Source organism: Agrobacterium sp. O3.4 (assembly GCF_041414895.1).
GTDB classification, from domain to species: Bacteria; Pseudomonadota; Alphaproteobacteria; order Rhizobiales; family Rhizobiaceae; genus Agrobacterium; species Agrobacterium cucumeris.
Window position 1 is genome coordinate 961,889 of record NZ_JALPZP010000001.1, and the last position, 56,065, is coordinate 1,017,953.

57 protein-coding genes and 1 tRNA gene (2 of these 58 cut by a window edge) are annotated in these 56,065 nt (G+C 59.3%); 34 read left to right on the forward strand and 24 right to left on the reverse strand.

Annotated features, from left to right (window positions below):
* Positions 1-429, reverse strand: partial view of an NADP-dependent malic enzyme gene (locus M0412_RS04655; protein WP_142839854.1) — the beginning only. The gene continues 1,887 nt to the left of window position 1, outside the view; 429 of the gene's 2,316 nt are visible here — the first part of the coding sequence; its start codon is at positions 427-429; the stop codon falls past the left edge of the window.
* A gap of 228 nt (positions 430-657) precedes the next feature.
* On the opposite strand from M0412_RS04655, the gene M0412_RS04660 reads away from it, so the two are divergent.
* Positions 658-1,497, forward strand: coding sequence for a UDP-2,3-diacylglucosamine diphosphatase (locus M0412_RS04660; RefSeq protein ID WP_046798379.1), 840 nt, complete (start codon positions 658-660; stop codon positions 1,495-1,497).
* A gap of 520 nt (positions 1,498-2,017) precedes the next feature.
* Here the strand turns inward: M0412_RS04660 and dgcA are convergent.
* The gene (gene dgcA, locus M0412_RS04665; protein WP_269699666.1) at positions 2,018-3,001 is read right to left on the reverse strand and encodes an N-acetyl-D-Glu racemase DgcA; all 984 of its coding nucleotides are present in this window, start codon (positions 2,999-3,001) and stop codon (positions 2,018-2,020) included.
* Between the two features lie 143 nt (positions 3,002-3,144).
* Between dgcA and M0412_RS04670 the strand changes: the two genes are divergently transcribed.
* From M0412_RS04670 to M0412_RS04690, 5 genes are all read left to right on the forward strand, one after another.
* Positions 3,145-4,305 (forward strand): ABC transporter permease, encoded by a 1,161-nt coding sequence (locus tag M0412_RS04670; RefSeq protein WP_269699665.1) that lies wholly within the window; start codon positions 3,145-3,147, stop codon positions 4,303-4,305.
* A 10-nt stretch (positions 4,306-4,315) separates the two neighbouring features.
* Positions 4,316-5,152, forward strand: a complete 837-nt coding sequence (locus M0412_RS04675) for an ABC transporter ATP-binding protein (RefSeq protein ID WP_269699664.1) — start codon at positions 4,316-4,318, stop codon at positions 5,150-5,152.
* Between the two features lie 7 nt (positions 5,153-5,159).
* A complete protein-coding gene (locus M0412_RS04680; protein ID WP_065115797.1) occupies positions 5,160-6,530 on the forward strand; it encodes an MlaD family protein in 1,371 nt (456 codons plus the stop codon).
* 15 nt (positions 6,531-6,545) lie between these two features.
* Positions 6,546-7,151: an ABC-type transport auxiliary lipoprotein family protein gene (locus tag M0412_RS04685; RefSeq protein ID WP_269699663.1), complete on the forward strand. Its 606-nt coding sequence runs from the start codon at positions 6,546-6,548 to the stop codon at positions 7,149-7,151.
* Between the two features lie 104 nt (positions 7,152-7,255).
* On the forward strand, positions 7,256-8,224 hold the full coding sequence (locus tag M0412_RS04690) for a dienelactone hydrolase family protein (RefSeq protein WP_269699661.1): 969 nt from the start codon (positions 7,256-7,258) through the stop codon (positions 8,222-8,224).
* A gap of 30 nt (positions 8,225-8,254) precedes the next feature.
* Here M0412_RS04690 and M0412_RS04695 read toward each other — a convergent pair whose 3' ends face one another.
* The gene (locus M0412_RS04695) at positions 8,255-8,689 is read right to left on the reverse strand and encodes a PACE efflux transporter (protein ID WP_142839850.1); all 435 of its coding nucleotides are present in this window, start codon (positions 8,687-8,689) and stop codon (positions 8,255-8,257) included.
* A 374-nt stretch (positions 8,690-9,063) separates the two neighbouring features.
* Here M0412_RS04695 and M0412_RS04700 point away from each other — a divergent pair, with 374 nt between their 5' ends.
* Both M0412_RS04700 and M0412_RS04705 read left to right on the forward strand, forming a co-directional pair.
* On the forward strand, positions 9,064-9,222 hold the full coding sequence (locus M0412_RS04700) for a hypothetical protein (RefSeq protein ID WP_193559498.1): 159 nt from the start codon (positions 9,064-9,066) through the stop codon (positions 9,220-9,222).
* Between the two features lie 151 nt (positions 9,223-9,373).
* Complete coding sequence (locus M0412_RS04705) at positions 9,374-9,625, forward strand: hypothetical protein (RefSeq protein WP_269699660.1); 252 nt, start codon at positions 9,374-9,376, stop codon at positions 9,623-9,625.
* Positions 9,626-9,818: 193 nt separating this feature from the next.
* On the opposite strand, the gene M0412_RS04710 is transcribed toward M0412_RS04705, so the two are convergent.
* The 4 genes from M0412_RS04710 to M0412_RS04725 all read right to left on the reverse strand — a co-directional run bounded on the left by M0412_RS04710 (position 9,819) and on the right by M0412_RS04725 (position 11,442).
* Entirely contained in the window at positions 9,819-10,004 is a 186-nt protein-coding gene (locus M0412_RS04710; RefSeq protein WP_269699659.1) for a hypothetical protein, read from the reverse strand.
* A gap of 297 nt (positions 10,005-10,301) precedes the next feature.
* Complete coding sequence (locus M0412_RS04715; RefSeq protein ID WP_142839849.1) at positions 10,302-10,532, reverse strand: hypothetical protein; 231 nt, start codon at positions 10,530-10,532, stop codon at positions 10,302-10,304.
* 201 nt (positions 10,533-10,733) lie between these two features.
* Complete coding sequence (locus tag M0412_RS04720; protein WP_309568467.1) at positions 10,734-10,985, reverse strand: hypothetical protein; 252 nt, start codon at positions 10,983-10,985, stop codon at positions 10,734-10,736.
* Between the two features lie 124 nt (positions 10,986-11,109).
* Entirely contained in the window at positions 11,110-11,442 is a 333-nt protein-coding gene (locus M0412_RS04725) for a hypothetical protein (protein WP_046798390.1), read from the reverse strand.
* Positions 11,443-11,875: 433 nt separating this feature from the next.
* Here M0412_RS04725 and M0412_RS04730 point away from each other — a divergent pair, with 433 nt between their 5' ends.
* Entirely contained in the window at positions 11,876-12,340 is a 465-nt protein-coding gene (locus M0412_RS04730; RefSeq protein ID WP_269699657.1) for a hypothetical protein, read from the forward strand.
* A gap of 141 nt (positions 12,341-12,481) precedes the next feature.
* On the opposite strand, the gene M0412_RS04735 is transcribed toward M0412_RS04730, so the two are convergent.
* From M0412_RS04735 to M0412_RS04745, 3 genes are all read right to left on the reverse strand, one after another.
* A tRNA-Lys gene (locus M0412_RS04735) sits at positions 12,482-12,557 on the reverse strand.
* Positions 12,558-12,712: 155 nt separating this feature from the next.
* The gene (locus M0412_RS04740) at positions 12,713-12,967 is read right to left on the reverse strand and encodes a GlsB/YeaQ/YmgE family stress response membrane protein (RefSeq protein ID WP_003524764.1); all 255 of its coding nucleotides are present in this window, start codon (positions 12,965-12,967) and stop codon (positions 12,713-12,715) included.
* Between the two features lie 26 nt (positions 12,968-12,993).
* Positions 12,994-13,221 (reverse strand): hypothetical protein, encoded by a 228-nt coding sequence (locus tag M0412_RS04745; protein WP_142839848.1) that lies wholly within the window; start codon positions 13,219-13,221, stop codon positions 12,994-12,996.
* On the opposite strand from M0412_RS04745, the gene M0412_RS04750 reads away from it, so the two are divergent.
* The 6 genes from M0412_RS04750 (at position 13,115) to M0412_RS04775 (ending at position 21,421) form a co-directional block, all read left to right on the forward strand.
* Positions 13,115-15,763, forward strand: a complete 2,649-nt coding sequence (locus M0412_RS04750) for a mechanosensitive ion channel family protein (protein ID WP_269699656.1) — start codon at positions 13,115-13,117, stop codon at positions 15,761-15,763. The genes M0412_RS04745 and M0412_RS04750 overlap by 107 nt on opposite strands.
* Before the next feature lie 272 nt (positions 15,764-16,035).
* Positions 16,036-16,185 (forward strand): hypothetical protein, encoded by a 150-nt coding sequence (locus tag M0412_RS04755; RefSeq protein ID WP_269699655.1) that lies wholly within the window; start codon positions 16,036-16,038, stop codon positions 16,183-16,185.
* 38 nt (positions 16,186-16,223) lie between these two features.
* Positions 16,224-17,336 (forward strand): hypothetical protein, encoded by a 1,113-nt coding sequence (locus M0412_RS04760; RefSeq protein ID WP_269699654.1) that lies wholly within the window; start codon positions 16,224-16,226, stop codon positions 17,334-17,336.
* The gene (locus M0412_RS04765; RefSeq protein WP_269699653.1) at positions 17,333-17,647 is read left to right on the forward strand and encodes a hypothetical protein; all 315 of its coding nucleotides are present in this window, start codon (positions 17,333-17,335) and stop codon (positions 17,645-17,647) included. The genes M0412_RS04760 and M0412_RS04765 overlap by 4 nt, the downstream gene beginning before the upstream one ends.
* A gap of 268 nt (positions 17,648-17,915) precedes the next feature.
* Positions 17,916-20,429 carry an FAD-dependent oxidoreductase gene (locus M0412_RS04770; protein WP_142839846.1) on the forward strand — a complete coding sequence of 838 codons (2,514 nt, stop codon included), beginning with the start codon at positions 17,916-17,918 and terminating at the stop codon, positions 20,427-20,429.
* A gap of 158 nt (positions 20,430-20,587) precedes the next feature.
* On the forward strand, positions 20,588-21,421 hold the full coding sequence (locus M0412_RS04775) for a response regulator (RefSeq protein WP_269699652.1): 834 nt from the start codon (positions 20,588-20,590) through the stop codon (positions 21,419-21,421).
* Between the two features lie 16 nt (positions 21,422-21,437).
* Here M0412_RS04775 and M0412_RS04780 read toward each other — a convergent pair whose 3' ends face one another.
* Positions 21,438-22,994, reverse strand: a complete 1,557-nt coding sequence (locus M0412_RS04780; RefSeq protein ID WP_269699651.1) for a phospholipase D family protein — start codon at positions 22,992-22,994, stop codon at positions 21,438-21,440.
* 156 nt (positions 22,995-23,150) lie between these two features.
* Here M0412_RS04780 and M0412_RS04785 point away from each other — a divergent pair, with 156 nt between their 5' ends.
* The 3 genes from M0412_RS04785 to M0412_RS04795 are packed head-to-tail and all read left to right on the forward strand — an operon-like array spanning position 23,151 to position 24,469.
* A complete protein-coding gene (locus M0412_RS04785; RefSeq protein ID WP_269699650.1) occupies positions 23,151-23,465 on the forward strand; it encodes a helix-turn-helix transcriptional regulator in 315 nt (104 codons plus the stop codon).
* Positions 23,462-23,818 carry an SRPBCC domain-containing protein gene (locus M0412_RS04790; protein ID WP_269699649.1) on the forward strand — a complete coding sequence of 119 codons (357 nt, stop codon included), beginning with the start codon at positions 23,462-23,464 and terminating at the stop codon, positions 23,816-23,818. The genes M0412_RS04785 and M0412_RS04790 overlap by 4 nt, the downstream gene beginning before the upstream one ends.
* Positions 23,819-23,860: 42 nt before the next feature.
* Positions 23,861-24,469, forward strand: coding sequence for an ATP-dependent Clp protease proteolytic subunit (locus M0412_RS04795; protein ID WP_269699648.1), 609 nt, complete (start codon positions 23,861-23,863; stop codon positions 24,467-24,469).
* A 9-nt stretch (positions 24,470-24,478) separates the two neighbouring features.
* Here the strand turns inward: M0412_RS04795 and M0412_RS04800 are convergent, their stop codons facing one another.
* Both M0412_RS04800 and parE read right to left on the reverse strand, forming a co-directional pair.
* Positions 24,479-25,369, reverse strand: coding sequence for an NAD(P)-dependent oxidoreductase (locus tag M0412_RS04800; RefSeq protein WP_269699647.1), 891 nt, complete (start codon positions 25,367-25,369; stop codon positions 24,479-24,481).
* A gap of 67 nt (positions 25,370-25,436) precedes the next feature.
* Positions 25,437-27,557 (reverse strand): DNA topoisomerase IV subunit B, encoded by a 2,121-nt coding sequence (parE, locus tag M0412_RS04805; protein ID WP_269699646.1) that lies wholly within the window; start codon positions 27,555-27,557, stop codon positions 25,437-25,439.
* Positions 27,558-27,765: 208 nt separating this feature from the next.
* Here parE and M0412_RS04810 point away from each other — a divergent pair, with 208 nt between their 5' ends.
* The 4 genes from M0412_RS04810 to M0412_RS04825 all read left to right on the forward strand — a co-directional run bounded on the left by M0412_RS04810 (position 27,766) and on the right by M0412_RS04825 (position 31,990).
* Complete coding sequence (locus M0412_RS04810; protein ID WP_269699645.1) at positions 27,766-28,647, forward strand: alpha/beta fold hydrolase; 882 nt, start codon at positions 27,766-27,768, stop codon at positions 28,645-28,647.
* Positions 28,648-28,863: 216 nt separating this feature from the next.
* Positions 28,864-29,634 carry a triose-phosphate isomerase gene (tpiA, locus tag M0412_RS04815; RefSeq protein WP_052818385.1) on the forward strand — a complete coding sequence of 257 codons (771 nt, stop codon included), beginning with the start codon at positions 28,864-28,866 and terminating at the stop codon, positions 29,632-29,634.
* A 115-nt stretch (positions 29,635-29,749) separates the two neighbouring features.
* A complete protein-coding gene (gene secG / locus M0412_RS04820; RefSeq protein ID WP_142839840.1) occupies positions 29,750-30,202 on the forward strand; it encodes a preprotein translocase subunit SecG in 453 nt (150 codons plus the stop codon).
* Between the two features lie 159 nt (positions 30,203-30,361).
* Positions 30,362-31,990 carry a CTP synthase gene (locus tag M0412_RS04825; protein ID WP_161991195.1) on the forward strand — a complete coding sequence of 543 codons (1,629 nt, stop codon included), beginning with the start codon at positions 30,362-30,364 and terminating at the stop codon, positions 31,988-31,990.
* 176 nt (positions 31,991-32,166) lie between these two features.
* Here the strand turns inward: M0412_RS04825 and M0412_RS04830 are convergent, their stop codons facing one another.
* Entirely contained in the window at positions 32,167-33,099 is a 933-nt protein-coding gene (locus tag M0412_RS04830) for an alpha/beta hydrolase (RefSeq protein WP_269699644.1), read from the reverse strand.
* Between the two features lie 206 nt (positions 33,100-33,305).
* On the reverse strand, positions 33,306-34,697 hold the full coding sequence (fumC, locus tag M0412_RS04835; RefSeq protein WP_142839837.1) for a class II fumarate hydratase: 1,392 nt from the start codon (positions 34,695-34,697) through the stop codon (positions 33,306-33,308).
* Positions 34,698-35,197: 500 nt separating this feature from the next.
* Here fumC and M0412_RS04840 point away from each other — a divergent pair, with 500 nt between their 5' ends.
* The gene (locus tag M0412_RS04840) at positions 35,198-37,054 is read left to right on the forward strand and encodes a murein L,D-transpeptidase (RefSeq protein WP_269699834.1); all 1,857 of its coding nucleotides are present in this window, start codon (positions 35,198-35,200) and stop codon (positions 37,052-37,054) included.
* Positions 37,055-37,108: 54 nt separating this feature from the next.
* Here M0412_RS04840 and M0412_RS04845 read toward each other — a convergent pair whose 3' ends face one another.
* Complete coding sequence (locus M0412_RS04845; protein ID WP_269699643.1) at positions 37,109-37,684, reverse strand: hypothetical protein; 576 nt, start codon at positions 37,682-37,684, stop codon at positions 37,109-37,111.
* 26 nt (positions 37,685-37,710) lie between these two features.
* Positions 37,711-38,412 carry an HAD family hydrolase gene (locus M0412_RS04850; RefSeq protein WP_269699642.1) on the reverse strand — a complete coding sequence of 234 codons (702 nt, stop codon included), beginning with the start codon at positions 38,410-38,412 and terminating at the stop codon, positions 37,711-37,713.
* A 190-nt stretch (positions 38,413-38,602) separates the two neighbouring features.
* On the opposite strand from M0412_RS04850, the gene rpiA reads away from it, so the two are divergent.
* The 4 genes from rpiA (at position 38,603) to M0412_RS04870 (ending at position 43,048) form a co-directional block, all read left to right on the forward strand.
* The gene (gene rpiA, locus M0412_RS04855; protein ID WP_003502924.1) at positions 38,603-39,298 is read left to right on the forward strand and encodes a ribose-5-phosphate isomerase RpiA; all 696 of its coding nucleotides are present in this window, start codon (positions 38,603-38,605) and stop codon (positions 39,296-39,298) included.
* A 16-nt stretch (positions 39,299-39,314) separates the two neighbouring features.
* Entirely contained in the window at positions 39,315-39,884 is a 570-nt protein-coding gene (locus M0412_RS04860) for a DUF2059 domain-containing protein (protein ID WP_046800065.1), read from the forward strand.
* 147 nt (positions 39,885-40,031) lie between these two features.
* Complete coding sequence (gor, locus tag M0412_RS04865) at positions 40,032-41,420, forward strand: glutathione-disulfide reductase (protein ID WP_269699641.1); 1,389 nt, start codon at positions 40,032-40,034, stop codon at positions 41,418-41,420.
* A 251-nt stretch (positions 41,421-41,671) separates the two neighbouring features.
* Positions 41,672-43,048, forward strand: a complete 1,377-nt coding sequence (locus tag M0412_RS04870; protein ID WP_142839833.1) for a class II 3-deoxy-7-phosphoheptulonate synthase — start codon at positions 41,672-41,674, stop codon at positions 43,046-43,048.
* A gap of 69 nt (positions 43,049-43,117) precedes the next feature.
* Here M0412_RS04870 and M0412_RS04875 read toward each other — a convergent pair whose 3' ends face one another.
* The 6 genes from M0412_RS04875 to M0412_RS04900 form a co-directional block, all read right to left on the reverse strand.
* Positions 43,118-44,857 carry a TadG family pilus assembly protein gene (locus M0412_RS04875; RefSeq protein ID WP_142839832.1) on the reverse strand — a complete coding sequence of 580 codons (1,740 nt, stop codon included), beginning with the start codon at positions 44,855-44,857 and terminating at the stop codon, positions 43,118-43,120.
* A gap of 1 nt (position 44,858) precedes the next feature.
* A complete protein-coding gene (locus M0412_RS04880; RefSeq protein WP_142839831.1) occupies positions 44,859-45,281 on the reverse strand; it encodes a TadE/TadG family type IV pilus assembly protein in 423 nt (140 codons plus the stop codon).
* Between the two features lie 148 nt (positions 45,282-45,429).
* A complete protein-coding gene (gene radC / locus M0412_RS04885) occupies positions 45,430-46,266 on the reverse strand; it encodes a DNA repair protein RadC (protein WP_269699640.1) in 837 nt (278 codons plus the stop codon).
* Positions 46,267-46,279: 13 nt separating this feature from the next.
* Positions 46,280-47,113, reverse strand: coding sequence for a type I methionyl aminopeptidase (gene map / locus M0412_RS04890; RefSeq protein WP_046800109.1), 834 nt, complete (start codon positions 47,111-47,113; stop codon positions 46,280-46,282).
* A gap of 31 nt (positions 47,114-47,144) precedes the next feature.
* Positions 47,145-47,864, reverse strand: coding sequence for a DNA/RNA nuclease SfsA (gene sfsA / locus M0412_RS04895; RefSeq protein WP_269699639.1), 720 nt, complete (start codon positions 47,862-47,864; stop codon positions 47,145-47,147).
* 32 nt (positions 47,865-47,896) lie between these two features.
* Positions 47,897-49,756: an alpha/beta hydrolase gene (locus M0412_RS04900; protein WP_269699638.1), complete on the reverse strand. Its 1,860-nt coding sequence runs from the start codon at positions 49,754-49,756 to the stop codon at positions 47,897-47,899.
* 38 nt (positions 49,757-49,794) lie between these two features.
* Here M0412_RS04900 and M0412_RS04905 point away from each other — a divergent pair, with 38 nt between their 5' ends.
* A complete protein-coding gene (locus tag M0412_RS04905; RefSeq protein WP_269699637.1) occupies positions 49,795-50,322 on the forward strand; it encodes a hypothetical protein in 528 nt (175 codons plus the stop codon).
* A 506-nt stretch (positions 50,323-50,828) separates the two neighbouring features.
* Here M0412_RS04905 and fnrN read toward each other — a convergent pair.
* Positions 50,829-51,554: a transcriptional regulator FnrN gene (gene fnrN / locus M0412_RS04910; RefSeq protein ID WP_269699636.1), complete on the reverse strand. Its 726-nt coding sequence runs from the start codon at positions 51,552-51,554 to the stop codon at positions 50,829-50,831.
* A 213-nt stretch (positions 51,555-51,767) separates the two neighbouring features.
* Between fnrN and hemN the strand changes: the two genes are divergently transcribed.
* From hemN to M0412_RS04940, 6 genes are all read left to right on the forward strand, one after another.
* A complete protein-coding gene (gene hemN / locus M0412_RS04915) occupies positions 51,768-53,117 on the forward strand; it encodes an oxygen-independent coproporphyrinogen III oxidase (protein ID WP_269699635.1) in 1,350 nt (449 codons plus the stop codon).
* Positions 53,118-53,231: 114 nt separating this feature from the next.
* Positions 53,232-53,516 (forward strand): acyl carrier protein, encoded by a 285-nt coding sequence (locus M0412_RS04920; RefSeq protein WP_003495848.1) that lies wholly within the window; start codon positions 53,232-53,234, stop codon positions 53,514-53,516.
* 91 nt (positions 53,517-53,607) lie between these two features.
* The gene (locus M0412_RS04925; RefSeq protein WP_080816951.1) at positions 53,608-54,087 is read left to right on the forward strand and encodes a 3-hydroxyacyl-ACP dehydratase FabZ family protein; all 480 of its coding nucleotides are present in this window, start codon (positions 53,608-53,610) and stop codon (positions 54,085-54,087) included.
* A gap of 51 nt (positions 54,088-54,138) precedes the next feature.
* On the forward strand, positions 54,139-54,300 hold the full coding sequence (locus M0412_RS04930; RefSeq protein WP_193559497.1) for a hypothetical protein: 162 nt from the start codon (positions 54,139-54,141) through the stop codon (positions 54,298-54,300).
* The gene (locus M0412_RS04935; RefSeq protein WP_269699632.1) at positions 54,297-55,493 is read left to right on the forward strand and encodes a beta-ketoacyl-ACP synthase; all 1,197 of its coding nucleotides are present in this window, start codon (positions 54,297-54,299) and stop codon (positions 55,491-55,493) included. The genes M0412_RS04930 and M0412_RS04935 overlap by 4 nt, the downstream gene beginning before the upstream one ends.
* Positions 55,494-55,505: 12 nt before the next feature.
* Positions 55,506-56,065, forward strand: the 5' end (the start) of a protein-coding gene (locus M0412_RS04940; RefSeq protein ID WP_142839823.1) for a beta-ketoacyl-ACP synthase. 724 nt of this gene lie beyond the right edge of the window; the window shows 560 of its 1,284 coding nt (coding positions 1-560); its start codon is at positions 55,506-55,508; its stop codon lies beyond the right edge, outside the window.

Genomic DNA, 56,065 nt, shown 5'->3' on the forward strand with positions numbered 1-56,065 from the left:
GAAGGTGGGCTCCAGCGCTGCGATGGTCGACACCATGTCATTGATGCCGGGCGCGTCGATCTCGATGTCGAAGACGTCGATGCCGGCGAATTTCTTGAAGAGGACGGCCTTGCCTTCCATGACAGGCTTGGAAGCAAGCGGGCCGATATTGCCAAGGCCGAGCACGGCGGTGCCGTTGGAGATGACGGCGACGAGATTGGCGCGCGCTGTATAATCGGCTGCCATTTCCGGATTTTCATGGATGGCGAGGCAGGGAGCGGCCACACCCGGCGAATAGGCGAGCGCCAGATCGCGCTGGTTGCCGAGCGGCTTGGTGGCCTGGATCTCCAGCTTGCCGGGGCGCGGATAGCGGTGGAAAAAGAGCGCCTGTTCCTCGATGTCGGCCTTTGCCGTGTTGGCGGGCGTGTTGTTCTTATCGTGAGAGGTCATTCTTCCACCGTCATATCTGGTTTCATTCCGGCCCCCTGAATACAACAAACTTCCCCATGGTACAGCCGTTATTTGACGCACATTCATGCAAATACGGGCATGGCTTATTCGCGTTTTCGTGAAGCCATCAGTCATATTCCATACAAAAACCGGCCTCTGTCATGTTGCTGAAACACGAGTCTGGTTCTGAGAGGTAAGAAAGCCGCAGGGACGCAACCGAACAGGGGGATGAAATCCGTGGCCGGTCAAATCGAAACCAGACAGTTCAGAACGCTTTTCATTTCGGATGTTCATCTTGGCTCCAAGGCGGCCAAGACGGATTTCTTGCTCGACTTCCTAAAGTATCACGAAGCCGAAACGATCATCATGGTCGGCGACATCGTCGATGGCTGGCGCCTGCGCCGCAGCTGGTATTGGCCGCAGGGCTGCAACGACGTGGTGCAGAAGCTGCTGCGCAAGGCCCGCAAGGGCACGCGCATCATCTATATTCCCGGTAACCACGATGAATTCCTGCGGGAATTCCCGGGCATGCATTTCGGCGGCATCGAAGTGGCCGAGCGCATGATCCACGAGGCGGCCGACGGCAAGAAATATCTGGTCATCCATGGCGACGAGTTCGACGTGGTGGTGCGCAATGCCCGCCTGCTCGCCTATCTCGGCGACTGGGCCTATGACGCGGCGATCGCCATCAACATCGCCATTGCCGCCGTGCGCCGCCGCATCGGCCTGCCTTACTGGTCGTTCTCGGCCTGGGCCAAGCTGCAGGTCAAACACGCCGTCAACTTCATCGGCGAATTCCAGCGCGTGGTGGCCGACGAGGCGCGACGCAACAATGTCGACGGCGTGATCTGTGGGCACATCCACCATGCTGTCATGGAAGACATGGACGGCATCCGCTATATCAACACCGGCGACTGGGTGGAAAGCTGCACGGCGATTGCCGAAAATGCCGATGGCAGCTTCGAGTTGATCACCTGGATGCAGACCAGCGACGCCACCGCCGGTCAGGCATCGGACGAGATGGAGCCGGTAGATATTCCGGGGTTGATTGGCAAGCACGCGGCGTGATTGGGCCTGCGAGCTAAAGGGATACCTAGCCTTCGGTGTTTCCTCGCGATCAATGCGCGCTCGTGTGGGACGAGTGGATGCCGCTTGTTTCTTCTCCCCGCCGGGGAGAAGGTCGCGGCAGCGGGATGAGGGGGCAAGCTCTCCGAAATCCGGCTACGTTTCCCCCTCATCCGACCCTTCGGGCCACCTTCTCCCCGGCGGGGAGAAGAAATACGCGGTGGCGTCGCACCTCATCTGGTTTTAATTTTAGGGCTTACCCCTGCAATTTCGGTCGGGCTGGATAACTTGCGATCTTTCATATCGGAGCCCCGACTCTCGTCTGTATGACGAGTGGATGCCGCTTGTTTCTTCTCCCCGCCGGGGAGAAGTCCGCGGCAGCGGGATGAGGGGGCGAGCTCTCCGTATACTGCTAACGTTGCCCCCTCATCCGACCCTTCGGGCCACCTTCTCCCCGGCGGGGAGAAGAAACAAGCGGCGAGGTCGCGCCTTACCGTGTTTCTCTGCCTTCAATATCCACGACTTAACCCCACAATTCCGGCCGCGCCGGATAAACCAGCGAACCCTCGTAAACCAGCCCCGGATCACGATCCTGCGCCAACAACAGCGGCCCGTCGAGATCGGCAAATGCCGTGCCCTGCGCCGCCAGTACGGCGGGCGCCATGCCGAGCGAGGTGCCGAGCATGCAGCCGACCATGATGGTGAAACCGAGCCTTTCGGCTTCCGCCTTCATGACAAGCGCTTCGGTGAGGCCGCCGGTCTTGTCGAGCTTGATGTTGATCGCATCGTAACGGTCGCGCAGGCCGGCGAGGTCCCTGGTGGAATGCACGCTTTCATCGGCGCAGATCAGCACCGGATGATCGATGCGGGAGAGGATGGCGTCCTTGCCGGCCGGCAGCGGCTGCTCGATCAGCGATATCTTCAGTTCCGCCGCAAGCCGCAGATAATATTCGATATTATAATCGTTCCAACCCTCATTGGCGTCGATGATGATGCGCGCTTCGGGTGCGGCGGCGCGCACGGCCCTTAGACGCGCTTCGTCATCCGCCGTGCCGGTCTTGATCTTCAGCAGCGGGCGGCCTGCGTTTTCCGCCGTCTTCGCGGCCATGGTCTCGGGGTCCGCAAGCGAGATGGTGTAAGCAGTGACGAGCGGCTTTGCCGCCTGTCCAAGGATGCGCTCGGCAACAGTTTTGCCGCTGATCTTGGCTTCGAGGTCCCAGAGCGCGCAATCCACCGCATTGCGGGCGGCGCCGGGTTGCATCGCCTGCTGTAGTTCCTGCCGTGTCAGGCCGGCGGCGATCCGCTCTGCCATGGCCTCGATATCGGCAACAACACCCTCGATGCTTTCGCCATAACGTGGATAGGGTACACATTCACCTCTGCCGGTGAAGGAACCTTCGCGGATAATGCACGTTACGACATCCGCATGCGTGCGGGTGCCGCGTGAGATGGTGAAGCTGCCGGCGACGGGGAAGCGTTCTGTTGTGGCTTGCAGGTAACGGGGCATATTTTTTCACTTCCGATTGGGCGACAAAAGACACATGACGCCAAATTTATCACGAATTGTCAGCCGTCACTGTGGCTTGCCGGAGGCCAAAACGTTATGAAACCTTTAAGAATCTCGTGACGGCTGCACTCGCTCGGAGCATTATGCAAGAACAGGACACACGGCAACAGGCGAACCCGGCCGCAATCACCGAAGACGGTTCCGTCTCCGGCGGCGGTTTGCGTTATGTCATGAGCGGCTCCTGGCGCAACAGCAATCTCTCCGGAATTTTTGAAAGCCTCGACAGGATCGAAAAGAGCAAATCCGGCGGCTCCGTCGAGATCGATCTTTCCGCCGTCGAAGCCATCGACACGACGGGTGCGTGGATCATCCAGCGCCTGCGCAAGGATCTGGAGGCGAACGGCGCGATTGTCACGCTCACCGGCAACGACCGGATCGAGGACGTCATCGGTCAATTGCCCGATAAGGCGGAGATGCAGGGCGAACCAGCCGCCAGGCCGGGGCTGGTAGAGCGCATCTTCGCGCCGATCGGTCAGGCCGTGGTTCAGAATGGCGCGGACTTTCTGGCGGGCATGTATATTCTCGGTTCCGCCGTGCGCGGCGCGCAGATGAAGCTCGGGCGCGGGCGTGGCGTATCGCCGGCGGCGATCGTCAACCAGATCGACCATATGGGCGTGCGCGCCGTGCCGATCATCATGCTGATGTCGTTCCTGATCGGCGCGATCATCGCCCAGCAGGGCGCGTTCCAGCTGCGTTATTTCGGCGCCGAGGTCTTCGTCGTCGATCTGGTCGGTATTCTGCAATTGCGTGAAATCGGCGTTCTGTTGACCGCGATCATGATCGCCGGCCGTTCCGGCAGCGCGATCACGGCGGAAATCGGCTCGATGAAGATGCGCGAGGAAATCGACGCGCTGAAGGTGATCGGCCTCAACCCGGTCGGCGTGCTGGTGTTTCCGCGGCTGGTGGCGCTCACCATCGCGTTGCCGCTCTTGACCATTCTTGCCAACTTCGCAGCGCTTTTCGGTGCTGCCATCGTGGCATTGCTCTACTCCGGCATCACTTTCGAGGTGTTCCTGTCACGCCTGCATGGCGCGGTCGAGGAATCGACCATTGCGGCGGGCATGATCAAGGCGCCGTTCATGGCGCTGATCATCGGCATCGTCGCGGCGGTGGAGGGCATGAAGGTGGGCGGTTCGGCGGAATCGCTCGGCCAGCACGTCACCTCGTCGGTGGTGAAGTCGATCTTCGTCGTCATTCTGGTCGATGGTCTTTTCGCCATCTTCTACGCAGCCATCGATTTTTAGGGAGGGCGCGTTGGAGCAGCAGGACCAGACACAGCAACAGATCAAGACCGGAAAAGACGGCCGCGAGGTGGTGCTTTCCGTCGAGGGCGTGACCGTCGGTTTCAACGGCCGGAACGTGCTCGAAAATCTCGATCTCGATGTCTATCGCGGCGAAATCCTCGGCTTCATCGGTCCCTCCGGCGCGGGCAAATCCGTGTTGATGCGGGCGATCTTGCGGCTCCTGCCGCGGCAGGCGGGCGCGATCCGCATTCTCGGCACCGATTACGACAAGGCGAGTGAAGACGACCGCATGATGCTTGACCAGCGGCTCGGTGTGCTGTTCCAGCAGGGCGCGCTGTTTTCCGGCCTGACGGTGAAGGAAAACATTCAGCTGCCGATGCGGGAATATCTCGACCTGCCGAAGAAGTTGATGGATGAGCTTGCTTATCTGAAGATCGAGATGGTCGGCCTGAAGCCAGATGCCGGCGACAAGTATCCGTCGGAACTGTCAGGCGGCATGATCAAGCGTGCGGCTCTTGCCCGGGCGCTGTCGCTTGATCCCGACCTCGTTTTCCTTGATGAGCCGACATCCGGCCTCGATCCCATCGGGGCGGCGGAATTTGATATGCTGATCGCGCGCCTGCGTGATTCGCTCGGCCTGACCGTTTATATGGTGACGCACGACCTCGACAGCCTGTTCTCCGTCTGTGACCGCATTGCGGTTCTCGGCGACAAGCGGGTTCTGGTGGAAGGGACATTGCAGGACATGTTCGCCTGCGACGACCCGTGGGTGCAGTCCTATTTCCGCGGCAAACGGGCGCGCTCTGTCGTTCTTCCGGACGGCAAACATGAAAATCCGGTGGAGTAACAGAAGCATGGAAACCAAGGCGAACTACACCATAGTCGGAATTTTCACGCTGATCGTGATCGCCGCCGCATTCGGCTTCGTTTACTGGATGGCGGAATTCGGCCGTGGCGGCCCGACGGCGCAGCTTGTCGTGCGTATTCCCGGCTCCGCCAACGGTCTCTCCGTCGGCTCCCCGGTGCGCTTTAACGGCATTCCTGTCGGCACCGTGCGCGGGCTCGCCATCGACCGCGACGACCCAGCCTATTCCATCGCCTTTACCGAGGTGCAGGCGGATGCCCCGGTTTTCCCTTCGACCCGCGCCGTGCTTGAAATTCAGGGCCTGACGGGTGCTGCCTATATCGAGCTTTCCGGCGGCAACAAGGATGGTGAGCGCATTCTGCAGAAATCCGCCGAGACCGGCGTTCCGGCGGAACTGACGGCCGATCTTTCCAGCGTCACCAACCTGCTTGCCACTGCCGACAAGATCTTGAAGCGTGCGGACGGCGCCATCGGTGAATTGCAGGGCTTCGTGCAGGACGCCCGTGGTCCGCTGACGCAGACGGTGCGTAACGCCGAGAAGTTCTCCGACGCGCTGGCGGCCAATTCCGATGGCATCAAGAATTTCATTGCAAGCCTCAGCTCGCTTTCCACCACCGTGCAGTCTGTCTCGGTGCGTCTCGACGGCACGCTGACCGCCATCGAGGATCTGGTGAAGGCGGTGGATGCCGGCAAGATCGATTCCATCCTGTCGAATGTCGACAAGGTGACGAAGGATGTAGCGTCGGCTTCCAGCGATATTCAGGGCATCATGGAGACGGTGCAGAGCACGGCGCGCAATTTCGAGGCGGCGAGCACGGAAGTGCAGACTGTCGTGAAGCGTGCGGATGAGCTTCTGGCCTCCGTCGATCCCGCCAAGGTCAGCACCGTGGTCGGCGATGTTTCCGCCGCGACCGCCGATGCGCGCGATGCCGTGGCGAATTTCAAGCGGATTGCCGATGATGTCGGTGCCCGCCGCGCCGATATCGACCAGGCGGTTTCCGACTTCACCGACATGGGCCGCAAGCTGAACCTCGCTTCCAGCCGCGTCGATGGCATTCTTGCCAAGGTGGACGGCATGCTCGGCACCGATGACGCCAATTCGCTGTTTGCCAAGGCGCGCGAGACGCTTACCTCGTTCAAGGCCGTGGCCGACAATCTCAATGCCCGCATCGGGCCGATCGCAGACAATCTGACCCGCTTCTCCAGCTCTGGCCTGAAAGATTTCCAGGCGCTGATTGGCAGCACGCGACAGACAGTCGACAATCTCAACAATGCCATCACCAATATTGACCGCGATCCGCAGCGGTTGATTTTCGGCGGTGAAACCGTGAAACAATATGATGGCAGAACAAGGCGCTAAGAGGGGTATGGGCCAATGACACGATCGATGACCGGCCATAAACGCCGTGCCCTTATTCTGGCTCCGCTGCTTGCCGCGCTGCTGGCCGGCTGTGCCGGCGCGCCGAAGAACGATACGTTCGATCTTTCCGTGTCTTCGGCGACGGTGACGCAGGGACCTTCGCTGAAAGGCCGGCAATTGCTGATTGCCGATCCGACCGCACTCAAGGCGCTGGACAGCGAAAATATCGTGGTGCGGCTCTCCGGTTCGGAAGTGCAATATCTCGGCAATTCGCAATGGAGCGACCGCCTGCCGCGCATGGTTCAGTCCAAGCTCGTGGAAGCTTTCGAAGACACCGGCAAGCTCGGCGGCGTCGGCCGTCCGGGGCAGGGGCTGGCGATCGACTATCAGGTCGTGACCGATATTCGCGCCTTCGAGGTGGATACGGCGAGAAACATCGCCAATATCGAAATGTCGGTGAAGCTTCTGAACGACCGCAACGGCACGGTGAAGGCGCAGGAAGTGTTCCGCGCCAGCGCCCGTGTCAGTGGTTCCGGCAACGCCAATTTCGTCAAGGCGCTGGATCAGGCCTTCGCCGCCGCCACGCGCGAGATTGTCGTCTGGACGCTGAAGTCGCTTTAAGCCTTCGCGGCGGTCATCAGCGCTATAAGAAATTGCCTTATGTTTCGGGCAGGGCTGGTTGATGGCCGGCCTTGCGCTCAATGTTTCCGATCCGCGAGTTTCTGATGCGATTCCTGGTGGTGTGTTGCCTTCTTCTGATTTCCGTTGTTTCCGGGACGGGCGCTGCCACGGCAGCCGGCCTGCGGTTGATCGAGGTTCCATCCACCGATGGTAAAGCTCCCATCAGGGCGGCGGTCTGGTCGCCCTGTGCGGCGGCGGCGGTGGAAAGCCGTATCGGTCCCTTCGTATTGCCTGTGGTGCGCGATTGCCCGATCATTGACGGGCAATATCCGCTTATCGTCATTTCCCATGGTTTCGCCGGCACATATTTCAGCCACCGCGATACGGCGGCGGCGCTGGCGGATGCCGGTTTCATCGTCGCGGCGCTTAATCATCCCGGCGATAATGCGATTGATATGAAGCGGGCAGGCGAGCTTTCCGCGCTGACCGACCGGCCGGCGGATATTGTGCGCCTGCTTGATCATATGCTGGCGGGCTGGAAAGAGGCCGGCGTCATCGATGCCGGGCGGATCGGTGTCTTCGGATTTTCGCGCGGTGGTTATACGGCGCTGGTGCTTGCCGGCGGCGTGCCGGATTTTTTAAACAGCAGATTGCCATGCCCGGACGAGCAGGCGCCGATATGCGCGCAGATGCGGGACAAAAGCGCTGTTGCGAAAGACCGGGCTCACGATAAGCGGGTAAGGGCCGCGGTTGTTGCAGACCCGCTCAATGCCTTTCCCGGTGCTGAAAATCTGGAAGATATCGGTATTCCTGTCCAGCTGTGGAGTTCGGAACAGGGCGGTGATGGCATTGTGCCGGAGGATATTGCGAGATTGCGCGATGAACTGCCGAAGAAACCGGACTATCGGATGGTGAAGGGGGCAGGGCATTTTTCGTTCATCGCGCCTTGCCCGGCAGAAATGGCAAAAGCTTTGCCGCAGGTTTGCAGCGATGCGCCCGGTTTTGACCGGGCAGAGTTTCATCGTGGTTTCAACACCGATGTCGTCAGCTTTTTCAAGGAATCGCTACGCTGAAGTTTTGCTGTCTCTAGCCGTGGCCGTCGATCAGACGGCATCCTGCGACTGCCATTCCGGCAACGGGAAAATCCGGTCGTAGCTCCAGTTGAAGACGAAAGCATAGACCACGTAAAACAGCGCAAACGAAACATCCATCACCAGCGCATGGGCAAGGCTGATGCCGAGATACCAGGCGATGAAGGGCATCAGCACAATCAGCAGGCCAAGTTCGAACAACAGGGCGTGTGCGACGCGGATGGCGGGCGTCTTAAGCGTCGTGCCCTTCATGCGCTGCATCGCATGGTCGAAGCCGAGATTATAGACGTAGTTCCAGATGGTGGCGAGTGTGGCGCTGACCAGACCGACAATGCCGATATCTTCCAACGGCATGCCGAAGACGAGTGCACCAAGCGGCACGACGAGCATAAGGCCGATGATTTCGAAGCTGAGCGCGTGGCGAATACGATCTTGCAGGGAGCGCAATTTATTCTCCGGTATGTGACCGGGCCGTCCCGCATGCTGTCGCCATGATGGCCGAGGTCGTCCTCGCGGTGAGGCATATAGAGGCTTTGGGCGACATTTTCAAGCGTTGGGGGATTACGGAGACAGGCGATGTCACGGGGAGGGTACCACTGGTTTCTTCTCCCCGCCGGGGAGAAGGTCGCGGCAGCGGGATGAGGGGGCAAGGGTCGAGATATCCGGAGAGCTAGCCCCCTCATCCGACCCTTCGGGCCACCTTCTCCCCGGCGGGGAGAAGAAACGCGCGGTGACGTATTGCCCTTTCTCGTCCGCAACGAAACTGCGATGCGGAACAAGAACGGTGTTTTTTCGTTATCGCTCATGGAAGGAGGCGCGCCATGCAGCAGAATTCCTCTGATGGAAGAACGATCAAGGCCGCCAACACGGCAAAGGTTTCGACTTACACGCCCAGCCTGATTTCCCTCAAGGGAAGTTATGTGGCGATGATATTTCGCCGGCCGCTTTGCCAAAATCCGCTGGATGTGCGGAAGAAATGACGGCGATACAGTCAGCATATCGCTGCCACGCACATCGATGACGACGACTGCCGAAATGATCTGGTGCTTTAGATGTCTCTAAAGTGTGATTTTCAATCCGGTTCGTCTCCACCTAGACTGGAGAGCGCCACAAAAGCGAAGGGAGAATGACATGAAATCAGTTCTCATTATCGCCGCTGTCTTTGGCTTTTCCGCCAGTGCAGCGTTTGCGGAATGCGCGGGTCATGAAAAGATCAACGCTTCCGTTCCTGCCGTCGACCGTGAATTTAAAACCGCAAGTATCGTTCCGCCGACGGAACCGGTGGACAAGCCCGTTGTCATTCTGAAAAAGACCGACCGCCTTCCAGCGGCAACGGTTGCGACGACCGGTGAGCCCGAAGCCGCAATGCAACGCATGCAATAAGACAAGACGATGATCTCTTCATTATGAAAATCCCGTGCGTGAGGTAATCCGCACGGGATTTTGCTTTCGGGAGCAAGGCCGTGAGAGGAAAACTCCGTTGGGAGCACTGCGCCCGTTATCATTGCGTCAGGACTTCCGTAGCCACACGCCCCGCGTTTTTGCCCCAAAGTAGAGCTGATGTTCGCACGCATGCTCAGCTGTCGAGTTTCAACGACAGCTGCTTAGACTCGTTCTTTTTCAGCACGTAAAGCGGCCGGGTGATGATGACTTCCGTTCGCCGCTGCAACTCGCGGCGCCGTTCCAGCGCGCGCTCGCGCATATCGCGGGAGCGGGCGACGACGGAGAGGGCATTTTCTATGGTTGCGTCTGCAGTGTTCATCGCTGACCTCCATAATGTTCACTTTATGTTCTCATTATTGGTGGTCTGTGTCAACACTATGGCGCGGTTTCCGACCGGCAATCGATGCGTTCTGCGGGGTTGGGCTGACCCGGAATATGGTGGGGGGCTGCCTTGCAGCGATATTGGCGTGCGAGGCAGGATTCGCCTTGGGTGATGGCGTCCCGACGCGACCAAGGGTGCCGGCAGCGTCTGTGAGGACACTCCGGGCGCGCAGGATTGATTTTCAAGATGATGTCTGGACAAGGCGGGCGCTGGTTCCGCCCGCTTCAGCGGAGATCAGGAAAGGGAACGTTGATCCAGCAATGCGGGGCCACCGGCCGACAACAGGTCGGTCAGATGTTCGCTGGCGAGTGCTACGATAGCAAGCGCAGCCTGCTGGCGGTTCCAGCCGGCGCTCTCCGCCTTTTCAATAAGGCCCTGGATGGATGGTTCCAGCGCGAACTGGCACTCGGCCTGATAGTCCATCGTGTCGATCGAAAGCGACGGGGAATTGATTGCGGCCCGCATCCTTTGGTCTCCCTGTTTTCCGTCATGCCCAGCAAACGCAAAACGCAAATCGGAACATGCACATTCAGAGGCCTGTGATACAGGGAATGCCCATCGGGCCCATATATCACTGGCAGCGAATCCCCCAGCAGGCGGAGTTAACGGTAAGTGCTTATCGCTGTCAACGAACGCGCGGTAGCGATGGCGACGTAACGCGCTTTTTCAGAAACGTCCATTGCGGAACGGTTTTCGTCTCCAGACGAGCAAAGCCATGACATAAAGCGCAAAAAGTATGAACCATGCGACCGGAAGCACCATAAACAGCGCCGCATAAGCGCAATTTCCTTCAAAACAGGAACCCAGCAGCCCGGAATCGGCAAGCGCTGCCGATAATAAAAACGCACATATTCCGCTCCCGACCGCGCCGAGGACGAACAGCAATATGTTGATGATCAATCTCATCCTGCCAATCATAGGGATGATTGAGACAGCTTTGGGGAAAAGGGCGGCGCGGCAGTGCCTATAATTGCCGTACCTTCTTTTTTTCGGAGCTTGGCCGCCGCAGGCCCTGCCTTTGCCGGGCAGGGCCGTCACTGGATTATTCGGTGATGGTATATTCGCCGAGCTCGCAGAGATTCTGCGTATCCTCCAGATCCTCCAGCGCATCGCCCTGGAATTCGAAGCGCATGTCATATTTGCAGACGCTGCGGCCATCGGCGATGGTGATTTCCATCTCTTCGCCGGGGCCAAGCGCCTTCTTGCCGAACACATCGTCTTCCCAGTCATCAACGCCCACCGGTGAGGTATAAAAGGCGTTAAGAACGGAGCCCGTGCCGTTCTTCAGCGTGAACACCAGGTCTTCGGCCTGCGCCGCACCCGCAACCGTCATCGCTGTGCCGAAAAACACTGCCAATACCCATTTCGATGTCATGATATCCCCCTTTTTTTCCTGTTCTGGCAGGCCATGCATACAGCTAAATCATTGGCTTGCAATGTAAACCGCAGCCATTGGTTAAGATGCGAAGCCGCGTTTCCGGAGAGTATTTTACAGCTGTCTGTATATTCAATAATATAGAATTTATTGATTGGAATTCCGAATATTACTTTTGTTTTTTATAATTTTTATATAAATATAATTTTATATATTCTGTTGATGTTTTTGGTTTTTAAATTTATTTTTCCCGAAATATGTATTTTTATCTATTTAATTATTGTTTTTATTGATGTGTTTGTGATTTTATTTATTGATGTTTACATCACGTCACATGGAGCTTTCAAGATATTTACGGAAAAACCAATTTTTTAAAATGGTTAGACCGGCCGGCCAAAGCAGCCGGATTGCTTCCTGATAGAGGATATTGGATTTGATCAACCATACTTCTTTGGTGTTCCGTCGTTTCAGGCTGCCCGGTCTCGTGGTGTCGAGCATCTTGGCTGGAGGTATGCTGGCGCCGGCTTGGGGCCAGTCGCGGATCTGCAATGATCCGACGCCTGCCAGTAATCTCAATGAAATGTTCGATGCGATCTATGCCTGCTGGGTGCCGCCGGAAGACACGGAGGGGCTGGTGGTGACGCTGCGGTTCATTTTGCACAAGGACGGGCAGATACGCGGCAAGGTGGTTGTCCTCGCATCGCGACCTCAGGAGGAGAGCCCGAGACGGCAGGCGTTTATCGATTCCGCAATCAATGCGGTAAAACAGGCAGCACCCGTTCGTTTCACGGAAGAATTCGGAAGCCGTATCGCCGGTCGGCCTTTGGAGCCGCGCTTCATCGGGACAAAAGCGTATCGGAAACGAATTTGTAGACTTGCCGGGGAGCTGTTGCGCTAGTGGGCCTGCGCGGCTCGGCGTTATCCGTGACGGGTAACGTTTCTTTCGCTGGCATTGCTGGGAAAAGGCGATTGCAAAAGCTCAATCGCTCGGGCGATGCTTTAAGTAAGCATCGCAACATTCTGTCATTTAAAGAGAATTTGGTGGGTGATGTAGGGCTCGAACCTACGACCCGCTGATTAAGAGTCAGCTGCTCTACCAACTGAGCTAATCACCCGACCGGCACCGTGTGGCGGTGTGAGGGGGGCTATAAAGGGGAAGTTTGAGCTTGTCCAGCGCGGAAATGAAATTTCTTCGATTTTTGTGACGGAAAAATTTCAGTCGCGCTGGAAAAGGCTGGAAATCCGGGGTTTTACGGATTTTACTTTTTGCTCAGCCGCGTCTGAAGGCCCGCCCGATAAGGATGAGGATGCAGGCGCCGATGAAGCCGGCGATGAGATAACCGAGCCAGCCGGTCAAAACGATTCCAAACACGGACAATATGGCGTTGGCGACGATGGCGCCGACGATTCCAAGAAGGATGTTCATGAAAACACCCATATTGCTTTTCATGAATTGTTCGGCGAGCCACCCGGCGACACCACCGATGATGATAGCTGCGATCCAGCCAATACCAGCAGATTCCATGATTTCCTCCCATGTTTGCTGCACTATCAAAGGTGATGATTCTCGTGGTGAAAAGCAAGGTAAACTCCGGAAAACCTCGCTTCATGCGGGTGGTTTTCCCCGGCGCAGGCGTTAAAAAGCCTGGGACGGCGTGAAGAGACGAAAGGCATGGATGTGCGGTTGATGTTCGGCGGATTGATGAATGGCAGACGGGTGTTCGGTGAACCGGCATCTGGTCGGGGGCGAAGCAGTGCCATGGCCATGATATTGGTCATGATGGTTTCGCTTTTCGGCGGTTTTCTGTTGCCCGCAATGCCGGCATCCGCGCAAGGGGAGACAACGCCGCCGGCGCCTGCCGTGATCCAGGCCACCACAGTCGAGCAGGCGCGGGCGGAACTGGAAAAATGGAAAGCCGATGTTGCAACCATCGCCGGGCAGGTGGAGGCGGGCGGCAGCGACGACGTGCATCTGGTGGATATGAAAGGCCGTGCCGATGGTATTGCCGCCGATGCCGCGGCGGCCAACACCAAGCTGCGCACCCGGCTGGACCAGATCAAGACTCGTCTCGATGCGCTTGGCGAGCCGCCAGCCGATGGCCAGCCGCCGGAAGCGAGCATGGTGACGGAAGAGCGCGCCCGGCTGACGGCGGAGCGTGCCGAGGTGAATGCGATTGCCGGTGAGGTGGAAAGCACCGCCACCAGTGCCGCGCAGATTTCCAACAATATCACGGCGGTGCGCCGGGCGCTTTTTGCCGCCACCCTGTTCAAGCGCACGGAAGTTTCTGCCCAGACGCTAGGCGACGCCTCTTCGGCTTTCGTTACCGAGGTGACCAACCTCAACAACGCCTTCAGCAGCTGGGCGGGTTTCGTTTGGAGCTACAAGCGGTTGCCGATGTTCGGGGCCGTGATGCTGTCTATCATGGCAGGACTGCTGTTCTTGGTTGGCGGTTACCGGTTTTTCGGCAGCCGCATGGACCGGCGGGCCTTTACCGGTGAGCCATCTTATCTCAGAAGGCTCTCCGTGGCCTTCTGGTCGACCATGGTGCAATCGCTGTCGCTGTTCCTGTTTCTGGTCACCTCGGCGTTTTTCCTCGATAATTTCAACGTGCTGCGATCCGATATAGCGCCGATCCTGTTCGGGGCGATGGCCATCCTCGGCTTCGTTTATTTCGTATCGCGGCTGAGCTACGCGATCTTTGCACCCACCCAGCCGGAATGGCGTCTGTTGAAAGTGTCCAATCGCGGCGCGCATACGCTGTCGTCTGCGGTGCTGCTGATGGCGCTCGTCAATGGTCTCGACTATCTGTTTGGAACGATCAGCGAGACGCTTTATTCGCCCTTGATCGTCACCGTTGCCAAGAGTTTCGTCGCCTCGATCATCATCGGCATCATCCTGCTCACCGTATCATTCCTGCGGCCGATGATTGGCGAGGGGCAGGATTATGAGACCGGCAACCAGCGGCTGCCGCGCTGGCTGGTCATCCTGCTGCGCGTTGGCGGTCTCATTCTCATCGGCGCGTGTCTGACGGGTTATGTCGGTCTTGCGCGCTTCCTTGCCACGCAGATTGTCGCCACCGGTGCCGTGCTGGCAACCATGTATATCGGCATTCTGTCCGGCAAGGCGATTTCGAGGCAGGGCGCCTTTGCCGAATCCCTTGCCGGGCGTTATCTCGCGCGGCGTTTCGGTCTCGGTCCGGTTGCGCTTGATCAGGCCGGTCTTGCCGCCGGGCTTGGCATCTATGCCGTGGCGCTTGCCTTCGGTGTGCCGCTCATCCTGTTTTCCTGGGGCTTCCAGCCGGGCGATATCGAAAGCTGGGCTTATCGCCTGCTGACGGGCATTACCGTCGGCAACGCCTCGATCTCGCTGATCGGCCTCTTCGGCGGCGTTCTGGTTTTCGCCATCGGCTACATCATTACGCGCTGGTTCCAGAAGTGGCTGGATAATAACGTCATGGCGCGGGGCCAGGTGGATGCCGGGGTGCGCAACTCGGTTAAAACCGGCATCGGTTATCTCGGCATCGCGGTTGCGGCGATCTTTGGCGTGTCTTCCGCCGGCCTCAACCTCTCCAGCCTGGCGCTGGTTGCTTCCGCCCTTTCGGTCGGTATCGGTTTTGGCCTGCAGAACATCGTCTCCAACTTCGTGTCCGGCCTCATCCTTCTGGTCGAGCGTCCCTTCAAGGTGGGCGACTGGGTGGTGACGGGTACGACCGAGGGCACCGTCAAGCGGCTGTCCGTGCGTGCGACCGAAATCGAAACCTTTCGCGGCCAGTCGATCATCGTGCCGAATTCCGAGTTCATCAATTCCTCGGTCGGCAACTGGACACACCGCAACCGCATCATGCGTGCGGAAATTCCGGTTTCCGTGGCTTATGATTCCGATCCGCAGCGGGTCATGGATATTCTACTGGAACTGGTGCGCGCCCAGCCACCGGTGCTGCGCAACCCCGAGCCGCATGTGGAATTCCTGCGCTTTGGTGATTTTTCGCTGGATTTTGAATTGCGGTTCCACCTTGCCGATCTGTCGACCGGGCTTGGTGTGAAGAACGCGCTGCGGATCGCCATCCTCCAGCGCTTCCGCGAGGAGGGCATCGCCATCCCGTTCCCGCAGCGCAATCTGAACATCCATGTGGAAGGCGACGCCAACCCGCAAATGCTGGCGGCGCTGCTTTCGGAGGAGGGTGACAAGGCGGTGGTGGCGCATACGGGTGCGGCGGCGCCTGCCGCGGCAACTGTCGCCGAAAAGGATATGGCCAAGGCGGGTGACAAGACCGTCGTGGAGCCGAAGGCAACGCCAAAGGCGGCCGGCAAGGACAATTGACCTTAGGCTGCCGCCGCTGCGGCAACGCAACCGTTATGGGGCTTTGACGGGCGCGGGGAATTATCCTCGCGCCCGATTGCATTGGTGCGGATGAGGAGCCAAGCAGGGGAGAGATTTTCCGAGGAGGGAAGCCGCTTTTTGTCGGACGTCTTCATGAAAATATAATAAAAATTCCCTTCATGACTGTATTGTTGTTTAAACTATAAGTTGATATGTTGGCTTATATTTAGATCATTTCTTTCCTGTCGGGGCTCACATGACGAATCCAGTCAATGGAAATGGCCAGCCTGCCCAGCCTGCCCAGCCTGCCCAGCCTGCCCAGCCTGCCCAGCCTGCCCAGCCTGCCCAGCCTGCCCAGCCTGCCCAGCCTGTCCAGCCTCCGGGCCAAGTTCCCGCAAAAACGTCCCTGCGGGAAAAATTAAGGAGTGCCTGGAGGTGGCTGACACCGCATGCAGCCAGATTGTCCTTGCTGGCGGCGGGTGTCGTTATCGGTTCTGCCGGTCTGTTTTTCCTGATGGGCGAAACCGATGTGACGGATGATTACCTGCCGAAACGCTGGAATGAATCCATCCGCAGATTAGGCATCGAGCCGGTCTATCCTCCGCAGGAGGATATCTATGTCGGAGACATTATCGCCGAGGTCGTGGATTCAGGCCACAAGTTCAAGTCTTTGCCCACGGATCTCGAAAGCGAATCCTTCATCGGCCGCTACGTCAAGATTACCCAGATACCGAATTTGCGGGGATATCTGGGGGTCAAGTCGGAGGCGCCTTATTTCGGCGACAGCACCTGGTCGGAGGATAAAAAGTCTCTCTTGATTGCTCAACCGCGTACCGAGGTTGCTGTTGATGGGACGACGTCCGGCCTGGTGGTGAAGGACGCGCTGTTTCCCGTCATCAAGATAGAACGCAAGGAAGGAATGGCAGGACTTTTACGCAATATCGCCTTCGGTGGTGCGCGGGCGGATATCGAGGAAATCGAGCTTCAGAATGTGCAGACCTATGCGATCAATCCCTTCCACGCGCAAAATGCGCTGATGGGATTTTGCAATGATGGCGACACCAAGGTCTATTGCGCCGATGACTACCTTCGCGAAAAACTCTCCTACATTCTCAGTCGCGATATTTTGAGAACCGCAGAGACGGAAGATTGTGGTTCGCGCTATATTTACGACATCCGCCTGCTGGTCGTGCGTCAGGCGTTTCTAACACGCGGGGTGAAGGTCACCAACGGCCGGGCACGCGCCGCTTTCCTCGATGCGGGGGGTAACAAGGGCGACGTCCAGAAGACTGTCGATGGTGCGGCCGTTGCCGCGACCACAGGCCCGCAGGGCCAGCAGCCGGTGGCCGAAAACATGGCCGGCAATGACAACAGCATTCGCAGCACGAACAGTTCCGGCCTCTTTTCCGATAGCCAGTTTGCGAGACCGCTCGTCATTGGCTTCAACAGCGTTTCCATCGGTATGCGCAACAGCACGCCCGCATGGCTGGACGCAGCGGCAAAAGCTGCCGCCGGCAAGGACGTGAAAGACCGCGCCAAGATTTGTGCATCTTCGCAGGAGGTTGCGAAATGAGAAGGGCCATTTTTCTTTTCGGTATGTTTTTTCCGTTTCTGGCAGGTGCACAGGACGCCGTTCGCCCTTCTGTGGCCGCAGGTGGACTTGAGCAATTCACTGGCGATTGCATCTATCGCATTCCGCCCTGTGGCAGCAGTGGCTATCCGCCGCCACCGCCACCGCCCGGTGGGGGCGGCGGAATACACAATCTGCCAGGCGGTCCTGTCCTCAAGGACTCGATCATCGTTCCCGGCAATGATGTTCTCAAGGGTTTGAAGCTGGATGGCCCGGATGTCCGGGGGCTGCAATTGCAGCTGCAGAACAGATAGCCGGTTGATCCGGTGCTTCAGCTTCAATCCGTCATTGGCTGACACCTGATCTGTCTCGGTTGGTATTTTCCGATATGTTCGCCGCCGTCGTCTTCAAAAGGCGACGGCGGTCTCAATCCTATCCCCGGCGACGGCATTTTTGCGGCTGTCGCAGCACCCTATGGCCATGTCGCAATCAGGCGGCTGAACCGCAGCGGAGCGCTTCATATTCCCCTCATCGATTTGGCAGCACGACAGTCAATGCCGGCGCTTTTTAGGGGTTCTGTAAATGAAGACACATGCACGGGCGGTGGTGATCGGTGGCGGCGTGGTCGGCGTCTCGACGCTTTATCATCTTGCCAAAAAGGGCTGGAGCGACAGCGTGCTCATCGAGCGCAAGGAGCTGACCTCGGGCTCCACCTGGCATGCGGCCGGCCTTCTGCCGTTGTTCAACATGAGCTATTCGGTGGGGCAGATCCACAAATATTCCGTGAAGTTTTATGAGGAGCTGCAGGAAGAGACCGGCATGAATGTCGGCTTTTCCAAGGTCTCGAACATCCGTCTCGCCCGCACCAAGGATCGCTGGGACGAATATATGTATTATGCCGGCATTGCCGAGACGATCGGCGTGCGCGTCAACATGCTGACGCCGGAGCAGGTGAAGGAAATCTGGCCGCTCTGCGAGACCGACGGGCTGCTCGGCGCCATCCAGCATCCCGATGATGGTTATATCCAGCCGGCAGACCTCACGCAGGCGCTGGCCAAGGGTGCGCGTGACCGTGGAGCGACGATCTATCGCAATACCACCGTCACCGCCATCGAGCAGACGGAAGACGGTCACTGGAAGGTGACGACGGATAAGGGCGAGATCATCGCCGAGCATATCGTGTCCTGCACCGGCTCGTTTGCCCGCAAGACCGGCGAGATGGTCGGTATCGATATTCCGGTCATTCCGGTCGAGCATCAATATATCGTCACAGAGCCGCATCCGGCCATTCAGGAACGCCGCCGTCAGGGCCTGCCGGAAATGGGCGTTCTGCGTGAATCGGACTCGGCCTGGTACATGCGCGAGGAGGCCGGCGGCCTGATTCTCGGTCCTTATGAAGTCGGCGCGCCGGTCTGTTATGTCGATGGTCCTTCTGATGACAGCGAATATGAGCTGTTCCAGGAAGAACTGGACCGCCTGATGCCGCATATCGAAACGGCGATGGTGCGCGTTCCGGCCTTCGGCGAAGTCGGCATCAAGAAGGTTTATAATGGCGCGATCGCCTATACGCCCGACGGCAATCCGATCGTCGGTCCTGCACCCGGCCTCAAGAATTTCTGGCTGAATGAAGGCCATTCCTTCGGCATCACCGCTGCCGGCGGTGCCGGCTGGCAGCTGGCCGAATGGATCGTCGATGGCGAGCCGACACTTGATCTGATGGGCGTCGATCCGCGCCGTTTCGGGCCTCACGCGACGGAAGGTTACCTCATTGCCAAGAATGAGGAGGCCTATGCCAATGTCTTCACCATGCATTATCCTGATGAGGAGCGTTCCGCCGCCCGTCCCTTGAAGACGACGCCGGTTTACGACCGTCTGAAAAAGCTCGGCGGCGTGTTCGGCTCCGTCTACGGCTGGGAGCGCGCCAACTGGTATGCGCCGGAAGGGTATGCGCTCAAGGAAGAAGAGCTCGGCGTCGGCGCCGATGTCATCACCAGCCATAACCATGCGCCGCCGCTGGAAGATGGCCGCATCGTCGAAAAATGGTCGTTCCGCCGCTCGAACTATTTCGAACATGTCGGCAACGAGGTGAAGAACGTCACCAACAATGTCGGCGTGCTTGATATGTCGGCCTTCGCCAAGATGGAGGTTTCCGGCCCCGGCGCGCGCGCGTGGCTGGACAGTATTCTGGCCAATATCGTGCCGAAGAAGCGCGGCCGCATTGCGCTGACGCATCTTCTGACGCCGAATGGCGGTGTGAAGGTGGAGTTCACCGTTTATGAATGGGCGCCTGGCCGGTTCTATATGGTTTCGGCAGGCGGTCTTGAGGCCCACGATCATGACGTGCTGCGCCGCCTTGCGCCGACCGATGGTTCCGTGGTGCTGCAGCCGATCACCCAGAAATACGGCGTGCTGGTGCTTGCCGGCCCGAAGTCACGCGATCTGTTGAAGAAGCTGACCCGCACCAGCCTGGAGAACAAGGATTTCCCCTGGCTGACGGCAAAGCAGATTTCCGTCGGCGTGGCGACGGCGCATGCGCTGCGCGTCAACTTCGTGGGCGAACTGGGCTGGGAGCTGCACCATCCGATCGAGATGCAGAATTATATCTTCGATCGGCTGATGGAGGCAGGCGCGGAATTCGGCATCAAGCCATTCGGCATCCGGGCCATGGTGTCCATGTCGCTCGAAAAGTCCTATCGCAACATGGGCCGCGAGCTTTCGGTGGAATATAACGCCTATGAATCCGGTCTCGACCGCTTCCTGCGTCCGGAAAAATCCTTCATCGGCCGCGATGCGCTGGTGGCCTATAAGGAGGCCGGCCTGAAGTCTGTGTTTTCGACGCTGACCGTGTCGGGCAATACGGATGTCGATGCGCGCGGCTCGGAAGCGATCTCCGATGAGAACGGCAATCTTGCCGGCCGTGTCACCAGCGGCGGCTTCGGCTGGCGTCTTGGCAAGTCGATTGCGCTCGCCATGCTCAAGCCGGAATATGCGGCGGTTGGCACCAAGCTGAAGATCCGCATTCTCGGCACGCTCTACGATGCCGAGGTGGTGGAAGAGAGCCCCTTCGATACGGAAAATGCGCTGCTGCGCGCCTGAGACCATCCCCTCCCGAAGCTGGAATGCGGCCCCTTGTGGGCCGTATTTCCGTTTAGGTAAGCATATGCTTGCATTCCTTTCCTGCAAAAGTGCTATTAATCATTCTGAAAAATGCGCCTGATATGTTTTCCTCACATACGATGGGGGATCGGGGCAGAATGAATTTCCTGGGCATTACGGGCATGCAATATTCTGGCGTGCCTTTTACCAACAACCGCATTTTACTGGCGGAAGACAGCAATGTGTTCACCCAGATGGTGAGCATGCGGCTCAAGGAAATGCTGGGCGTTTCCGTGGAGGTATGCCGTTCTTTCGAGGAGTTGCAGGCCTGTTACGAACATTCTCCAGAACCGGTGACGCTGGCGATTTCCAACATCAACCTGCCGGGGGCGGAAAAGGGTGAGGCGCTGGAATATCTGATCGATCTTTCGATCCCGACCATTGTTTTTACCAGCACGTTTCATGAGGCGACGCGCGAGACGCTGATAGCCAAGGATGTGGTCGATTACATCCTGAAGGACAATATTTTCGCCGTGGACATGCTGACGGAATCGGTCTGCCGGTTCCTCACCAACCACCGCCATCATGTGCTGATCGTCGATGACAGCCCGACGGCGCGGGCGCTGCTGTCGAGCCGCCTCAAGCGATATAACTTCCGCGTCAGCCTTGCCGACAGCGGTGCGAAGGCGCTGGAAATCCTCAAGGCCAATCCCGATATCGGCCTTGTGGTCACAGACTACAACATGCCCGACATTGATGGTTTCGAACTGACGCGGCGCATCCGCACCGTGCGCGGGTCGCATGAGCTGCGCATCATCGGCGTGTCGTCCTCCACCAACAGGCTTTTGTCGGCGCGGTTCCTGAAGGCGGGCGGCAATGATTTCATGCTGCGGCCCTTCATCGACGAGGAATTTTATTGTCGCGTCAACCAGAACCTCGATACGCTGGTGCAGATACAGCTGGCCAAGGCCGGGGTGAGGCCGGCGGCCTGAGCGAGGCCTTCTTTCGTCAAAGCTGTGATTCAAGCGGCAGGAAACGCATGATGCCGGCGATGATCCGCCGGCTGATGGCCGCGTCCGGTTCGCGCCGGTAGGTCTTCGGCTGGCCCTGTTCTTCCGTCATCCAGACGATGCGTTTGCCATTATCGACGTCGAGTTCGAAACTCATCGTGCGGCGGATTTCTTCGGTGAATATTTCGTCCATGCGGGCCACCAGCGGTGGTGAATTGAAAACAACGCCCATTTCCGTGTTGAGCGAGGCGGAGCGCGGGTCGAAATTGAGCGAGCCGATATAGCCGGTCTTGCCGTCGCGGGTGAAGGCCTTGGTGTGCAGGCTCGCCTGTCCCGAACCGCGCAGGGTGAAGCTGCCCTGGTCGGCCTGCGAGCGCAATTCATGCAGGCGCACCCCACCCAATAAAAGCGGCTTTCGATAACGGGCATAACCGGCGTGAACGGCGGCGACATCGGTTGCGGCCAGGGAATTGGTGAGGATGGCGAGAGACACGCCGCGTTCTGCAAGATCGAGGAAGATCTCCACGCCCTGTTTGCCGGGAATGAAATAAGGGGAGGTGATGTGCAGGCTCTCGCCTGCTGCCTGCATCAGCGGCAGCAGGCTCTCCATCAGGAAATTATGGCCCTTGCGGCGTTTCCCGGCTGCTTTCTCCGGCGGATCGGCCAGCACATCTGCGGTATCGACCCAGTGCAGGCGATCCGACATCAGGAAATGATCGCGGCCGTACTGGCTCTCGACACGCTCGAGATAGGGTCTGGCGGCTTCACTTTGCGGCAGAGCATCCAGTTCGCGCCGCAATTTGGCAAGCTTGTTCGGTCTGCGTGCCAGCAACGAGCGTACCGGCACGGAAACGGCGCTGTTCCAGTAATCGTCGAATATTTCGGTGGCGTCGCCAACGATCCTGCCGAAACCGAGAATGTCGAAATCGTGGAAATTCGCCCGTTCGGCGGCATCGAAATAGGCGTCACCGATATTGCGACCACCGACGATCACTGCCCGCCCGTCGGCAATCCATGCCTTGTTGTGCATACGCCGGTTGACGCTTCGAAAGCGCAGCACCAGTTCGAGGCTGCGATGCAGGATGTTTTCCCGTGCCCTTGTGGGATTGAACAGCCTGAGTTCGATATTGGGATGGCTGTCGATGGCGTGGAAGATACGGTCGGACATGGAGACGCCGAGGTCATCGAGAAGCAGGCGCACGCGCACGCCGCGATCGGCGGCGGTGATGACTTCGCGCATCATCAATCGTCCGGTCAGGTCGGCATTCCACATGTAATACATAAGGTCGAGGCTGCGCCCGGCGGCGCGTGTCGCGGCCACACGCACGGCAAAGGCATCGAGATTGGAATGCAGCAGGCAAAGCGCATTCTTCTCGTTCCAGCCGTTCCTGATCGACTGCCAGTGGCGGTCCAGCGCCGTTTCATCTTCGTCAACGGGAAGGGCGGTGGAGGGGCGTTTGGGAATGGCCTTTTCCCGCTGTTTACCGATGACGACAAACAGGCTCGGCCCAATGAGGATGAGAAGAATGATGATGAAGGCCGTAAATGCAGTCACTTGTTTTTATCGCTCCCGGCCCGAAGATATCAGGCGCGATGCAAACGCGCGAGGGGGTAAAGCGTTCACTGCCAGGGTAATGCGGGGACGAAAAATATGGTGCTCGTGAACGGGCGAGGCTTGCGAATCACATAAGTACGTGCTTATGTGTTGGTCATGACTGAGAATGATATTTTCCGGGCGCTGGCGGACCCCACGCGCCGTGCCATTTTTGAAAAGCTGGCGGATGGCGCCATGAATGCTTCCGCGCTGCGCGAAGGCATCGACATCAGCCAGCCGGCCATGTCGCAGCATCTTTCGGTGCTGCGGGGGGCCGGGCTTGTGGTGGAACGGCGACAGGGCCGTTTCGTCAATTACGAGGTCGATCCGGACGGGTTGACGCGCATTGCGACGTGGCTTGGCAAATACCGCGCCTATTGGCCACAGCGTATCGAAGCTCTGAAGCTGCTGCTGAAGGATATGGATCAATGAACAGGCAAAAACCGGCATCTTCTGATGCTATCGAGCTTGAATATGATCTCGACGAACCGCCGCAGAAGGTGTGGCGGGCGATCAGCATTCCGGCGTTTCGCGCCATATGGTTGCCGGTAGAGGCTCTGGCGGAACCGGAAGCAATCGACAGCAAACCCGGCGAGGAGGTGCGATACAGGCTGCGCGACGATAATCCGCCCTTTCTGGAAAGCACCGTCACCTTCACGATCGCATCGAATGACCGTGGCGGCACCAGCCTGCGGATCATTCATGATATGCCCGCCATCAAGCCCGCACGGGTGGTAAAGGCGGCTGCCAACCACAACGGTTCGCCGATCAAGCTCGCCGCCTGACAGGCACGTTCCCCGACATTTTCAGACGACAGGAGTTCGCCAATGCGCGAAGCGATGCAACTCGTCCCCATGGTAGTCGAACAATCCTCAAGGGGAGAACGGTCTTTCGACATCTATTCCCGCCTGTTGCGGGAGAGGATCATTTTCCTCAACGGAGAGGTCAACGATACGGTTTCCGCGCTGGTCTGCGCGCAATTGCTGTTTCTGGAGGCGGAGAACCCGAAGAAGCCGATCCATCTCTATATCAATTCGCCCGGCGGCGTGGTGACCAGTGGTCTGGCAATGTATGACACCATGCATTACATCCGCGCCCCGGTTCATACACTGTGCATGGGAACGGCCCGTTCCATGGGATCGTTTCTGCTGATGGCGGGTGAACCGGGTGAGCGCACGGCGCTTCCCAATGCCAGCATCCACATTCACCAGCCGCTGGGCGGCTTTCAAGGGCAGGCTTCGGACATGCTGATCCATGCCGAGGAGATGCGGCTGACCAAGCACCGCATGACGCGGCTTTATTCCGAGCATTGCAAACACGGCTATGAAAAATTCGAAGCGGCCATGGACCGGGATTTCTTCATGACGGCGGAACAGGCTCTGGAGTGGGGATTGATCGACCGTATTCTCGGGGTTCGCGAGGATGTTGCGGCATAAGGTCGGCGCTTACTCGGATTTTCTGCTGATGCTGGCGCCTACAGGCAGGACTTCCAGGCTGCGCCGGGCAAGCCCGGCCAATACGTCCTCGAAGCCGAACCGGGATGTCCAGCCAAGTCCCTTTGCGGCGCGGGCCGGTGAATAGATCCGATCGATGGTCATCGGCAGCGCCCAACCCTCCCGCGCGAACGCGTCTGCAAGGGCCGGGGTCCGCTGCCGGAGAACGGAAGGCGCATCCCTGGCGAGGGCGTCGCAATCATCAGCGGAAAACGGGGTGGCTGCCGATATGATATAGTGCTGGAAATTTTCTCCCGTATTGCCGAGTGCCAGTGCATGAGCATCTGCGACATCACGGATGTCGACGCCGCGATGCAGCCGATAGGCGGCCATTACGTCAGCGGGCTCCGGGAAACTTCTGGACATGCGCAGCACGCGCACGGCGAGACGCGGGCTGGCCATTTCTTTGAGCAGATGCTCGGCTTCGAGCTTCGTACGGTGATAGATGCTTTTTGGCTGGGGCGGCGTATCTTCATCGATAAAGGTGCAGCTCCCCGTTGAAACCGCGTGTCCGTAGAGCGCCGTGGTGCTGGTGAAGACCAGCCGCTTAACGCTTGCCGCCATTGCCGCTTCCGCGACCATGCGGGTGCCATCGACATTGATACGCTGAAACTCGGCGTCTGGCACGCAGCCGACATGCGGGGCATGAAGGGCCGCGGTATGGATTACCGCATCAGCCCGCTCGAAAGCTCTCTGCAGAAGCATCCTGTCGGCGAAATCGCCGACGATATGGGTTGTGGAGAAGGGGGAGCGGTCTATGCCCGTGACATCGTGCCGGCCGGCCAGCGCACTGAAAATCGCGCGGCCGACCCGGCCGGAGCTGCCTGTCAGCACTATCCGCATGATGTTTCCTCCGCATCAACACAAAAGGCAGCGCGGGGCGCTGCCTTTCAAGGGGCCGTCTGGATAATCAGATATCCAGATTATCCGCAAACGCCGCCCGTTCCTGAATGAAGCGGAAGCGGGCATCGGCCTTGGTGCCCATCAGATTGTCGACGGCCTCGCGGGTGCCTTCGAAATCCACGTCGTCGATCTCGACGCGCAGCAGGGTGCGCTTTTCGGGATCCATGGTGGTTTCCTTAAGCTGCTGCGCCATCATTTCGCCAAGGCCTTTGAAGCGGCCGATTTCGACCTTCTTGCCCTTGAAGACGGTTTCCATCAGCTCGGCGCGGTGGGCGTCGTCGCGGGCATAGGCGCTCTTGGCACCCTGACGGATGACATAGAGCGGCGGCACGGCCAGATAGAGATGGTTGCCGCGAATGAGTTCCGGCATTTCCTGGTAAAAGAAGGTGATGAGCAGCGAGGCGATATGGGCGCCGTCGACATCGGCATCGGTCATGATGATGATGCGCTCATACCGCAGGTCTTCCTCGCGATATTTCGTGCGGGTGCCGCAGCCGAGCGCCTGAATGAGATCGGCGATCTGCTGGTTGGCGGAGAGCTTTTCGCGGCTGGCGCTGCCGACGTTGAGGATCTTACCGCGCAGCGGCAGGATGGCCTGGTTGGCGCGATTGCGCGCCTGCTTGGCCGAGCCGCCAGCCGAGTCACCCTCGACGATGAAGAGTTCGGCATTTTCGGCGGTGTTCTGGGCGCAGTCCGCCAGCTTGCCGGGCAGGCGCAGCTTGCGCACGGCGGTCTTGCGGTTGACTTCCTTTTCCTTGCGACGGCGCAGGCGCTCTTCAGCGCGCTCGATCACCCAGTCGAGCAGCTTGTCCGCTTCACCCGGATTGCCGGCGAGATAATGGTCGAAGGGATCGCGCAGCGCATTTTCAACGATGCGCTGGGCCTCGACGGTTGCCAGCTTGTCCTTGGTCTGGCCGACGAATTCCGGTTCGCGGATGAAGACGGAGAGCATGCCGGCCGCCGAAATCATCACGTCATCGGTGGTGATGTCCTTGGCGCGCTTGTTTTGCGTCAGTTCGGCATAATTCTTCAGGCCCTTGGTGAGCGCAATACGAAAACCGGCCTCATGCGTGCCGCCTTCGGGTGTCGGAATGGTGTTGCAATAGGAATGGATCTGCGTGTCGCCGCCATACCAGGTGACAGCCCATTCCAGCGCGCCGTGGCCGCCGGTTTTTTCGGTGCGGCCGGAGAAAATCTCGCGGGTGACGGTGAATTCCTTGCCGAGCGTGGCGGCGAGGTAGTCCTTGAGGCCGCCGGGGAAATGGAACACGGCTTTTTCGGGGATTTCACCACCGGCCGGCACCATGCCGGGATCACAGCTCCAGCGGATTTCAACGCCGCCAAAGAGATAGGCCTTGGACCGGGCCATGCGGAAGATGCGGGCCGGTTCGAACTTGGCATGATCACCGAAGATCTGCGGATCGGGATGGAAACGCACGCGGGTGCCGCGGCGGTTGTGCACGTCGCCCAGTTCCTCAAGCCCGCCAATCGGCGCGCCGCGCGAAAAACGCTGGCGATAAAGCTTGCGGTTACGGGCCACTTCCACTTCGAGAAGATCGGAAAGCGCATTGACCACGGATACGCCGACGCCGTGCAGACCGCCCGATGTCTCATAGGCCTTGCCGTCGAACTTGCCGCCGGCATGCAGCTTGGTCATGATGACTTCGAGCGTGGATTTTCCGGGAACCTGCGGATGGTTTTCCACGGGAATGCCGCGGCCGTTATCAGTGACCGTCAGAAAACCTTCGGCATCGAGATGAACCTCGATGAAATTGGCGTGGCCGGCGACGGCCTCGTCCATGGAGTTGTCGATGACTTCGGCAAACAGGTGGTGCAGCGCCTTTTCATCGGTGCCGCCAATATACATGCCGGGACGCATGCGCACCGGCTCCAGCCCTTCGAGCACGCGGATCGAGGAGGCGCCGTAGTCGTCACCGGAAGGAGACACTGGCGCGGGCGGGGCAGGCGGCGTGACGGCCGCAACGGCTGCGGGTTTCGGCTGCACGTTCACATTCGCGGCTGCGGTCGCCGGGGCCTTCACGGGTTTGCCCGCGTCCTCGTTCGTTTCCGTTTCGCTGTTTTGTGCCGCCGGAAGACCGGAGAAGAGATCGTTGCTGTCGTCCATCATGTCCAAGGTTCAAAAATAGTGTCGTCAGAATTTCGCCAGGCGAATCATTTTGTATATGAGGCGATTATAGCGCCAAACGTGTAAGCCATGTGGCCGAACGCGGCGCGCCATACGCCAAGACCCATGTCAGGGTTTCGCAACAGGAGGATTGCGCCGCCGCCTTTGTGATGGCAAGTCTCGCAGCCACGAATGAACGGTTAACCAAGTCATGTCCACAGCTCATTTCACGTTTTGTACTCTTTTCTGCCTGACTGTTGCGGTGATGCCGGGCGCTGCTTCCGCTGCCGATGGGCCGCTGCGCCCCTTCAAGGACGAGCTGTTTTCCAGCCAGACGGTGCTTTCCACCGGAGATGGCGGCGCGTCGGAAGTCATCGATTATCAGGAGATGCGCGACATCAACGGCCGCGACGAGGTGCCGGAGCGGCGGGTGAAGCGGCAATATGTGGATATGACGCCGAAGAAGGCGCAGGCGCTGGAAACGGTGTCGGTTGAGGGAAGGGCGCTTGAGGTCGGCCGCGTCGGGCCGGCAAGCGGGCAGGCCTTCACGGTCATCTTCATCCATGGACGCGGCGGCGACCGGCGGCTCGGCATGAACGACTATACGTTCGGCGGCAATTTCAATCGGCTGAAAAATCTCGCGGTGGCCAATGGCGGAACCTATTATGTTCCGAGCGTGCGCTCCTTCGATGAAAACGGCGTTGCCGATGTTGCGGCGCTGATTGCCGATGCGGCCAAAAAGTCGGGCGGAAAGCCTGTCGTGCTCACCTGCGCCTCAATGGGCAGTTTCATCTGTTATGGCATCAGCCGCGACAAGCTTGCGGTCGCCAATCTCAAGGGTATGGCGATCCTTGGTGGTGCGGTCGATCCCGATTTTCCGAAAAGCGCCTTTGCCAAAGCGAAGAAACCGGTCTGGTTCACCCATGGCAGTGCTGACAAGGTCTATTCGGCCGACAGCCAAGCGACGATCTTTCGTGCATTGCTGAAGGCCGGGGAGCCGGCGCGGTTTACGCGGTTCGAGACCGGCAGCCACGGAACGCCGGTGCGCATGACCGACTGGCGGGCGGTTTTGAACTGGATTTTAAGTCGCTGAGGCCGCTGTTTTGGGTCAGCGGTGGCGAATTTTCAGAAATTGGCCGTCGTTTTGAACCTTCGGACCGCTTTTTTGTACCATTTATCGCCGGGGCCGTTTAAAGGAATATCCCGGGATTTCCGGCAGTGTTTCTGTCGCGATTATGGGCCGTGAGACGGCTGAGGGAAGGGGTGCTGCCAAAGGCGGCAGCCTCGAGACAAAGGGAATGGGATACGCATGACGCCGAATGTTCGACCGCTTGTTGCCGGAAACTGGAAGATGAACGGCACGCGTGCCTCGCTCGATCAGATCAAGGCCATGGCAGAGGGCGTCAAGGGCGCACTGTCCGAGAAGGTGGATGCGCTGATCTGCCCACCCTCGACGCTGCTTTATGTGGCAACGGCGCTGTGCGATGACAGCCCGCTGATGATCGGCGGACAGGATTGCCATCAGAATGCATCCGGCGCACATACGGGCGATATTTCCGCCGAAATGATTGCCGACTGCTTCGGCACCCATGTCATCGTCGGCCATTCCGAGCGCCGCACCGATCACGCCGAGACGGATCATCTGGTGCGTGCCAAGGCCGTGGCCGCCCATCAGGCCGATCTCATCGCCATCGTCTGCATTGGCGAGACGGCGGATGAGCGCAAGGCTGGCCAGACGCTCGATATTCTCAAGCGCCAGCTGGCTGGCTCGCTGCCGGATGAAGCGACGGCTGAAAATACGGTCATCGCCTATGAGCCTGTCTGGGCGATCGGCACCGGTCTCACCCCCACCACGCAGGACGTGCGCGAGGCCCATGCCTTCATGCGCGACGAGCTCGTCAAGCGCTTCGGTGAAGCCGGCAAGACCATGCGCATTCTCTATGGCGGTTCGGTGAAACCCGCCAATGCGCTGGAACTGATGGGCGTCGAGAACGTCGATGGCGCGCTGATCGGCGGCGCCAGCTTGAAAGCCTCGGACTTCCTTTCCATCTATGCGGCATATGAGCAACTGACGGCCTGAGACCAGCTTTCCTGTCACAGGGGTTGGAAAGGGGCTTGGAATAAACCTTCGCCTCATGTAAAGAGCCGCGAAACCTTCTTTGTAGTGCTCCGCGCGGGGCATGGAATGGATTGTCATGCAGACCGTTTTGATTGTTATTCACCTCATGATCGTGCTGGCGCTTGTCGGCGTGGTCCTGATCCAGCGTTCCGAAGGCGGCGGCCTCGGTATCGGCGGCGGTTCGGGCTTCATGTCCGCGCGCGGAACGGCCAATGCGTTGACCCGCACGACGGGGATTCTCGCCGCGCTGTTCTTCCTGACGTCGCTCGGCCTTGGTCTTATGACCCGCTACGAATCGCGCCCGACCGACATCCTGAACCGTATTCCGGCCACACAGGGCCAGGGCAACGGCATTCTCGACACGCTCGGCCCGGCAACGACGCCCGCAACACCGGCTCCGGCTGGAAATGGCGTTCCGACCAATAGTGGCGCAGCCGCACCCGCACAGACGGCTCCGGCCGCTTCCGGTACGGCCGCTCCGGCACCGGCGCAGCCCGCCGATCCGAACGCAGTTCCGACCGGTCAATAAGCCCGGTTCTGATTTAACGCTCCGGCAGGCCAAAAGCCTGCCGGTTTTCTTTTGTTCGTATTCCGGCCAGTTGAATTACACATTCGTCAACAGCGAATTTGTAACAGCATGAAATTTGGGCTGGCGGAATCAGAGGTAAAAAGGTATCCGGTGAATCCCATGGCGCGATATGTATTCATCACAGGCGGCGTGGTCTCCTCTCTCGGTAAGGGCATCGCAGCTGCGGCACTCGGAGCTTTGCTGCAATCCCGTGGTTATCGGGTGCGGCTTCGCAAACTCGACCCCTATCTGAACGTTGATCCCGGCACCATGAGCCCGACACAGCACGGCGAAGTGTTCGTGACGGATGACGGTGCCGAGACGGACCTCGACCTTGGCCACTATGAACGCTTTACCGGGCGTTCGGCCACCAAGACCGACAACATCACCACCGGTCGCATCTACAAGAACATCATCGACAAGGAACGGCGCGGCGATTATCTCGGCGCAACGGTTCAGGTCATTCCGCATGTCACCAACGAGATCAAGGATTTCGTGATCGAAGGCAATGACGATTACGACTTCGTCATCTGCGAGATCGGCGGCACGGTGGGTGACATCGAGGCGATGCCGTTCATGGAAGCGATCCGTCAGCTCGGCAACGACCTGCCGCGCGGCACGGCGATCTATCTTCACCTGACACTGATGCCCTATATTCCGGCGGCTGGCGAATTGAAGACCAAGCCGACCCAGCATTCCGTCAAGGAACTGCAGGCGCTCGGCATTCATCCCGACATCCTGCTGGTGCGCGCCGACCGGGAAATTCCGGAAGCCGAACGCCGCAAGCTTTCGCTGTTCTGCAACGTGCGTCCTTCCGCCGTCATCCAGGCGCTGGATGTGGCGAATATCTATGACGTTCCGATTGCCTACCACAAGGAAGGCCTCGATTCGGAAGTGCTGGCCGCGTTCGGCATCGAGCCGGCGCCGAAGCCGCGTCTGGAACAGTGGGAAGAGGTTTGCAACCGTATCCGCACGCCGGAAGGCGAGGTCACGATTGCGATCGTCGGCAAATATACCGGCCTCAAGGATGCCTATAAGTCGCTGATCGAGGCGCTGCATCACGGCGGTTTTGCCAACCGCGTCAAGGTCAAGCTGGAATGGATCGAGTCGGAGGTCTTCGAAAAGGAAGATCCGACGCCCTATCTCGAAAAGGTCAACGGCATTCTGGTGCCCGGCGGCTTCGGCGAGCGCGGTTCGGAAGGCAAGATCATGGCGGCGCAGTTCGCGCGTGAGCGCAACGTGCCCTATTTCGGCATCTGCTTCGGCATGCAGATGGCGGTCGTGGAAGCGGCCCGTCATCTCGCCGGCATCGAAAATGCCTCTTCGACCGAATTTGGTCCGACGTCCGAGCCTGTTGTTGGCCTGATGACCGAATGGGTGAAGGGCAACGAGCTGGAGAAGCGTTCCTCCAAGGGCGATCTCGGCGGTACGATGCGTCTCGGCGCCTACAAGGCGGCGCTGAAGAAAGACACCAAGATCGCCGATATCTACGGCACCACGGATATTTCCGAGCGCCACCGTCACCGCTACGAGGTGAATGTGGACTACAAGGATCGGCTGGAAGAATGCGGCCTCGTCTTCTCGGGCATGTCTCCGGATGGTGTGCTGCCGGAAACGGTGGAATATCCTGACCACCCGTGGTTCATTGGTGTTCAGTATCACCCTGAACTGAAGAGCCGCCCGCTCGACCCGCATCCGCTTTTCGCCAGCTTCGTTGAAGCGGCGGTGGAGCAGAGCCGGCTGGTTTGATGGTTTGAAGAATATGAAAAGGGTCGCGACAGCGGCCCTTTTTTTTGTGCACGCACTCGCCGCCAAAGTTTCGACGATGCGTCTTGCTCCGTCATCCTCGGGCTTGACCCGAGGGTGACGGAGGAGAGGGTACAACTAGTCCGAAGATGCACGGTGCGGTGGATCGCCGGGCTGCCTCATGCCAGAAAGTTCTGTCTCCGCAGCCACGCCTCGTACCAGCTTGGCCACTTTTCCGTTGGGGTGCCGGCCTTACCCATGCCAAAGCCGTGGCCGCCTGACGCTATTGGATGAAGTTCAACATCCACACCAGCCTTTTCACAGGCCTCTTGCATGATACGGCTGTTGGCGGGATTGGAAATCCGGTCATCATCCGCCTGTGTGAGGAAGACCGGAGGGCAGTCTTTGCTCACGTGACTTTCCACCGACCATTGCCGCGTTGCTTCATCTGCCGGGTGCCTGCCGACGAGCGATCTGCGGGTTGATGTGTGGTCATAGGGAGCTGCAAGCGTAATGACCGGATAGATCAGCGCTGCGACATCCGGCCGGGCTGATTGCCTGTCGATGTCATCGACGCCTTCGTAAGACGTGAACGCCGAACGGGCGGCCGCGAGCCCCATCAAGTGCCCGCCAGCAGAGAAGCCGAGCGCGCCGACCCTGTGGGGATCGATCTGCCATTCCGGGGCGCGTGCACGCACCAGACGAAATGCGCGCTGCGCATCCTGGAGCGGTGCGAGCGGCCCGGCGGCCCATGCTTCAATTGGCAGGCGGTAGCTGAGGACAAAAGCGTAAATGCCTCTGGCCGCGAGCCAGCGTGCGGCGGGATAGGATTCCTTGCCTTCCTCTATGCGTTTATATCCGCCACCACCGGCTATGATCATCGCGGCCCCATTGGGCGTGTCAGGGGCAAATATCTCAAGGCTTGGTATGGCGATATTGGTGACGGCGCCTTTTTTGCTGATTTCCGCAGGGCCGTCAGGGCCGCCGCCACCGGGAGACAGGCCGGGCCAGAGGGCAATGCGAGATCGATTGTTCTCAGCAAACAGGTTGGGGACTTTCATCGCCGTTGCGAGGAATGCGCCCGCAAGAAGCAGACTGCGGCGGCAGATCATGGCGTCATCCTCATCGCGAATTTGGATCCGGTATTCCCCCGGAATTGCAGTGTAAGAGGCCGATATAAAAAACCAACAGGACAATATGGAGGCAACCGGATATTCCGGTTCGCGCCAGCGATGTCACGGCCGGCCTGCGGCGTGTCAATCGAACAAACAAAAACGGACCCGAAGGCCCGTTTTCATGTCCGTTGCATGTGACCGGCTTATTTCGGGCCGATCATGTTTTCCGGGCGTACAAACTGGTCGAATTCCTCGTTGGTGAGGTATCCGCCACCAACGGTTTCTTCGCGCAGCGTTGTGCCGTTCTTGTGCGCGGTCTTGGCGATCTTGGCGCAGATGTCGTAGCCAAGCTTGCCGTTCAGCGCCGTCACCAGCATCAGCGAGTTTTCGACGCCCTTTCTGATATTGTCTTCGCGGGCCTCGATGCCGACGACGCAATTGTCGGTGAAGGAGACGGCGGCGTCGCCCAGAAGCTGGACCGACTGCAGGAAGTTGTAGGCCATCATCGGGTTATAGACGTTGAGCTCGAAGTGGCCCTGCGAACCGGCAAAGGAGAGCGCTGCATTGTTGCCGAAGATGTGGGCGCAGACCTGGGTCAGTGCTTCCGACTGGGTGGGGTTGACCTTGCCCGGCATGATCGACGAGCCGGGCTCGTTTTCCGGCAGCGACAATTCACCGAGACCGGCGCGCGGGCCTGAACCGAGGAAGCGGATGTCGTTGGCGATCTTGAACAACGCTGCGGCAGCCGCATTGATCGCGCCATGCGAGAAGACCATGGAATCATGCGAGGCGAGCGCTTCGAACTTGTTCGGCGCGGTGACGAAGGAAAGGCCGGTGATCTTGGAAATCTCGTCGGCAACCTTTTCGGCAAAACCGATGGGAGCGTTGAGGCCCGTGCCGACGGCCGTGCCGCCCTGGGCGAGCTTGGAGAGCGCGGGCAGGGTGGTTTCAATGTTGGCGATGGCGGAGGCGACCTGCGCGGCATAGCCGGAGAATTCCTGCCCGAGCGTCAGCGGGGTCGCATCCTGCGTGTGGGTACGGCCGATCTTGATGATCTTCTCGAACTGCTTGACCTTGGCTTCCAGCGCCTTGTGCAGGTGCTTGAGGGCGGGCAGCAGGTGGTGAACGATCTCTTCCACGCAGGCGATGTGCATCGCCGTCGGGTAGGTGTCGTTCGAGGACTGGCTCATATTGACGTGGTCATTGGGGTGGACGGGCTTCTTGGTGCCCATTTCGCCGCCGAGCATTTCGATTGCGCGGTTGGAAATCACCTCATTGGCATTCATGTTGGACTGGGTGCCGGAGCCGGTCTGCCAGACGACGAGCGGGAAATGCTCGGTCAGCTTGCCGTCGATGACTTCCTGTGCGGCGGCAATGATGGCGTCGCCGACCTTGGGGTCGAGACCCGCCAGCGCCATGTTGGCACGGGCGGCAGCCTGCTTGACGATGCCCAGCGCACGAACGACAGAGGCGGGCTGCTTTTCCCAGCCGATCTTGAAGTTGCCGAGCGAGCGCTGCGCCTGCGCGCCCCAATAGCGATCGGCCTGAACTTCAATGGGTCCAAATGTATCGGTTTCCGTCCGTGTGGCTGTCATCAATCTTGCCTTTTTACTCGTGTTCCTCCGCCAAAACGGCGCCTTCGCCCGCCTTGCGCGGCCGATATATAGAATCATCGCGCCGGCAATGAAAGCGCTGCAATGCGGCAGAGGCAGATATTTCCCGCCGCGTTAGGGCGATTTCGACACGAGCGCAGGGCCGGGGTGAAAAACGAACCGGCGTGGCATTTTTACTACGTCGCGAAATGACCGGAAAACCGGGCTTTCGGTGGCATGTGGGTGGTGCTGGGAGCCACGGCAAAGTGAATGAAATAAATAGAAATTTAACCATTCTCGCCAATTCTGGAAATTACGTTTTTATGGCTTTGGCTGTATCATAAGGTTCATTTCGGCACGGTTGTGAACTTTGGGCGTTTCTTTTCAACGGGCCGTTGATCGGCTAGACAGGCATGAAACTGATGCCCGCCGTTTTTCTGGCGGTGCTGGGTGCTACGAGGATCAAATTGCAAGTCACATCTGGAAAAACATCGGCAGCGCTGGTGCTGGTTCTCGGTCTTTCCGTTTCCACCGCTCTTCCCGGCAGCGCCGCTGCGGTAACGCTGATGGACCTTCTGCGCGGCGGCCCGGGCAAGGTTGCGCGTGACCGTGGTGAGTTGCCGCCAGCCGGTATCGTCACCTCGCCGTCGGTTTCAGGACCGAGCGCCGATGCTTCCGATCCCGAGCCCCTGCCGCGCGTTTCCGGCCCGCGTTATTACGACTACAAGGCAGATACCGCCCGCGCCGTGAACACGGCCAATTTCAGTGACGATCTCGCCAATCTGAAGTTCAGCGCCACGCCTGAAATCGCCAAGGCACTGGAAGCCTATTACGGCGCCGGCGGCAAGACGCTGTGGGTTTCCGGCGGCGAGTTGACCGAGCGTGCCAACGCCGTCATCGCCTTCTTCGAGACGGTTGGCGAAAGCGGTCTCGATCCGGCCGATTACAGCATTTCCGCACCGGCAAAGGATGTGACCGCCAGCATCAGCAGCAATGCCACGGGCACGACGGCAACCGGTACACCGGTGGAAACGGCATCGGCATCGACCTCCGACGCCTATCAGCGGGCGCAGATGCGGTTCGAACTGGCGCTGTCTGCCAAGGTTCTGGCCTATGTGCAGGATACGACCCGCGGCCGTGTCGATCCGAACCGGCTCTCCGGTTACCATGATTTCAAGCGCAAGACGGTAAACCTCGCGCCGGTGCTGAAGCTTGCTGGCCTCAGCCCCGATGTTGCTGCCTATCTGCGCAGCCGCGAACCATCGAGTGCCGAATATCAGGCGCTGAAGGCTGACCTGGCCCGCCTGCGCGGTGAGGGCGATGCGGCTCATACCGTCCGTGTTCCCGCCGATCTGGTGCTGAAGCCCGGCAATAGCAGCGCCGACATGGCCAATGTGGTCAAGGCGATCGAACATCGCGCTTCGCCGGCCTTCAAGGCCGAACATGCGGCGATCATTTCGGGCTACCAGCAGACGCAGGACTATACGCCTGACCTCGTCGATCTGGTGAAGGCGTTCCAGAGCGAAAACGGCCTCAAGCCGGATGGCGTCATCGGCCGCGCCACTGTTCGCGCCATGGTTGGCGAAAGCAACGAGGCGAAAATCGCCAAGGTGCAGGTGGCCATGGAGCAGATCCGCTGGCTGCCGGCCGATCTCGGCCAGCGTTACGTCCTTATCAACCAGCCGGCTTTCATGGCCTATTACCACAATGATGGCGTGGAACAGTTCGGCATGAAGGTGGTCGTCGGCTCCAAGGCCAACCAGACCTATTTCTTCCAGGACGAAATCCAGACTGTCGAGTTCAATCCCTATTGGGGCGTGCCGCAGTCGATCATCGTCAACGAGATGCTGCCGAAGCTGCGCCGCGATCCCTCCTATCTCGACCGGCTGGGTTATGAAGTGCAGGTGGGCGGCCGCGCGGTCTCCTCCACCAGCGTCAACTGGTATGGCTCGACCAACGCCGTTTCCGTGCGCCAGCCGCCGAGCAGCGACAATGCGCTGGGCGACCTGAAAATCCTGTTCCCCAATGCGCATGCGATCTACATGCATGACACACCGGCCAAGAGCTTCTTCAACCGCGACATGCGGGCGCTGAGCCATGGCTGTATCCGTCTGGTCGATCCGCGCCGCATGGCGGCTGCGGTTCTCGGCACCAGCGTCGACAAGGTGGGCGAGCAGATTGCTTCGGGCAAGAACCGCGCCGTGCAGGTGCCGGTGAAAATCCCGGTCTATGTCGCCTATTTCACCGCCTGGCCGGACAAGGACGGCAAGGTGCAGTTCTTCGATGACGTCTATGATCGTGACAGCTATGTGCAGAAGGCGTTTGCCGTGACGACAAAGGCGCGGGCCGCGTCGATCTGATAAATCGCATTGAGAGAAAAGCGCCGGAAACGGCGCTTTTTTTGTTTCGCCCGCTTATGGTTCCGGGGTTTGTGGCTTGAAGAGTTCGAACGCCAGTTCGTCATCGCTATCAAGCAGGCTGGCGAGCCTCAGCGCTTCTTCCGGCGGCGATTTGCGGACGAGCAGTTCATAAAACAACAAATGCACGAACAGCGGTGTCGCGGCACCGTCTGGATAACCTGATGACGCCACATAGGCTTTTGCACCGCCCTCGATAAAGGCTTTGGCGAAAGCCCCGGAGCCCGTGCAGCAGGCCGTGCTGAAAACCACGGTCTCGCGCAGATCGACGGTTCCGAGGAACGCTTCGGCGGGCATGCTGGTGTCCAGCAACTCCATCCGGGTCACTTCAGGGTCGAATTCGCCGACCACAAGCCCGTTTTCATCGCCATGGCCGCTGATGATGAGATAGGGCGGCGGGTTGTCGGGTTGTTTCAGGCACACCAGAATATCTTCCGGAGTGCCGGGAAGATGCAGCCGGACCGATGCGCCAAGGCTTTCCAGCACCGCTCTCAGAAGCAGGGCTTCGCCGGTATCGCCAATGGCGATGATGCTGACGGCGGTGCGGGGAAAGAAGAATTTGTGATCGACCATGGCGAAGCTGCGGATATCACGGCGGTTTACGCCGCCGCGTCGCGTCCGGTCAGCAACCGGCCCACCAGATCGGGCGTCAGTGCTGCAAAATCATCGATCACGACGTCAGGTTCCAGCTCGGCCATCGGCACATCCGTGTAACCGAAGGTCACGCCGATCGACGGTACGCCGGCGTTCTTTGCGGCGAGAATATCGTTGATGCTGTCGCCGACCATGATCGAGCGTCTGCTATCGCCGCCGGCCTTTTCGATGGTGCCGAGAATATGGCGGGCATCCGGTTTGCGGAAGGCGAAGGTATCGCCGCAGGTGATGGCCGCGAAATATCGCGTCAGCCCCAGTTTTTCGAGCAGCGGCACAGCGAGGATTTCAGTCTTGTTGGTGCAGACGGCAAGCGTGATACCGGCTTCCGAGAGCGCATCCAGCGTGTTGACGATGCCGGGATAGGGGCGGCTTTCACCCGGCATTTCGGCGCGGTAATGGGTGATGAAACGCTCATAGAGCGGATCGATCTCGGCTTCCGGCAGTTCCGTCTGGCGCAATGCGAAAGCCCGCTTGATCATCACCCGCGCACCCTGGCCGACAAGGTGGGTCAGGTCGTCATAGGTGACGGGCGCAAGGCCGGCAACGGCGATGGTGTGGTTGAGGCTCGAGACCAGGTCGGCGGCGGTATCGACGAGCGTGCCGTCGAGATCGAAAATGGCAAGCGGAGAGAGCGGGCGGGATGTCACGGGAACGGGCCTCTTGGAGAATGCGGGTGTCGAGGTGTCGGTGCTTTCATTCGCGCCAAGCCTAGGCAAACGGGCCTGTCTTTGCAACCGCGTCACAACGTTCTGTTCGTTGGCTTGAAAAAGGCTTTCGTTTGGCTTTCGACCCGTGTAAACAGCACGGCGACGACAAAGCTACCGGAGTTTCAGGCACATGGATGCCCGCCAGATGAAGATCAAGGCCGCCGAGGCCGCATTGTCCCACGTGCAAGACGGGATGAGGCTTGGTATCGGCACGGGTTCGACGGCCGAGGAATTCGTCAGGCTTCTGGCCGAGAAGGTCGCTGCCGGCCTGAAAGTCGAGGGTGTTCCGACATCCGAGCGCACCGCGCGTCTCTGCGTCGAGCTTGGCGTGCCACTGAAATCTCTCGATGAATTGCCGGAACTGGATTTGACCATCGACGGCGCTGACGAAGTCGATCATGCGCTGCGCCTCGTCAAGGGCGGCGGTGGTGCTCTTCTGCGCGAAAAGATCGTTGCGGCAGCATCTGCCCGCGTGATCGTCATTGCCGACCAGAGCAAGGTCGTCGAGACGCTGGGCGCCTTTCCGCTTCCCATCGAAATCAACCCGTTCGGCCAGGTGGCGACACGCATCGCCATTGAAAAGCTGGCGGCTCGATCCGGTCTTTCGGGCGCATTGACAATGCGTTCATCCGGCGACGGCGCCTTCATGACGGATGGCGGACACCTTATCCTCGACGCATCTTTTGGCCGTATTCCTGATGCAGAAGCGCTAGCACGCGAGCTGAACACGATTCCCGGTGTCGTCGAGCACGGACTTTTCATAAATTTGGCATCGCTTGCCATTATCGCGGGTCCTGAAGGCGCCCGCGTGATGCAGGCAGTATAACAGGAGCGAGATTTTCATGATCAAACTAGCGGGACTGGGCAAAGCTGCCGCTGCTTCGATCCTCATTTCCGGCGTTGTGTTCGGTACTGCCGTACGCGCTCAGGAAATTTCGGAAGCGCATGTTGCTGCCGCACGGCAGGCAATCGCCTCTCTTGGCGTTACCGACCGTTTTGACGACATTCTGCCTGGACTGGCCGAGCGTCTGAAGGCCGAACTCATTCAGGCCTCGCCGAACGTCGAAGACGCCATCACCGAGACCGTCGATGCCAAGGCTCTCGAGCTTGCGCCGCGCCGCGCCGATCTGGAACGCGAGGCTGCACTCACCTATGCGCGCGCCTTCAGCGTTGAAGAGCTGAACGCCATTTCCGCCTTCTACAGCAGCGAAGCGGGCAAGAAGCTTCTGAAGGATGGCCCTATCGCCACGCGCGAACTGATGAAGGCCGCCGATATCTGGGCTGCCGGCATCAACCGCGATCTCAACGCGTCCAGCATGTCTGAACTGCAGAAGGTTGCCGGCGCTGATCTGAAGCCGCTTCCGGCCGACCAGAACGCCACGGGCGGCGCTCCGGCTGCTCCCAAGCCCTGATTGAATGAACAGACAATTCAGAAATATTCAAAGCCCGGTCGCAAGACCGGGCTTTTCATTTGTGCGTCGCAGCACCTATATGTGCCGTGAAGACGCCACCATTCGCCTTGAGGGCTGATGGCGTGGTTTTGATCAGGGGTTTTGACTATGACAGCTTATGACTACGATCTTTTCGTCATCGGTGGCGGCTCGGGCGGCGTGAGAAGCGGCCGCGTGGCGGCCTCGCTCGGCAAGCGCGTGGGGATTGCTGAAGAATACCGTTATGGTGGCACCTGCGTCATCCGCGGCTGCGTGCCGAAGAAGCTGTTCGTCTACGCCTCGCAATTCCCCGAACATTTCGAGGACGCCGAAGGTTTCGGCTGGAGCGTTGGTGAGCGCAGCTTCGACTGGAAAAAGCTGATCGCGGCGAAGGACAAGGAAATTACCCGTCTCGAGGGGCTGTATCGCAAGGGGCTGGAAAACGCCAAGGCCGATATTTTCGACAGCCGCGCCGAACTGGTCGATACCCATACCGTGAAGCTGACAAAAACCGGTGAGACCTTCACGGCAGAGCGTATCGTTATTGCCGTCGGCGGCACGCCGAACGAGCACAGGGCGTTGCCCGGCCACGAGCTGACGATCTCGTCCAACGAAGCATTTAATCTGGAAGAATTGCCGAAATCGATCCTGATCGCCGGCGGCGGTTACATCGCTGTTGAATTCGCCAATATCTTCCACGGTCTCGGTGTTGAAACGACGCTGATCTATCGCGGCAAGGAAATCCTCTCGCGTTTCGATCACGACATGCGCAAGGGCCTGCATGAGGCGATGGAGGCCAAGGGCATCCGCATCATTCTCGAAGATATCATCGAGGAAGTCAGCAAGGATGGTGCCGATGGTTTCGTGGCGCGCACCAAGCAGGGCAGCTCACTGCATGTCGGCCTGGTCATGCTGGCGCTCGGCCGTGATCCGAATACCAAGGGTCTGGGTCTGGAAAATGCCGGTGTGAAGCTGGATGCGCGCGGCGCGATCATCGTTGATGATTATTCGCGCACCAACGTGCCGAGCATTTTCGCGCTGGGCGACGTCACCGACCGGGTACAGCTGACGCCGGTGGCGATCCACGAGGCCATGTGCTTCATCGAGACCGAATACAAGAACAACCCGACCAAGCCGGATCACGAGCTGATTGCAACGGCGGTGTTCTCGCAGCCGGAAATCGGCACCGTCGGTCTTTCGGAAGAGGAAGCGGGCAGGAAATATCCGGAGCTGGAAGTCTATCGCGCCCAGTTCCGGCCGATGAAGGCAACGCTTTCCGGCCGCCAGGAAAAGACGATCATGAAGCTGATCGTCAATGCCGCCGACCGCAAGGTCGTTGGCGTGCATATTCTCGGCCACGAAGCGGGTGAGATGGCGCAGCTTCTCGGCATCACGCTGAAAGCCGGCTGCACCAAGGATGATTTCGACCGCACCATGGCGGTTCATCCGACGGCCGCTGAAGAGCTGGTGACGATGTATTCGCCGAGCTACCGCGTGGTGAATGGCGAGCGCGTGTAGCGCTGATGCAAGCGTGATATGATCGCTGTCCGAATTCGCCCGCCGCCCTTCGAAAACGGATGTTTTCTGGATGGCGGCGGGTCGGTTAAATCGTTTGAATTGACTTTTGTGCATCTGGAGTGCCCAAAAGGGGCAGATTGAGCCCGATAGCCCTGACATCGGCTATGCAAAGCCGATGCTTGGAGCTATAAGCCGCTCAATTTTTCGAGGCGGTCGCGCGACAGTCGCGCGGGCGAAAAAAGGGTAAGAACATGGCACAGAATTGGACACCCGGCAGTTGGCGGCAGAAACCGATCCAGCAGGTTCCCGAATATCCTGACGCAGCAGCGCTTGCTGCAACGGAAGCCACACTTGCGACCTATCCGCCGCTGGTTTTTGCCGGTGAGGCCCGCCGCCTGAAGAAACAGCTCGCCAATGTGGCTGAAGGCAACGCCTTCCTGCTGCAGGGCGGCGATTGCGCCGAAAGCTTCCTCGAGCATGGCGCGGACAATATCCGCGACTTCTTCCGCGCTTTCCTGCAGATGGCCGTTGTGCTCACCTATGGCGCGCAGCTGCCTGTCGTGAAGGTGGGGCGTATTGCCGGCCAGTTCGCCAAGCCGCGCTCTTCCAACGTGGAAGTGCTCGATGGCGTGACGCTGCCGTCCTACCGCGGTGACATCATCAACGGTATCGAATTCAACGAAGGTTCGCGCATACCGAGCCCGGAGCGCCAGCTCGACGCCTACCGCCAGTCGGCCGCGACGCTGAACCTGCTGCGCGCTTTCGCGATGGGTGGTTACGCCAACCTTGAAAACGTTCACCAGTGGATGCTCGGCTTCATCAAGGACAGCCCGCAGGCGGACCGTTACCGCAAGCTGGCCGACCGGATTTCCGAAACCATGGACTTCATGAAGGCGATCGGCATCAGCGCGGACAATAATCCGAGCCTGCGCGAAACCGACTTCTTCACCAGCCACGAAGCCCTGCTGCTTGGCTACGAAGAGGCGCTGACCCGCATCGATTCGACCTCCGGTGACTGGTACGCGACATCAGGCCACATGATCTGGATCGGCGACCGCACGCGTCAGCTCGACCATGCGCATGTGGAATATTTCCGTGGCATCAAGAACCCGATTGGTCTGAAATGCGGTCCGTCGCTGACGCCTGACAATCTGATCGAGCTGATCGATGCGCTGAACCCGGCAAACGAGGCCGGTCGCCTGACGCTGATTTGCCGTTTCGGCCATGACAAGGTGGCGGACAGCCTGCCGAAGCTCATTCGCGCCGTCGAGAAGGAAGGCCGCAAGGTCGTCTGGTCTTGCGACCCGATGCATGGCAACACGATCACGCTCAACCACTACAAGACGCGTCCGTTCGAGCGCATCCTGTCGGAAGTCGAAAGCTTCTTCCAGATCCACCGCGCCGAAGGCACGCATCCGGGCGGCATCCACATTGAGATGACCGGCAAGGACGTGACGGAATGCACGGGTGGCGCGCGCGCCGTGACGGCGGATTCGCTGTCGGACCGTTACCACACCCATTGCGATCCGCGCCTCAACGCCGATCAGGCACTGGAGCTGGCGTTCCTTCTCTCCGAGCGCATGAAGAGCGGCCGGGACGAGAAGCGTCTGGCGATTGCCAACGCCTGATACAAAGAGCGATCAAATGAAAAGCCGCCGGGATATTTCCCGGCGGCTTTTTTGTGTCTATCTTCGGGGTTATTGCACCAGCGCCGGCTGCTGGCAGCGCACATCGGTGACGCGCACATCGGCTTCGCCGATCTTGACGCCGAGAACCAGAAGCACGTTGTAGAGCAGCTGATCGACCGGAGCGGTAACCACCGCAAGGGTGTTGGCAAGCGCTGCCTGAATGCCCGCGAGACCTCCCAGATCAAGGTTGAGGAAGAGCAGCCTGATATCCAGATTGAGGTTCTTCAGCAGCGAGCTGACAAGAGTGGTGACGGTGTCCTTGGTGGATACGCTCTTGATCTTGGCTTGGGTGATATCCGACTGCGTGAAGGTCAGCTTGGTTTTCGTCATGTTGGTGGCATTGATGAGGGCACTGCCATTGATGGCAAGCAGCGCTGAATCGACGATTGCCGCCTTGGTGACACGCGGGTCCTTGCCGAAATTGGCAAAAGCTGAGGTATCGACATTGCCGAGCGCAATTTCCGCGACGCCGGGAACGACCTCTACATCGACTGTTCCCTGTCCGCCGCCCGTGCAGCGAATATCGGCAAGCCGTGCTTCGGCATGGGCGACTTCCACATAAAGCGGGATATTGACCTTGAGGCCGGCAATGGCCTGAAGCCCGTCCACCACGACACTGACGGCCAGCCGGGTCTGTGCGGTGCGGACGATGGTGCCCTGACCACCAACGGCGAGCGACGGGGTTTCGACCGGCGGCTCACCGATGGCAAGCGTTGCCTTGACGGAGGCGAGACCGAGAACATTGGCGTTGAGATTGAGCGCCAGCTGATTGCCGCCATTGCCGGCAACGGCTGCGGCATTGAGGAGATCGAAGACACCGGCGGTGACCTTGAGGTTTTCACCGCTACCGATCAGCTTGTCCGAGAAAGGTCCGAGATTGAGGATTTCTTCCAGCTTGAGCTTGATGTTGCTCTTGTTGGCGGTTTTTTCCAGTGTCTTCAGAATGTTGGTGACAGCCGGCTGCAGGCCGGTGGTTTTGGTCAACGCATTGAGGAACTGACCGTAGGTGATTTCCGTCTTCAAAACATCCTTGTAGGTGCCGGCGGTGAGCTTGAGATCGATGGCAAGCGCCTCGACGACATGCAGCGCGTTGACATCGGCGGCAACCAGCCCCTGGTAATCCATGAGTTTGAGCGAAACCGTGGTGCCAAGCAGGCCGCCGAGCAGGCTGTTCAAAATGCCTTCATCGAGACTTGCCAGTCGTGAACCCACCGAAAATGCCGCGATCTTCTGGGACGAGGCCGTTCCGACCGCAGAGATCTTTGGCGGGGTGGTGAAGGCGGCGGCGAAGAATATCTGGCCCTTTTCGACGATGTTCACTTTCACCGCATTGGTGGGAAGGGCGTTGTCCACGAACCGTGCGCCGACAGGAATGGTTGCATCCGGCTCATAATGGCCCTTGATGACCTCGGCGTAACCGTTGCTGCTTGCAAATTCGTTTGCGGGATCGAAGGGTTGAAGACCGTTTGGAGTAAGCAGGCCCTGCGGCGTCTTGACGCCGAGATCCATGCCGTTGAGGGCGAAATATTGCTGAACCGCCTTTTCCGGATCAGCGGCATTGGCCGCCGCCGATATGGCTGCGAGATCGGCGGTCTGCTGCAACTGCCGTTTCTGCAGGGTCAGATAACCGTAGTCGACGCCAAGCGCCAGGACGCCGATGAAAAGCGGCGCGGTAAGCCCGGCCGAGATGGCAATGTTGCCGGCCCGATCCTTCAGGAAAGCGGGGAGCAGGGAAGGGATAGTCCGCATGTCATGCTCCTCCGATCCGGATGGTGGAAAAACGCCGGATGACCGGCTCTGGCATGGTGTAGCTGTAGAGGCTCCAGATCGGCAGATCGCGGGCGTCATATTCGACCTTGACCGTGAACTGGTTGGCATTGGCGGGATCTGTGGCGACATCGACGGTGAAACGGGCCTTGTCCATGAAAGCGTAACTGAGATCGCTTTTGGTGACGAAATCCCGGGCAAGCTGCTGGCGCTCGGTTGTATTGAGGCCGGCAACCGCCGTTCTCGCCGCATCTGCGGCGATCTGTTGCACCGAATAGGCCGCCATCAGGTAGATGCCGTAGGCGATCATGGTGAGAAGGACGAGAAAGAAGATCGGCGCGACGATGGCGAACTCGACAGCATTCGAGCCGGACCGATCGCGAAGGAAACGCACTGCATTACGCATAAAGCACCCCCGTTCCTCAAGACACCAAGGTTCGATGCCTTGTTTTATTATTTTCGGAAATGCTAATTTATAGGTGTTAATTTTTTGTTGATGCCGCCCTTATGGGTTGCATGCACGTTAAAGCCTTCGCGTCAGTACCCGTTGATTTTCAAATAAGCCGAAGCCCTTTGAAGCTGGCATGGCCATCCTTGCCGATGATGATGTGGTCGTGGACGGTGATGCCGAGCGGCTTGGCCGTATCGATGATGGTTTTGGTCATCTCGATATCCGCCCGCGAGGGGGTGGGGTCTCCACTCGGGTGATTGTGGATTAGAATCAAGGCCGTAGATGATAGTTCAAGGGCGCGGCGCACCACTTCACGCGGGTAGACCGGCGTGTGGTCCACGGTTCCCTGACCCTGTACCTCGTCGGCGATCAGGACATTGCGCTTGTCGAGGAAGAGGATGCGGAACTGTTCGCGCGTTTCATGGGCCATGGCTGCATGACAATAATCAATGACCGATGACCAGGAGCCGAGAACCTGCTTGTTGCGGATTTCGCTTTTCAGCATCCGCTGGGAAACGGACGCAACGAGTTTGAGATCGAGCGCCACGGCCTCGCCGACGCCCTTCACCTCCTGCAACAGTGGCAAAGGCGCGCCGAGAACACCGCCGAGCGTTCCGAAACGGGCAATCAGCGCCTTGGCGATCGGTTTGGTATCGCGCCTCGGGATCAGCCGGAACAGCAGGAGTTCCAGCAATTCATAGTCGGCAAGCGCGGCGTCGCCGCCATCGCGGTAACGTGCCCGCAACCGGTCTCGATGGCCGTGATAATGCGCGGTCTCCGCTTCCTGTTCGGCAATGGCGACGGTGGGTTTTTTCGGAGCGTTTCGCGGTTCGGCAAAAAAGCCTCGCTCATCCACCGCATCGAACAGGTCGCCTTCGCCCGCCTCAAAGCCTGACGTCGGGGAAAGATCGGCGGGAGGCGGGGCAGGGCGTTTTGCCATAGGCGGTCTGGCCTTATGCGAGTGGCGGCAGGCCCGGGCGATCAAAGCCGCCCGGTGACAGCGTGAAGATTTCGCAGCCGGTGGCTGTGACGCCGACGGCATGTTCATATTGCGCGGAGAGAGAACGGTCACGCGTCACCGCGGTCCAGCCATCCGAGAGCACCTTCACATGCGGCTTGCCAAGATTGATCATCGGCTCGATGGTGAAGATCATGCCCTCGCGAATTTCCGGCCCTTCCTCCGGCTGGCCGTAATGCAGGATGTTCGGCGTGTCGTGGAACAGGCGTCCGACGCCATGGCCGCAGAAATCACGCACCACCGAGCAGCGCTCGGCCTCCGCATAGGCCTGGATTGCCGCGCCGATTGCACCGGTGCGCGCACCGGGCTTGACCGCTGCGATGCCGCGCATCAGGCATTCATAGGTTACTTCCATCAAGCGCTCGGCGGCGCGCTTGATCTGGCCGACCGGATACATGCGGCTCGAATCGCCATGCCAGCCGTCAAGCACATAGGTCACGTCGATATTGACGATATCGCCGTCGCGCAGGGGCTTTTCATCCGGAATGCCGTGGCAGACCACATGGTTGATCGAGGTGCAGACGGATTTCGTATAACCGCGATAATTCAGCGTCGCCGGCAGCGCGCCATGGTCGGCACCGAATTCGAAGACGAAACGGTCGATGGCGTCAGTCGTCACGCCGGGCTTGACGATCGCTGCCAGTTCATCGAGGCAACGCGCCGTCAGCTGGCACGCCTTGCGCATCCCGTCGAAATCCTCAGGCGTATAAAGGCGGATGACGCCGGTATTCTTGAGGGGGGCGGAGGCTGCGTCGATATAGGTAACCATCTTGGTGCTTTCTGTCTCTTTACGTCCCTGTTCATAAAACAGCGGGACGCCATTCGTCCATCTTAACCGTTCCGCTGACCGAAATTTGTGTCGGGGAGACCGCGCATTTCACCGCATAGGCCTCGACACCACGCGCCATTGCCCGCTGAAACGCCAGCGCGTAGACGGGATCGAGATCATCGCAGATGCGCATCCGCTCGCAATCGTCGCGCTGAATGAGATAGAGCATCACCGAGCGGTAACCGGCTTCCGCTGCGTCACCCAACTCCTCCAGGTGCTTGGCACCGCGTTTGGTGGCGGTATCGGGGAATTCGGCCAGACCCCTTTCGCGCATGAAATGCACGTTCTTCACCTCTACATAGGCATCCGGCCGGCCGGGTTCGGACAACAGGAAATCGATGCGGGAATTGCGGCCGTATTTCTGTTCGCGCCGGATTGTCGAATAGCCGGCGAGTTCAGGGATACGGCCGTTCAGGATCGCCTCTTCCGCCAGCCGGTTCGGCATGCCGGTATTGATGCCGACCACGGTGCCATCGGCCTCGACCATTTCAAACATGTGCCGGTATTTGCGGGTGGGGCTGTCGTGTTCGGATAGCCAGATGCGCGAGCCCGGTGTCGTCAGCCCGCGCATGGAGCCGGTATTGGGACAAGAACCGGTAATCGCCGTGCCGTCGTCCAGAACGGCATCGAAGAGGAAACGCTTGTAGCGGGAAATCAGCGTGGCGGGAACGAGTGGGGGTGTGAAGAGCATGTGGCCTGAAAGATATGAGGTGATGGAACTGGTCAGGAAAGGACGTAGCTTCCCGGCGCATCGCCGAGCACGGGCCGCTTGCCGTCTTCCGGCTTGCGCGCCTTTACCTTTTCAGCGTTCTGGCTTTTGATCCAGTTCTGCCAGTGCACCCACCATGAGCCCTTGTGGGCGGTGGCGGCGGCCTGCCATGCATCAAAGTCTCCAGCCGGTGACGATCCCGTCCAATATTGGTATTTTTCAAGCTGCGGCGGATTGACGACGCCGGCTATGTGGCCGGAAGCGCCAAGCACGAATTCCACCGGCCCGCCGAACAGCGCAGCACCCGTAAAAACCGATTTCGCCGGCGCGATATGGTCGTCGCGGGTGGCGAGATCATAGACGGGTATCTTGATATCGCCGAGATTGATACGCTTGCCGGCAACACGCATCAGCCCGCGGGCAAGATTGTTCTCGAGGTAACAATTGCGCAGATAGAAGGAATGGCTGGCGGCCGTTACCCGGGTCGAATCGGAATTCCAGTAGAGCAGATCGAAGGGCAGGGGCTCGGTGCCGCGCAGGTAATTATCGACCATATAGGGCCAGATGAGATCGGAAGCGCGCAGCATGTTGAAGACGGTGGCCATGATCGAGCCATCGAGATAACCGACCGCCTGCATGTGCCTGTCGAGCGCGGCAAGCTGGCCCTCATCGATGAAGACCTTGAGATCGCCGGCATGGATGAAATCTGTCTGGGCGGCCAGCAGCGTGGCGCTGCGGATACGCTCATCGCCCTGCTGCGCATGCAATGCCAGCGCCGAGGATAAAAGCGTGCCGCCGACGCAATAACCGATGGCGTTGATTTCCTTCTCACCGGTCCGTTCCTCGATGGTGTCGAGGGCGAAATTGATACCTTCGCAGATGTAGTCGTCCCAGCCCTTGTCGGCGAGGCTGGCATCCGGGTTGATCCAGGAGACCATGAAGACGCTGTGACCCTGCTCCAGGCACCAGCCGACGAAGGATTTTTGCGGATTAAGATCGAGAATGTAGAACTTGTTGATCCATGGCGGCACGATCAGCAGCGGCCGTTTGAAGGCCTTTTGCGTTGTCGGCGCATAATGGATGATTTCGCACAGCGGACTTTTCGCCACCACCTTGCCTGAGGTCACCGCGATATTTTGGCCGATGACGAATTTGCTGTAATCCGTCTGGCGCAGTTTCAGGTGGCCATTGCCGGCCGCGACATCTTCCGCCAGCTGCGCCATGCCCTTGACGAGATTGGCGCCGCTGGAAGCCACCGTCTCGCGAAAGACCTGCGGATTGGTGAAGACGAAATTGGCGGGTGAAAGCGCCTCCGTCACCTGCCGCATGTAAAACAGCGCCTTGGTGCGGGTATGTTCGTCCAGCCCTTCGGCTTCGGTCACCATCCGGTCGGCGAAGCCCACGGTGGTCTGGTAGGCTTTCAGGAGAAAATCAAAAAACGGATTGGCCTGCCAGTCGGCATCGGCAAAACGCCGGTTGCGGCGTTCCGCAGAGCTGGTCTCAGTGGGTTTTTCCGAGGCCGAATCGGCATCGCCGGAAAATTGCGCCACCGATTTTGCCCAGAGGTCGTAATAGCTGGAGAGAAGGTGGGTCTGTGCTTCCAGTGAACGCTTCGGTTCGGCCATCCAATATTCCGCGACATCGGACAGCGTCTTGACGAGGTCGGTCATCGGATCGGCGCTGTTTTCGGGGATTTCACCGCGTTCGCGCGGCGCCAGCCATTCGGAGGCGGCCTTGCCGAGATTTTCAAGCGCGCGGGCAATGTTGACCGCGAAGGCTTCAGGGTCGCGGATCAGGTAGGCTTCGGCGGATCCGGCGTCGAAACCGGGCGTTTTGCCGCCCTTTTTCTTCTGCCCGCCGTCAACACCCGCCATGCGCTGTCCTCCGCCAAATTTGTGTTTGCACATTCTGCATGAAAACGAATACAAGTTCCACCAGCAAGGGGAGGCCGCAAAGGGCCGAACCGCAGTCGAATTCGATATCGGCAGATATCCTTTACAGGCGGAACATGACGATGGGCAAGCACATGGGCACATGGGGAACATATGCGGAAAATACTGCGAGAATCGCCGTGCTTTCCCTGTCCGGCGTCCTGGTTGTTACCGGGCTTGCCGCCTGCAAGGCTCCCGAACCAATCGTGGCACCTGCCCATATGCGCCGCCCGACGGCCGAAATCGTCGGTCCGCGCCCCGTCAGCGACAATGCGGTGAGCCAGAAGCGCGACACCGGCACCTATCCGACCTTCTCGGCACCCATGACAGCGGCCGGCACCCAGATGGGCGACGATGAGGCCTCCACCATGGAATCCAGCCTGTCGCGCCTTGGCGCGGCACGCCGCAACGGCCAGATTTCGGAAGCCGAATACAAGCGCCGGGTCGCCGAACTGCGGGCGCTTGGCGAAAACCAGAAGCCGGTTGCGACGCCTGCTGCTTCGCAGTGAGATCATACCGCGCGTTATGCGTGATATAATGCTTGAGATGGAGCGAGCGCATGCCGCTGGTTTCTTCTCCCCGCCGGGGAGAAGTCCGCGGCAGCGGGATGAGGGGGCAAGCTCTCCGCATATCGCTAGCGTTTCCCCCTCATCCGGCCCTTCGGGCCACCTTCTCCCCGGCGGGGAGAAGAAACAAGTGGCGACGCCGGGTTTTCCGACAGTGGCATTTGCGGGCTGAGCGTCAGGCCGTCGCGGCATCATAACCCCTTCTTTACCCTGCCTTTGAACCATCCGCTTACCGAAGATTTTAAGCGGATGGATGCGGTTTGGCGCTTATGATGCAGCCATAACAAACAGGCTGCTGAAACAGCGGCATACAGGGTGAATCATCATGAAATGCATCGCCGCTTTGCTGGTTCTTGCCGGGTTTGCGCTCGCCCCCGCTCAGGCGCGGGCGCCGCACATCAATATTGGAGCACCCGCGCTTCAGGGTCGATGAAAATTGCGGATGCCGGTCAGTCGTTGCCGGCAGCTTCGTTCAAGACGTCGAGATCGGGCACCGTGATATGGCGGTTGTTCTCGATGCGGATAATGCCTTCCTTGCGCAGCTTGGTCATTTGCCGGCTCACCGTTTCGATGGTGAGGCCGAGAAAATCGGCGATGTCGGCGCGTGAGAGCGGCAGGTCGAAGGCGGATTTGTCGTCGTTTTCCGGGTCGATATGGGTGGCGATCATATAAAGGAAGCTGGCAACCTTCTCCTGCGCCGATTTACGGCCAAGCGTCAGCATCCAGTCGCGCGCCTCATCCAGTTCCTTCAGGGACTGGTTATGCAGCTTGCGCTCCATATCAGGGACTTCCGAGACCATGCGATCGACGATACGGCGCGGGAAAAGGCAGATTTCGACATCCGTTGCCGCTTCCGCCGTCATCTTGCTTTCCGCCATGAATGGGCGGCCGAGAAAATCCGGTGCGAATTGCAGGCCGACGATCTGCTGGCGGCCATCCGACATCATTTTCGAAAGCTTCACCACGCCGTTGAGGATGTTGCCATAGGAGGTGACAAGTTCCCCCTGGCCGAGCAGCTCATTGCCGGCCTCCAGCTTTTTACGGCTGGAATAACGGTTGAGATCGCAGAGCTGCTGTGGCGTCAGCGTGCTGCAAAGACCGCCGTGACGCGCCTCGCAGGAGCGACAGACAACGGGCTCTTCCGAATTGTGGATGGTCTTCTGCAGCGTGTCCATAAGCCTTTTCCAATGCTGGCTTTTTCGGGACGATTGCGACCTTGGGTATCAAATCCGGTCTCTTTAAAGGCTTGCGCCGCGTAGCCGTCGTCCCCGCGTCTACTTTAGGAAGAACTTATGGCGCAATTTGATTGAAGTCAAAGTTGCAAACTGTCGCAGCCGCTACTGAAAGGGAGGAAATCGACATTTTCTTGATAAAAGGCAAAACCGGTGATGAATACCGAACTTCTTCGCAAATATTCTGGCGCCGTACCCCGTTACACGAGCTATCCGACCGCGCCGCATTTCCACGAGAGAATCGATAATGCGACCTATCGGCAATGGCTGGGCCAGCTCAACCACAGGAACCGGATATCGCTTTACCTGCACATTCCCTATTGTGACCGGTTGTGCTGGTTCTGTGCCTGTCACACCAAGCACACGCTGAAATACGAGCCGATTGCCGTTTATCTGGAAGCACTTAAGCAGGAGATCGAAGCGGTCGGCGCACTCGTTTCCCCTGATGCGGTGGTGAGTGCCGTGCATTTCGGCGGTGGTTCTCCCACCATGCTGAAACCGGAGGATATGGTCAGTTTGATGGACTGTCTGAGGCGTCATTTCACCTTCGGGCTTGCGCCGGAAATCAGCGTGGAAATGGACCCCAACGATCTGGATGACAGCCGTTACGACGCCCTTGCCGCCGTCGGCATGTCGCGGGCAAGCCTTGGCGTGCAGGACTTCGATGACAAAGTGCAAAAAACCATCAACCGCATCCAGTCTTTCGAACAGACGAAGTCGGTTGTGGATGCGGTGCGGGCGAGGGGCGTTCACTCGGTCAATTGCGACATTCTCTACGGCCTGCCGTTCCAGACCTGCGAGACGCTGAAGAAGACGGTGGATCAGATCGTCTCGCTTGATCCGGACCGGGTGGCGCTTTTCGGTTATGCCCATGTTCCGTGGATGAAAAAACACCAGTCGCTGATCCCCGAACATGCGCTTCCGGATATTGCCGAGCGGTATCGTCAGATGACGATGGCGGGGGAGATGCTGCAAAAGGCCGGTTACAAAGCGATCGGCATCGATCATTTCGCCAAGCCGGCCGATAGCTTATGCCAGGCGGCCGAAGCGGGTGCGCTGCGGCGGAATTTCCAGGGCTATACCACCGATACGGCCGATGCGCTGATCGGCCTTGGCGCTTCTTCCATCGGCAGGCTGCCGCAGGGTTATGTGCAGAACATGGTGGCGACCGGAGAATATCAGCGGATGACGGGCGAGGGCGGCCTTGCCGTCGTCAAGGGAATAGAACTGTCGGAAGAGGACCATCTGCGCTCACATGTCATCGAGCGGCTGATGTGCGATTTCGCGCTCGATTTTTCGGATCTCGACCGGCGCTTCGGCAAGGCCAGCCATTCCGTGCGGACGCAGGCACAGCATTTTGCCGCCGGCAACAGCGATGGCGTGGTGCGCATGGATGCCGATATTTTTGCGCTCACGGAGCTCGGAAGGCCGTTCGTGCGTAATATCGCGGCAATCTTCGACACTTATCTCGGCAATGGACGCGGCCGCCATTCGGTTGCTGTTTAGGCAACAGTTTTGGGGCAAATTTCAAAGTTACGTCACGAAACCATTGGCTTTTTTGTGCGACTTGCCTATGTGGTGCGTCAGACAGGATAATTCATACGAACGACAATAAGGATTATGGGCGTGACAGCTACATTCGACAAGGTTGCCGACATCATCGCCGAAACCAGCGAAATCGACCGCGAAACCATTACGCCGGAAAGCCACACGATCGACGATCTGGGCATCGACAGCCTCGACTTTCTGGATATCGTTTTCGCCATCGACAAGGAATTCGGCATCAAGATTCCGCTCGAGCAGTGGACGCAGGAAGTCAACGAAGGCAAGGTTTCCACCGAAGAATACTTCGTGCTGAAGAACCTCTGCGCCAAGATCGACGAACTGCGCGCAGCCAAGGGCTGAGATGATGATGCCCGCTTCAGGCGGGCATTTCTCTTTCTGGACCCGGCCTTTCATTGGGCGGGTCGCAACCGACCACAGACGGGCCGGACGGATGTTGCTTGAATATTTTCAGATGATCGACAAGGTCGAAGCCGTGGATATGGCGACGCGCACGTTGAAGGCGCAGTCCGTCGTTCCCGACAAGAGCCCGGTTTTCGAAGGCCACTTTCCCGGCATGCCGCTGGTTCCGGGTGTCCTCCTGATCGAGACCATGGCGCAGGCTTCAGGCATGCTGGTTCTGGCATTCAGCGATTTTGCCTCCATGCCGTTCCTGATGTCGGTCGATGGCGCCAAGATGCGCACCTTCGTTGAGCCGGGCGCGGTTCTCGACATCGAGGCCGTGCTGGAGCATGACGGTTCGGGCTTTGCGGTCACCAAGGCGAAGATTACCAGCGATGGCAAGAAGGTCTGCGATGCGCAGCTGAAACTGCGCACCATGCCGTTCAGTGAAATTCCGCTCGGTCCCATCGTCAAGAAGCGGGCCGAAGAAGTCGGTCTGATGGCGGCCATTGCCGCGGATGCGCAAAAATAAGCGCTTCCGCCCGTTTCGAAAGAGGGCGTTTTTCCCGTCGGCCCGGTTTCGATGCATGAAAATCGTGGGCTGGCGATGGCCGAACGGGCCTTCACCATTGCCAATCCGCACCGCGCGCTTTATTCCGCAACGCATGAAGTGGTTGTTCGCAACCGCTGTTGGATAGCCGTGACCGTTTCGGCGGGGCCGGCTGCAAAGGATGACAGACGATGAAATCTGACAATGATGTGGTGATAACAGGGGTCGGCATCGTGACCTGTCACGGCGTCGGCAGCCAGGCGCATGTGGCGCTTCTTTCTGGAGCAGCCGCGCCGGCGACGATTGTCGAGACCGAAAAATTCAAACCCTATCCGGTCCATCCCATGCCTGAGATCGACTGGTCCGCGCAGATCGCCAAGCGCGGTGACCAACGCCAGATGGAAAACTGGCAGCGGCTCGGCGTGTTCGCCGCCGGCCTCGCGCTCGATGATGCCGGGCTGAAGGAAAATGCCGAGGCCTGTGCCACCATGGACATGATCGTGGCGGCCGGCGGCGGCGAGCGCGACATCAATGTCGATACGCTGATCGTCGATGAAGCGCTGAAGCGCAACGACCGCGAAGTGCTGCTCAATGAGAAGCTGACCACGGAGCTGCGCCCGACGCTGTTTCTCGCCCAGCTTTCCAATCTGATGGCCGGCAACATCTCCATCGTGCACAAGGTGACCGGTTCGTCCCGCACGTTCATGGGCGAGGAAGCGGCAGGTATCTCCGCCGTCGAAACCGCCTTTCACCGCATTCGTTCCGGCGAATCGAGCCATGCGCTGGTTGGCGGCGCCTTTTCGGCTGAACGTCCCGACATGATCCTGCTGTTCGAGGCGATCGGCGCGCATGCGCAGGGTGGCTGGCAGCCGTTGTGGTCGCGTGGCGACCAGGACGGCGGCGGCATGATTTCGGGTTCGCTCGGCGCGTTCCTGGTGCTGGAATCGCGCAAGCACGCCAGCGAGCGCGGCGCGCGCATCTATGCCCGCATCGACGCCATCGAGGGTGACCGTGGCAGCCGCGATGACGGCCGCATGGAAAAGCGCATGGAGCGGTTGCTTGCGCCTGCAAAGGACAGCGCTGCGACCGTCGTGTTTTCCGGCGCGAGCGGTTATGACGAGGTGACCCGGCGCGAGAAGGATATTCTCGAAAAGGCGCTGCCGAAGGCCGTCATTCGCGGTTTTGGCGGTATCACCGGCCACGGACTTGAAGCGCAGTTTCCGCTCGGACTGGCGCTGGCGGCGCTGACGCTTGAAAGCGGCGCGAAGGTTCCTGCCTTCGACGCGGCTGCGGAAAAGCAGATGGGCGAGGCGGCTAGTGAAGCCGTCGTCACCACTGTCGGCCATGTGCGCGGCGAGGGTGTCGCCGTTCTGTCGCGCGACGTTTGAGGAGAATAGACCATGACTTCCAATTTCAAGGATCATCTCGGTCGTCCGATCGTCGCCGTGACCGGCATGGGCATCATCACCTCGCTGGGACAGGGCCTTGCCGACAACTGGGCGGCGCTGACATCTGGCAAGTCGGGCATCCACAAGATCACCCGTTTCCCGACTGAGGGGCTTTCCACCCGCATCAGCGGCACGGTGGATTTCATCGATATCCCGGTTCCGAACTCCGTTGAGCGTTCCTATGCCTTCGCCCGCGAAACCACCATCGAGGCTCTGGCGCAGGCCGGTATATCCGGTGATTTCGATGGGCCGCTGTTTCTCGCAGCACCGCCGATCGAGCCGGAATGGAGCGCCCGTTTCGAGCTTGCCGACCGTTCGCCGCCAGCCGCACAGCCGGGCGACGCCTATGAGCGGTTCATGACGGCGTTGCGCCAGCGTCCCGATCCGGCGTTCCAGGAAGCGGCGCTTTTCGGTGCGATTTCCGAGCGTCTTTCCGACCGCTTTGGCACACGCGGCCTGCCGGTCACGCTGTCGACGGCCTGTGCATCTGGTGCGACTGCGATCCAGCTCGG

What these genes read in the sequence shown, in the direction of transcription:
- M0412_RS04660 (WP_046798379.1), top strand. Translation starts at nt 658, where the DNA reads ATGAAATCCGTGGCCGGTCAAATCGAAACCAGACAGTTCAGAACGCTT.
- dgcA (WP_269699666.1), bottom strand. Translation starts at nt 3,001, where the DNA reads ATGCCCCGTTACCTGCAAGCCACAACAGAACGCTTCCCCGTCGCCGGC.
- M0412_RS04670 (WP_269699665.1), top strand. Translation starts at nt 3,145, where the DNA reads ATGCAAGAACAGGACACACGGCAACAGGCGAACCCGGCCGCAATCACC.
- M0412_RS04680 (WP_065115797.1), top strand. Translation starts at nt 5,160, where the DNA reads ATGGAAACCAAGGCGAACTACACCATAGTCGGAATTTTCACGCTGATC.
- M0412_RS04685 (WP_269699663.1), top strand. Translation starts at nt 6,546, where the DNA reads ATGACACGATCGATGACCGGCCATAAACGCCGTGCCCTTATTCTGGCT.
- M0412_RS04690 (WP_269699661.1), top strand. Translation starts at nt 7,256, where the DNA reads ATGCGATTCCTGGTGGTGTGTTGCCTTCTTCTGATTTCCGTTGTTTCC.
- M0412_RS04700 (WP_193559498.1), top strand. Translation starts at nt 9,064, where the DNA reads ATGCAGCAGAATTCCTCTGATGGAAGAACGATCAAGGCCGCCAACACG.
- M0412_RS04705 (WP_269699660.1), top strand. Translation starts at nt 9,374, where the DNA reads ATGAAATCAGTTCTCATTATCGCCGCTGTCTTTGGCTTTTCCGCCAGT.
- M0412_RS04710 (WP_269699659.1), bottom strand. Translation starts at nt 10,004, where the DNA reads ATGAACACTGCAGACGCAACCATAGAAAATGCCCTCTCCGTCGTCGCC.
- M0412_RS04715 (WP_142839849.1), bottom strand. Translation starts at nt 10,532, where the DNA reads ATGCGGGCCGCAATCAATTCCCCGTCGCTTTCGATCGACACGATGGAC.
- M0412_RS04720 (WP_309568467.1), bottom strand. Translation starts at nt 10,985, where the DNA reads ATGATTGGCAGGATGAGATTGATCATCAACATATTGCTGTTCGTCCTC.
- M0412_RS04725 (WP_046798390.1), bottom strand. Translation starts at nt 11,442, where the DNA reads ATGACATCGAAATGGGTATTGGCAGTGTTTTTCGGCACAGCGATGACG.
- M0412_RS04740 (WP_003524764.1), bottom strand. Translation starts at nt 12,967, where the DNA reads ATGGAATCTGCTGGTATTGGCTGGATCGCAGCTATCATCATCGGTGGT.
- M0412_RS04750 (WP_269699656.1), top strand. Translation starts at nt 13,115, where the DNA reads ATGGATGTGCGGTTGATGTTCGGCGGATTGATGAATGGCAGACGGGTG.
- M0412_RS04745 (WP_142839848.1), bottom strand. Translation starts at nt 13,221, where the DNA reads ATGACCAATATCATGGCCATGGCACTGCTTCGCCCCCGACCAGATGCC.
- M0412_RS04755 (WP_269699655.1), top strand. Translation starts at nt 16,036, where the DNA reads ATGGAAATGGCCAGCCTGCCCAGCCTGCCCAGCCTGCCCAGCCTGCCC.
- M0412_RS04765 (WP_269699653.1), top strand. Translation starts at nt 17,333, where the DNA reads ATGAGAAGGGCCATTTTTCTTTTCGGTATGTTTTTTCCGTTTCTGGCA.
- M0412_RS04770 (WP_142839846.1), top strand. Translation starts at nt 17,916, where the DNA reads ATGAAGACACATGCACGGGCGGTGGTGATCGGTGGCGGCGTGGTCGGC.
- M0412_RS04775 (WP_269699652.1), top strand. Translation starts at nt 20,588, where the DNA reads ATGAATTTCCTGGGCATTACGGGCATGCAATATTCTGGCGTGCCTTTT.
- M0412_RS04785 (WP_269699650.1), top strand. Translation starts at nt 23,151, where the DNA reads ATGACTGAGAATGATATTTTCCGGGCGCTGGCGGACCCCACGCGCCGT.
- M0412_RS04790 (WP_269699649.1), top strand. Translation starts at nt 23,462, where the DNA reads ATGAACAGGCAAAAACCGGCATCTTCTGATGCTATCGAGCTTGAATAT.
- M0412_RS04795 (WP_269699648.1), top strand. Translation starts at nt 23,861, where the DNA reads ATGCGCGAAGCGATGCAACTCGTCCCCATGGTAGTCGAACAATCCTCA.
- M0412_RS04800 (WP_269699647.1), bottom strand. Translation starts at nt 25,369, where the DNA reads ATGCGGATAGTGCTGACAGGCAGCTCCGGCCGGGTCGGCCGCGCGATT.
- parE (WP_269699646.1), bottom strand. Translation starts at nt 27,557, where the DNA reads ATGATGGACGACAGCAACGATCTCTTCTCCGGTCTTCCGGCGGCACAA.
- M0412_RS04810 (WP_269699645.1), top strand. Translation starts at nt 27,766, where the DNA reads ATGTCCACAGCTCATTTCACGTTTTGTACTCTTTTCTGCCTGACTGTT.
- tpiA (WP_052818385.1), top strand. Translation starts at nt 28,864, where the DNA reads ATGACGCCGAATGTTCGACCGCTTGTTGCCGGAAACTGGAAGATGAAC.
- secG (WP_142839840.1), top strand. Translation starts at nt 29,750, where the DNA reads ATGCAGACCGTTTTGATTGTTATTCACCTCATGATCGTGCTGGCGCTT.
- M0412_RS04825 (WP_161991195.1), top strand. Translation starts at nt 30,362, where the DNA reads ATGGCGCGATATGTATTCATCACAGGCGGCGTGGTCTCCTCTCTCGGT.
- M0412_RS04830 (WP_269699644.1), bottom strand. Translation starts at nt 33,099, where the DNA reads ATGATCTGCCGCCGCAGTCTGCTTCTTGCGGGCGCATTCCTCGCAACG.
- fumC (WP_142839837.1), bottom strand. Translation starts at nt 34,697, where the DNA reads ATGACAGCCACACGGACGGAAACCGATACATTTGGACCCATTGAAGTT.
- M0412_RS04845 (WP_269699643.1), bottom strand. Translation starts at nt 37,684, where the DNA reads ATGGTCGATCACAAATTCTTCTTTCCCCGCACCGCCGTCAGCATCATC.
- rpiA (WP_003502924.1), top strand. Translation starts at nt 38,603, where the DNA reads ATGGATGCCCGCCAGATGAAGATCAAGGCCGCCGAGGCCGCATTGTCC.
- M0412_RS04860 (WP_046800065.1), top strand. Translation starts at nt 39,315, where the DNA reads ATGATCAAACTAGCGGGACTGGGCAAAGCTGCCGCTGCTTCGATCCTC.
- gor (WP_269699641.1), top strand. Translation starts at nt 40,032, where the DNA reads ATGACAGCTTATGACTACGATCTTTTCGTCATCGGTGGCGGCTCGGGC.
- M0412_RS04870 (WP_142839833.1), top strand. Translation starts at nt 41,672, where the DNA reads ATGGCACAGAATTGGACACCCGGCAGTTGGCGGCAGAAACCGATCCAG.
- M0412_RS04875 (WP_142839832.1), bottom strand. Translation starts at nt 44,857, where the DNA reads ATGCGGACTATCCCTTCCCTGCTCCCCGCTTTCCTGAAGGATCGGGCC.
- M0412_RS04880 (WP_142839831.1), bottom strand. Translation starts at nt 45,281, where the DNA reads ATGCGTAATGCAGTGCGTTTCCTTCGCGATCGGTCCGGCTCGAATGCT.
- radC (WP_269699640.1), bottom strand. Translation starts at nt 46,266, where the DNA reads ATGGCAAAACGCCCTGCCCCGCCTCCCGCCGATCTTTCCCCGACGTCA.
- map (WP_046800109.1), bottom strand. Translation starts at nt 47,113, where the DNA reads ATGGTTACCTATATCGACGCAGCCTCCGCCCCCCTCAAGAATACCGGC.
- sfsA (WP_269699639.1), bottom strand. Translation starts at nt 47,864, where the DNA reads ATGCTCTTCACACCCCCACTCGTTCCCGCCACGCTGATTTCCCGCTAC.
- M0412_RS04900 (WP_269699638.1), bottom strand. Translation starts at nt 49,756, where the DNA reads ATGGCGGGTGTTGACGGCGGGCAGAAGAAAAAGGGCGGCAAAACGCCC.
- M0412_RS04905 (WP_269699637.1), top strand. Translation starts at nt 49,795, where the DNA reads ATGAAAACGAATACAAGTTCCACCAGCAAGGGGAGGCCGCAAAGGGCC.
- fnrN (WP_269699636.1), bottom strand. Translation starts at nt 51,554, where the DNA reads ATGGACACGCTGCAGAAGACCATCCACAATTCGGAAGAGCCCGTTGTC.
- hemN (WP_269699635.1), top strand. Translation starts at nt 51,768, where the DNA reads ATGAATACCGAACTTCTTCGCAAATATTCTGGCGCCGTACCCCGTTAC.
- M0412_RS04920 (WP_003495848.1), top strand. Translation starts at nt 53,232, where the DNA reads ATGGGCGTGACAGCTACATTCGACAAGGTTGCCGACATCATCGCCGAA.
- M0412_RS04925 (WP_080816951.1), top strand. Translation starts at nt 53,608, where the DNA reads ATGTTGCTTGAATATTTTCAGATGATCGACAAGGTCGAAGCCGTGGAT.
- M0412_RS04930 (WP_193559497.1), top strand. Translation starts at nt 54,139, where the DNA reads ATGCATGAAAATCGTGGGCTGGCGATGGCCGAACGGGCCTTCACCATT.
- M0412_RS04935 (WP_269699632.1), top strand. Translation starts at nt 54,297, where the DNA reads ATGAAATCTGACAATGATGTGGTGATAACAGGGGTCGGCATCGTGACC.